This is a genomic window from Thiobacillus denitrificans (assembly GCF_001530125.1).
In the GTDB taxonomy this organism is placed as follows: Bacteria; Pseudomonadota; Gammaproteobacteria; order Burkholderiales; family Thiobacillaceae; genus Thiobacillus; species Thiobacillus denitrificans_C.
This window is the reverse complement of record NZ_LDUG01000006.1, coordinates 1-54,169: the sequence shown is the minus strand read 5'-3', so window position 1 is coordinate 54,169 and position 54,169 is coordinate 1. Positions and strand designations below refer to the sequence as shown.

Below are 54,169 nucleotides of genomic sequence, written 5' to 3'. Positions count from 1 at the left end.
TTCATTGCCGTGACGGTCGCCCGTTTTACGCTTGAAGAATAGCCACGCTTGAAGAATAACCACCCTGGAAGAATGATGTCCAAAATAGTCCGTCGTCCAACCCGCCAGGTGCGGATCGGTCATGTGCTGGTCGGCGGCGACGCGCCCGTGGTGGTGCAGTCGATGACCAATACCGATACCGTCGACATCACGGGTACGGTGCGCCAGGTGCAGGCGCTCGCCGAGGCCGGCTCCGAACTGGTGCGCCTCACCGTCAACACGCTGGAAGCCGCCGCCGCGGTGCCGCGCATACGCGAACGCCTTGACGTGCTGGGTTGCCGGGTGCCGCTGATCGGCGACTTCCATTTCAACGGCCACAAGCTGCTGACCCAGGTGCCGGAATGCGCCGAGGCGCTGTCCAAGTTGCGCATCAACCCGGGCAACATCGGCCGCGGAAACAAGCGCGACGAGCAGTTCGCGACCCTGATCGAGGTGGCGTGCCGCTACGACAAGCCGGTGCGCATCGGCGTCAACTGGGGCAGTCTCGACCAGGCGCTGGCGGTGCGCATGATGGACGACAACGCGCGCCTCGCGCAGCCGGAAGACGCCGAGGTGGTGATGCGCCGCGCGATGGTGGCCTCCGCGCTGGAATCGGCGAAAAAAGCCGAGGCGCTGGGCCTTGGTGGCGACAAGATCATCCTCTCGTGCAAGATGAGCCGGGTGCAGGACCTGATTGCGGTGTACCGCGACCTCGCCGCGCAGTGCGACTACCCGCTGCACCTGGGGCTGACCGAAGCCGGCATGGGCTCGAAGGGCATCGTCGCCTCGACCGCCGCACTAGCGGTGCTGTTGCAGGAAGGCATCGGCGACACCATCCGAATTTCCCTGACGCCGGAGCCGGGCGGCGATCGTACCCAGGAAGTCCGCGTCGGCCAGGAAATCCTGCAGGCGCTGGGCCTGCGCGCATTTACTCCGCAAGTTACCGCCTGCCCCGGCTGTGGCCGCACCACTTCGACCGTATTCCAGGAACTGGCGCAGGATATCGAAACCTATCTGCGCAACCAGATGCCGCTGTGGCGCAGCCAGTATTCCGGCGTCGAGTCGATGCAGGTGGCGGTGATGGGCTGCGTGGTCAATGGCCCCGGCGAATCCAAGCACGCCAACATCGGCATCTCGCTGCCCGGCACCGGCGAAGTGCCGGTCGCGCCGGTGTATGTCGATGGCGAAAAGACCGTGACGCTTAAGGGCGACCGGATTGCCGCGGATTTCCAGGCGATCGTCGAAGACTATGTGCGCACCCGCTATGGCGTGGCTGCGCGTTAAAACCCTTAACCACAGAGGCACAGAGATATGTTCCGCAGGAACGGTATCCCTTGGGACACAGAGAAAAACGGTTGGATATCACGCATGGTGTTTTCTCCGTGCCTCTGTGGTGAGATTTTTTAGATGAGCAACAACATTCAATCCGTGCGCGGCATGAACGACTGCCTGCCCGATGCCACCGACACCTGGCAGGCGTTCGAGGCGATCGTGCGCGACTGGCTGCGCCGCTACGGCTACCGCGAGATGCGTACGCCCATCCTCGAGCACACCGGGCTGTTCAAGCGCGCCATCGGCGAGGTGACCGACATCGTCGAAAAGGAGATGTACACCTTTGTCGACGAGCTGAACGGCGAATCGCTGGCGCTGCGCCCGGAAGGCACGGCCTCGTCGGTGCGCGCGGTGATCCAGCACAACCTGTTATACGACGGCGGCAAGCGCCTGTGGTACAGCGGCCCGATGTTCCGCCACGAGCGGCCGCAGAAGGGGCGCTACCGGCAGTTTCACCAGGTCGGCGTCGAGGCGCTGGGGTTTGCCGGCCCCGACGTCGATGCCGAACTGATCGTGATGTGCGCCGACCTCTGGCGCGAGTTGGGGATTGCGCCGACGCTGCAGCTCAACACCCTGGGCGACTATGAATCGCGGCATTGCCACCGCGCCAAGCTGATTGCCTATTTCGAGGCGAATCAGGATGCGCTTGACGAGGATTCGAAGCGGCGGCTGCACAGCAATCCGCTGCGCATTCTCGACAGCAAGAATCCCGCGATGCAGGCGCTGAACGATGCGGCGCCCAGGCTGATGGACGAGCTCGATGAGGCGGCGCTGGCGCACTTCGATACGCTGCAGGCGCTGCTGCGCGCCAACGGCATCGCCTTCGAGCTCAACCCGCGCCTGGTGCGCGGGCTCGACTACTACAACCGCACCGTGTTCGAATGGGTGACCGACCAGCTCGGCGCGCAGGGCACGGTGTGCGCCGGCGGGCGCTATGACGGCCTGATCGAGCAGCTGGGCGGCAAGCCGGCACCCGCTGCCGGTTTCGCCATGGGCATCGAGCGCCTGCTCTCGCTGATGGAGGTGGCCGGCACGCCGTTGGCGCCAGCGGTGTCGGATGCATATATCGTCCACGCTGGCGATGCGGCGCAGGCGTATGCCTGGCAGGTGGCGACTGCACTGCGCAGTGCCGGGCTCGCTGCCGTGCTGCATTGCGGCGGCGGCAGCTTCAAATCGCAAATGAAAAAGGCCGATGCCAGCCGCGCGCGTTATGCGGTAATCATCGGCGACGACGAGGTCGCGGCGCAGCAGGTGACATTGAAACCGCTGCGCGGAACGGCCGAGCAGACCTGCGTCGAGGTGACGCTGGCTATCGAATATCTGAAACAAGCATCAACTGAAAAGGCATAAACGCAATGGCAACCTACGATCTCGACGAACAGGAACGGCTGGACGAACTGAAAGCCTGGTGGAAACGCTGGGGCAATCTGTTGATGATCGGCCTCGCCGTGGTGATTGCTGTGGCGGCAGGCTGGCGCTACTGGCAGAACCACGTGGTGACGCAAAGCCTGGAAGCCGCAACCGTGTACGAACAACTCACCCAGTCGCTGGCGGCCAACGACGCCAAGGCGGCGCGCGAGGCCGGGGCGATGCTGATCGACCAGTACAAGGGCACCGCCTATGCGCCGCGTGCAGCGTTGCTGCTGGCCAGGCTGAACGTCGGCGCCAAGGACCTGAAAAGCGCGCAGGCCCAGTTGGAGTGGGCGGCGGCCAACAGCAAGGAGCCTGCGGTCAGGGATCTGGCGCGCCTGCGGCTGGCCGGAGTGCAGCTCGACCAGAAGCAATATGACGCCGCACTGAAAACGCTGTCCGCCACCCACAGCGATGCATTTGCCTTCCGCTTCCATGATCTGAAGGGCGATGTGCTGCTGGCACAAAATAAGTCTGCCGAAGCGCGCGCCGCTTATCAGGCGGCCTTCGGCAAAATGGCGGAAGACAACCCCTACCGCAACATCGTCGAACTGAAGCTCGACGCACTGGGAGGAGAAGCCAAATGAAGATGCGCTTGATGGTCGTCGGCCTGGTATTGGCTCTGTCGGGGTGCAGCACGGTCGGCGGCTGGTTCGGTTCCGGCCCGGCCAAGGCCAAGCCCGCCGAACTGGTTGAGTTCAAACCGTCCGCCAGCCTCACCGAGGCCTGGAAAGGCGAGACCGGCAACACCGCCGGTCATGTGTTCCACCCCGTCGCCGCCCGCGACGACGTCTTCGCCGCGGGCGGCAGCCAGGTGGTGCGCATTGCCGTGGCCACCGGCAACACCGTGTGGAAAACCGACGCCGGCGTGAAGCTGTCCGCCGGCGCCGGCGTGGGCCAGGGCCTGGTGCTGGCGGGCAGCGGCAAGGGCGATTTGCTGGCGCTGGATCAGGCCAGTGGCCAGGTGCGCTGGAAGGTGACGCTGTCGAGCGAGGTGACGGGGCAGTTGCTGGCTGTCGCCGACATCGTCATCGCGCGCACCGGCGATGGCAGCGTGCATGGCCTGGCTGTGGCGGACGGCAGCCGCAAGTGGCTGTACACCCGGAACCTGCCGGCCTTGAGCCTGCGCGGGTCGGGCGGCATGGTGGTGCGCGACGGCATGCTCTACGTCGGATTCCCCGGCGGCAAGCTGGTCGCGCTCGATGCCAGCAACGGCGCGCAGCTGTGGGAGGCCACGGTGGCACTGCCGCGTGGGGCGACCGAACTCGAACGGGTGGCTGATGTGATGGGCAATCCGGTGGTGGACGAGCGGCAGGTATGCGCCGTCGCCTACCAGGGCCGCGTGGCCTGCTTTGACCGTCGCAACGGCGCGCCATTGTGGACGCGCGACACCTCCAGCAACAGCGGGGTGGCGATGGACGAGCGCAATGTCTACGTCACCGACGACAAGGACGCCGTCACCGCCTACGACAAAACCAGTGGCCGCGCCGGCTGGCGCCAGGACAAACTGGCGCGCCGCCTGGTGACCGCGCCGCTGGCGTTGGGCGACTGGGTGGTGGTGGCCGACCGCGAAGGTGTCGTGCATGTCCTGTCGGCCGAGGACGGCAGCTTCGTTGCGCGCGCCAGGGTCGACAGCAGCGTGCGCACTGCGCCGATCGACATCGGGCCGGGTTTTGCAGTGCAGACCGACAAGGGCAGCATCGTCGCTTTCAGGCTCAAGTGAGTCTTGAGCGACTTGATGATTGATCGATAAGGAAGACGCCGAGGGCACAAAGGAAAACCAATCAACCCTTTCTGCCCTCGATGGCTGCCTTGTAAATGTTTATGGATTCGAATTTTCGCTAATGCTCCCTACCCTGGTTCTGGTCGGCCGACCCAACGTCGGCAAGTCCACTCTCTTTAACCGCCTCACTGGCACGCGCGACGCGCTGGTGCACGATCTACCCGGGATGACGCGAGATCGCCATTACGGGCGCGGGCGCCTCGGCGAGAAGCCCTATCTGGTGGTCGACACCGGCGGTCTGGAGCCGGTCGTCACCGACGGCATTCTCGCCGAAATGGCGCGCCAGACGCTGCAGGCCATCGACGAGGCCGACGCCATCATTTTCCTGGTCGATGCCCGGGCGGGCCTGACGCCGCAGGACAAGCTGATCGCCGACCGCCTGCGCCGTGCGTCGTGCCCGGTGCTGCTCGCGGTCAACAAGGCCGAAGGCATGAACGCTGCCGTGATCACCGCCGAGTTCCACGAACTGGCGCTGGGCCAGCCGCTGGCCATTTCCAGCGCGCATGGCGACGGCGTTTCCGATCTGGTGGCCGAGGCGCTGACGCCGTTTTCCGAAGAGGAAGAGAAAAGAGACGATTTCGGCATCCCCAAGATCGCCCTGGTGGGGCGCCCCAACGTCGGCAAGTCGACGCTGGTCAACACGCTGGTGGGCGAGGAACGCGTCATCGCGTTCGACCAGCCGGGCACCACGCGCGATTCGATCTATGTCGAGTTCGAGCGTGACGGCAAGCCCTACATCCTGATCGACACTGCCGGCCTGCGCCGCCGCGGCAAGGTGTTCGAGACGGTGGAAAAATTCTCCGTCATCAAGACCCTGCAGGCGATCGAGGACGCCAATGTGGTGGTGCTGGTGCTCGACGCGCACGAGAACATTTCCGAGCAGGACGCGCATCTGGCAGGTTTCGTGCTTGAAACCGGGCGCGCGCTGGTGGTTGCGGTCAACAAATGGGACGGGCTTTCCGCCGAGCAGCGCGAAGACGTCAAGCGCGACATCGGGCGCAAGCTGGCGTTTCTCGACTTTGCTCGTTTCAACTACATTTCGGCGCTGAAGGGCAAGGGCCTGGAAAACCTGCTGAAGGACGTCGAAGCCGCGCACGCCGCCGCCTTCATCAAGCTGTCGACGCCCAAGCTGACACGGGTGCTGGAGATGGCGGTGGAACAACACGCGCCACCCAAGAATGGCTTGTTTCGTCCCAAGCCGCGCTATGCCCACCAGGGCGGCAAGAATCCGCCGGTGATCGTGCTGCACGGCAACGCGCTGGAAGGCCTGCGCGATGACTACAAGCGCTATCTGGAAAGCAGTTTCCGCAAGGCGTTTAACTTGCAGGGCACGCCGTTGCGTATCCAGATCAAGGAAGGCGGTGCCAATAATCCGTTTGAAGGCAAGACGCGCGGCCCGATGACCGAAAGCGAGGCGACGCGGATGCGGCGCAAGAAGCGGGTGCGGCGCAAGGTCTACGGCAAAGACTGAATATCAGTTCAGCCAGCGCACCAGATAGAACAGCCTGAAGCCTTCGGACGAACGCGACGGGCCGCTGGCGATGGCCGCATGACGGCCCGTGTTCGGGTCGGCGTGCGCCAGCGCCTCGGTTTCGCTGCTGTAAACCTCGACCACCCCTTCGGGAAAGCGCTGGCGTTTCTTGCCTGCGGGCGCATAGATCACCACCGCCGAGGTGCCGACGACTTTCGATTCGACATCGGTGAACAGACTGGTGGCTTGCGGCATGGTCAGTGCGTTTTTTTCGGGATGCTGCTGAGCTTGACGACGTGGGCGCTGGGCTTTTCGTCAGAGTAATGCGGGCGCTCTTCCAGGGTGCGCCCGGTGAGCCTGGCGAGTTCGACTTCACGGTTGGAAATCACCACCAGGCAATCCTTGATGCCGAGCACGGTGGCTTCGGTCAAGGGGCTGGGGTTGCCATCGCGCGGCGCGGTGTCGCGCACGATGGAGGTGAGCGTCTTGCGCATCATGCGCATAATGCGCTGTTCGTCGTGCAGGGTTTTATCGATATCCATGGGTCAAGCTCCGAAGCTGCGGCAAAGGTTTCCATTGTCGGCGCGGAGCAGGGCTTCGTCAACGCAAGGCCTTTGCGGTGACAGGGATAAAAAGCACGACTGGGGACATAAGCATATTGAACCGACAGCTTGGCCCGGCTGATTTAAGCTGACAGTCAGAGGAGAAATTGCATGTCAGACCCAAATACCCCCGAGACGAGCGAAGTCCGCGAAATCCGCATTAATCCCATCGTGCCGAGTGAATCGGTGCTGGTGGCCACTGCGCGCAGCCTGCGCCCGAAAAAGGCCGAGGAACTGGCGCCGCGCGACACCCGCAAGCATGTGGAAACCTGTCCGTTCTGCCGCGGCAACGAACACAAGACGCCGCCGCTGATTCTAAGCTGGCCGCCTGAAGGCGATTGGCAGATCCGCATGGTGGAAAACCTCTACCCGGTGCTGGGCGACGATCGCGAACAGCCCGGCTTCAACTTCGGCCTGCAGCAGACCATTGACGGCTACGGGCGGCACGAAGTCATCATCGATCACCATGAACACGGTATCGCCGTGCACGACATGGCGGAAAGCCATCTGGCGGCGCTGTTCGGCGTGTATCAGACACGCATGCGGCAACTGTTTGAGTCGGACGACCGGCTGAAGTACGTGCTGGTATTCAAGAACTTCGGCCCGGCGGCCGGCGCATCGATTCCGCACACCCACAGCCAGGTGATCGCGATGCCGGTGGTGCCTGAAAACGTCGACGCCGAAGTGAAGAACAGCGCTGCGCATTTCGCCAAGCACCACCACTGCATCTTCTGCGCGCTGATCGACGAGGCGCTGACCTTCGAAGCGACGATTTACGACCGCAACTCGGGGGCGGTGCGGCGCAAGATCAATGTCGGCCAGTACGTGGTCGAGCGCGGCGAGAAGTTCATCGCCATCAAGCCGTTTGCCAGCCGCTACGAGTGGGAAGTGCACATCCTGCCGCTGGTGCACCAGGCGGATTTCCTCGACGTGCGCGGCGAGGACATGGCCGATCTGGCGCGGGTGATGAAGCGCACCATGGCGCGGCTGGACGCCGTCATCGGCGGCGCGCAGTACAACTTCTTCCTGCACTCCGTGCCGCATGGCGGCTCGGACTCGACGCATGGCGTGCCGCCCGACAGGGCTCGCGGCGAGTACGCCGCGAGCTACCACTGGCACCTGGAAATCTGCCCGCGCACCTCGATTCCCACCGGTTTCGAGCTGGGCTCGGGGCTGTTCGTCAATACCATCAATCCGGAACAGGCAGCCGAGCGCCTGCGTGCCGTGACGTTGTAATGGGGCTCGCGGCCAGCGATCGGGTTGTAATGGTTGTTAGAAAGTCTAGGCTAAATAATGTTTAAGGCCGTGATTTGGGAGGCTTTTCTTGAAAGCCGGGCGTTAAATGCCCTTGTGCCTGAGTTCAGGCGTGCTATCGAAAGCCTCGGCTTTTTGCATCATTAACGAGAGGGAGAAGTACCCATGAACGCTCATTATTCTGCCGAAACAGATCCATCCGGCGTGACGAAACAACAGCTGATCAACGATTTCAAGGTAGTGGTTGCTGATGCGGAAGCCCTGCTGAAGGCCACGGCCAACCAGGGCGGCGAGGCAGTGACCGCAGCGCGCGCCAAGGCGGAAGCGTCCCTCGCCGAGGTGAAAGCCAAAATGGCCGATGCCCAGGCAGCGCTGCTGGTGAGGACCAAGGCCGCCGCCCGGGCGACGGATGAGTATGTCCACACGCATCCGTGGCAGTCCATTGGCGCCGCCGCCGGCGCCGGCCTGGTGATCGGTCTGCTGATCGGGCGGCGCTAACCAGGTGATGGCTGAGCCATCTCATGCTTCGCCCGGGGGCTTGTTTGAGTCCCTCAAAACGCTGTCAGTGAGTTTGATCGGTATTGTTCAGCTCCTGTCTGGAGCTATTGTCCACGGATGTGGCGGAAGCGCGCGAGCACCTGATCACATTCCTGGTGATGGGCCTGGTCGCACTGTTCTGCCTCGGCGTTGGCCTGGTGCTGCTGGCGATCCTGATTGCGGTTGCCTTCTGGGGGTCACACCGGCGCATGGCGCTGGGCGGGTTGACCGGGGTTTTCCTGGTAGCCGGCGCCGGCGTGGCGTGGCTCGCCATGCACAAGGCCCGAGCCAGGCCGAGGCTGTTCGCAGCGAGCCTGGCGGAACTGTCCAAAGACCGGCAGCACCTCCGCTCCGGATCATGAATTGAGAATCCGGGAAACCCGATCAAGGCGCCCGAATGTCGGGCCCCGGGCAGCTTTATCAAGCAGCGTACCAGTACACGGCGAAGAAATGGCAGGCGGTACCCACCATCACGAACAGATGCCAGATGAAATGGCCGTAACGCAGGCGCGCGTCGAGCGCGAAGAAAATCACCCCCAGCGTGTAAGCCAGGCCGCCGGCGACCAGCCATAGCAGGCCGGATGCGGGTACGCGGGCAGACAAGGGCTGGGCCGCGATCACAATGAGCCAGCCCATGAGCAGATACAGGCCGGTGGAGAGGATGGGATGGGCCATCTGGTTTAATGCCTTCAGCGCCACCCCGGCCGCGGCAAGGCTCCAGACGAGCCCAAGCAGCGTCCAGCCCCATGCGCCACGCAGTACGCCCAGGGTGAACGGAGTGTACGTCCCCGCGATGAGAAGAAAGATTGCAGCGTGCTCGATGACCCGAAACACCCCCTTTGCGCGGCCGACAGGCAGAGCATGATAAAGGGTGGAGGCAAGGTACAGCAGCACCATGGTCGCGGCGAAGATGCTCGCGCCGACAATGAACCCCGCATCGCCATGCCGCACCGCATGCGTGATCAGGAAAGGGGTTGCCGCGAGTGCCGCGATCAGCCCGAATCCGTGGCTGAGGCTGTTCGCGATTTCTTCCACTCGCGCCTGCACACGTTTGCTCGCTGCAGGCGACCGATCCACGATATTTGACCCGACAGCCCAGGGTTCAAGTCTCCACACGCATCGTGGTTTCGCGATTATTTCTTGTCCAGCCTGGTGAACTTCGAGCCTTCCAGCGTGAGGTTGTACATCAGGCCCTTCTGGCCGAAGATGAAGCCGATCACCGGGTCCTTGATGTTGGTGGTGTCCACCGCCTTGCCGACGCCGATGTCCACCAGGGCGACCGAGCCATCCACCCCCACCTTCCAGCCTTCGCTTTCACGGAATTTCCTGAGGGCGGATTCCTCCGTGAAGATCACCACAATGCTCTTGGCCTGCGCGCCCAGTTGGAAGCCAAAGGAAGCGGCTGCGGTGCTGTAGTAGTCGACGGTTTTCCCGCCTACCCGCAGTGCACCTTCGCCGTATTCGCCGCCCACACCGATACCGGCTTTGTAGACCTTGGGAAACACCAGCACCCCCTTTGCAATCCCGAGAAAGGCACTGGCGCCGTCGATTTTCTGGAAGTCAGACAGAGCCCGATCGACCTCCCCGTCAATTTCGGCAGCGCTGGCTGCGTGCGCCGGGGGCGCAACCGGGAACATGGCGATCAGGGCCGTGAATAACAGAGCAGGAACAGAAATGCGCTGTGTTGAAACTATGAAAGTCATGGATTCTCTCCTTGAATGGAAACTAAGGCTTTTCAATATAGTTCAGGCCGGGCGGGTTGGCTTCACGTGACATTACGGCACAGCCCAAGTGCTCGCCCATCAGGCTGGAGGCCCGTGTAGTGGGAGGGTTTGCACTGGGCGTACGGACCCGATATAGTGAGTTAACCAACTATCTTTTCCAGGATCAACCCGTGAAAAACGCACCGGATAAAAGGGAGCGCTTGACCGATGCCGCAGCGGTGTTGATACACCGGCAAGGCTTCGCCCACACCACACTGGCCGATATTGCGCTTGCTTCCAATGTGGCGTTAGGCAGTGTCTATTACTATTTCAAAACAAAGGACGAAGTGGCGAAGTCGATCCTGAATCGTCGACAGGCCGAAATCAGCCATGCGATCGACGAGATCGATCTACTGGCCGACCCGCGCAAGCGCCTGGAGGCGCTGGTGGGGATCTGGGTCCATGACCGCGACATCGATGCCCGCTACGGTTGTCCGATCGGTAGCCTGTGCTATGAACTGGCCAAGGGCCGGGGGCCGCTGAGCAGCGAGGCTTCGGCGCCGTTCAGGACGATGATTGCCTGGAGTGAACAACAGTTCCGGCTGCTGGGAAAAACAAAGCAGAAGGCGTCCGTGCTGGCGCTGCACATGGTGGCTTCGCTGCAGGGAATCAGCTTGATTGCCAACGCCCTCGGTGACCCGGACACGATTTTGACTGAAGCGAAATATCTGACCGATTGGCTGCGCAATGTTTGAGACGGATTGCCAGCGAGCGGGGCCGGGCCATCATTCTCGACCACTTGAAGACAAATTCTGTTGCATCGGTTTACCGTAACGAAGCCCGGTTTTTGTGCGCGGCCGGGCGGGATCCTGTGCGCACCTGAATATTGAATATTAATGAGGAGACAGAAACATGAATATCAAATTGACGGGGATTGCGGTTGCGACCGTTTTTGCAATGATGCCGTTAAATCAGGCGCTGGCGAATGAGTTTTCACCCTATGGCACAGCCAAGGCCGACATGCACGCAATGCCGGTGACCGATACGGTTTTCGACGTCAACTATGAAGACCCGCAGCAGCTGAACACCCTTTACAACTTTATCAAAAACACCAGGCGGGTGACCGGCGGCAAGGTCGTGGTCGTCACCCACGGTCCCGAACTGCGTGCCTTCGCCAAAGAGAATTACCTCAAATACCAGAGCGCCATGGACAAGATGGCCGAACTGGCGAAGGAGGGCGTCGAATTCAAGATGTGCTTCAATGCCATGAAGGCAGCCGGATTCGCCACCGAGGACATGCATGGCTTCGTCACCGTGGTGCCGGCGGGTTTCCCGGAAGTGGCTTACTGGCAGGGCAAAGGCTATAAATACATCAATCCGCTGCCGCTGCCGGTGAAGGACATCCGCTACCTTGACCAGCCGCAGCTGAAAAAATAATCCGTGACTGGAACCGGGGCCTGCCCGCTGGGCGGGCTCTTGGCGGATCAAGTGAGCAATCCAGCGTGTATTCACCGGTAAAAACCCTGATTGGAGTGGGCAAATGAAGTGGGAATTTCTCCTGATACCCATGCTTGCGCTGACGGCCCATGTGGGGCATGTCGGTGCGAATGGCCTGGCCCCCTGGGGCAGCGCAACCGAGATTGAGCAAACCTACAGCGGGCAGAAAGTGGTGTTCGATACCACGTCAGACACAACGGCTGGCTTGTCGAGCGTGCTGGACCGGGCCAGTCTGATCAGCGTGCTCAACGGTGCCGATCCATTGGACAACAAAATCGTGATCGTGCTGCATGGAGGCGCCATTCCATTTTTTGCGATCAAGAACTATGCAAAGAACAAGGACCTGATGCATCGGGCGCAGAGCCTGTCCGTGGGGGCGGTGGTCGAATACCGGATGTGCAGGGCGGCCGCCCGCCTTCAGGGCCTCCAGCCCAAGGACATCCATGGCTTCGTCAAGATGGTCCCGATGGCCGATGCGGAAATCGTGCGGCTGCAGCAGGAAGAAGGCTTTGCCTACATGCAATAGCCCTTACAAAACGGTCGGTTGGGCAATAGCTTGCAGGCGCCCCGCCCTGGCCCGATAGGCAGGGGCTCAAGTTAAGACGGGATACACCGATTCATCAGGTATCCGTTTCGGGTGCGCATTCACGATCAATGCGTCACGCCGGACTGTCATGGAGAGATGATGTCGCAGCAACCTAAAAGCATGGCAGCCTGGCTCGCCTTTTTGGGGCAGGCTGATATTCCTGTTTTAAAGCACACGGCGCGCGAACTCGAACGTCTGCGCGCCGATGAGTCACTGCTCAATGCCCGCGGCATTGCCAATGTCGTGACCGACGATCCGCTGATGACGGTCAAGCTGCTGCGCTATATGCAGACGCACAAGCATCGCAACCAGAAATATGAGCTGGTGGACGTGAAGGAGGCGCTGCTCATGATGGGCCTCGATGCCTTCTTCCGCGAGGTACCGGCGACGCCGATTTCAGAGGACATGCTGGATGGCCACATCGAGGCGCTGGTGCAACTGCTGCATACGGTTCGGCGTGCGCAGCGTTCGGCGCATTACGCATACGACTGGGCGCTGCGCCTGCACGACCTGCACGCGGAAGAGGTGCACGTGTCCGCGCTGCTCTACCATGTCGCCGAAATGCTGATGTGGTGTTTCAACCCCGGGCAGATGCTCGAAATCCAGAAGCGGCAGGCGGCCGACACCACGCTGCGCAGCGCGGATGCGCAGAAACAGGTGATGGGGTTTACCGGCATGGAGTTTCAGCGCCAGCTGACGATCGAATGGAAATTGCCCGAATTGCTGCTGAACCTGATGGACCCGGCACAGGCGAATACGAGCCGGGTGCGCAATGTGAAGCTGGCGGCCAATCTGGCACGACATTCCGCCCGGGGTTGGGATAACGACGCCCTGCCGGATGATTACCGCGAGATCGCCGCCTTGCTGCGGATGGAGCCGGACAAGGTGATGGCGCTGGTCGAGTCGGTCCCTGCAGCCGTTCAACGCTAAGGCGACGGGTTGCCCGGCCCCCGGCTGCAAGGGACTACGCCGGCTTGGGGATGACGCTTTCTTCCAGCTTGCGGGCGAGTTGCGAAATGGCCACGCCGGCAGGGCAGCCGGGCATGGCCTGCATCAGCAAATGGCGCCGCATGATGGCCTGGCGCACTTCGGGGTCGACGGGAATGTCGCCCATGTGGACCAGGCGGATGGGCCGGTCTGGCTCAGTGACGACGAAGCGGTCGAGCACCTGTTGCAACTGATTCGTGATGGCCAGGCCAGAACCGGATCGGGAGGTCTGGTTGACGACTACGCGCACGGTCTGCCGTTGTTGCTGCCCCACCAGCACTTTGATGGTGGCGTAGGCATCGGTGAGCGAGGTCGGCTCGGGGGTGGCGACCATCAGCACTTCTGACGCCAGCGAAACGGCGAACAGGACGACGTCGGAAATCCCGGCGCCGGTATCCAGCAAGACCACATCGTAATGCGGCACCAGGCTGCTGATGATGCGCAGGAATTCGTCACGTACTTCGGGCGTCAGGCGCGAATACTCGACCATGCCGGAGCCGGCCAGCAGCACGGAAAAGCCGCCCGGCGCCTGAATAATGGCGTCTTCCAGCTTGGCCTTGCCAGTGAACACGTCGTGCAGCGTGATCTTGGGGTACAGGTTGAGCACCACGTCGAGATTGGCGAGGCCGAGGTCGGCGTCGAGCACCAGCACCTTGTGGCCGCGTTTGGCCAGCGCGGCGGCGAGGTTGGCGGAGACAAAGGTTTTGCCGACGCCGCCCTTGCCGCTGGTGACGGCGATGACCTTGCCCAGCGGTTTCAGGGGAAGCTTGGCCGTGCTCGGGTGTTCGGCGGTGGGGGTCAGTACATCGTTCATGCGTTTACTAGATTCGTGGCGTTGCCCTGGGTATCAGGGGGGGCGTCGCCCGAAAGATTCCTGATCATGGTCGCCTCATCCGTGGCGATGTGGGCAAACAACAGCCCTTTTTCTTCTGCGCTGACCGAAAGCTCTCGTGGCTGATCCAGGCATACCTGGTTGCGGCCGCTGGATTTGGCGCGGTAGAGCTGCTGGTCGGCGCGCTCGATCCACAAATCGGCGGTGGAACGCACCCATTCCGGCGCATAGGCACCACCAATGCTGATCGTGACCTGGACGTTGATCCGTGCTGCGACGGGTATCGAGAGCGACGCAACGGTTTGGCGAATCCGCTCGGCCACCGCACGTCCGAAAAGGGGCCGGCAGTGGGGCAGGATGACCGCAAATTCTTCGCCGCCGTAGCGGACGACGGTGTCCATGGGACGCACGCAGTCCGCCAGGCAGTTGGCTATCGCCTGCAGTACCTGGTCGCCGGCCAGATGGCCATGGGTGTCGTTGATGGCCTTGAAATGGTCGATGTCCAGCAGCAGCAACAGTACCGATTCGCCGGAACGTGCAACGGTTTCGATCGAGCGTTCGAGTGTCGAGCGGAGATGCCGGCGGTTGCCCAGCCCCGTCAATGGGTCCTTGAGCGAGATCTCGCACAGGCCGTCGATCACACGCTGCAAATAGTCGGTAAGCGATTCCCCAGCTTCCTGCTGGCTTTCTTTTGCGTCGTGTTTCAACAGGGCGCGCGCGTCGTCGAGCTGCAGGGCTTGCAGGTCGATCTGGGGGGATAGGGTCAGCGGGACCAAAGGGGGGTTGAATACCTGGCGTTGAAGTTGGGCAAAGAACCCGGAGAGGAGACGCAACCGTCTCCTTGCCGAGTATGTGGGCATTTTCGCCGTAGATCAAGCGCTGGCGGGCAGATGGCGGCCACGCTTTGGGTAATCATGGGCCGCATCGTCGTCGGTGTGGTTCCGCGACTGTGGTTTCAAGCGCGCCATGCGGATTGTTCAGCCACCGATGCAGCCTGGCAGCCTGTCGGACTTGAAGTAAATCGGCTGCAAATCCGCCTGGCCGGTTCATATTTCGCCGCTTTCTTGGGCAATAGAACGACTATTGCCCGGCGAAATCGTCAAAATTATGTCCCATCGGGACGGTATCCCTTGGGGCTGCCCTCGCCCAGCCGAATTTTCGCTTCGATTCTTCAAGTCCGACAGGCTGCTAGATTGGCATGATGCGAAGCGTGGGCAGTCTGCTGATGTGGGCGCTCCCAGCATGATGGGCGCGCCGTTGGACGAGCGACCGTTGTGGACGCTCAATGGTGCTGGCAGGCTTTTCGGCCTACCCGGTCAATGGGGGCGCGGGCGCTGCGCGCAGGCGCGCCAGACGTCCACCACTCACGGCATCTTGAAATTGCTACGCGCCGGTGCAACCTGCTAAGCCACACTGCCAAAGCTGAGGTCGGTGGCGATGAACGGCGCCTTCAGCCCGGCCAGGCGGCAGCTCTGGGCAATGGGCCCGCCTGGAAACAACGTGTACAAATACTTGATCCCGCCTTTCGGGTGGAAGTGCTCATCCAGGGCGTCGTGCAATTCGCGCAGGTTGTTGACGGTTTCGTCTTCATGCTGGGCATAATAGTTTTGCAGGGCGCGAATGGTTTCCCAGTGATCTTCTGCGAGTTCAAGCCCTTCCTCGCGCGCAATTTTTTCCGCGTCGCCCCGCGTCCAGCTTAGTGGAGCATGGGGAAAATCGGGGTCCGCCGCTGACTCCTGTAAGAGCGTGTTGATGTCGGCTGAAACGTGCTGCATGGTGATCTCCTCCAAAGCATTCAAGAATACATTCAGGGTAGGCCAGCTTCCCCCAGATACAAGAGTCGTTAGCCGGTCCGGCCGCGCTGGCGCTGATGTAATGGTTGGGCGACGTATGACAGGCACACCAGGAGCCGACTATGCTGGAAGCGTCCGTGATCCAGTCAGGAGGTGCCGGCATGGCGAAACGTGCGTATCCGCTGGCCAAAGTCTATGGCCTGCTGGAGCCGGGGCCAGTGGTGCTGGTCACCACCGCCCGCAAGGGCCAAGCCAACATCATGACGATGTCGTGGCATACCATGATGGAATTCGAGCCGCCGCTGGTCGGTTGCGTGATCAGCGGCCGCAATGCCTCGTTCGACACGCTGAGGGCGACCAGGGAATGCGTGATCAATATCCCGACACTGGAACTGTCAAAGCAAGTGGTGGGCATCGGCAACTGCTCTGGCCGCACGGTAGACAAGTTCGCCCAATACCGTCTCACGCCGGTTACCGCCGTAGCGGTGAAGCCGCCGCTGATTGCGGAATGCTATGCCAGCCTCGAATGCCGGGTGGCCGATACCCGGCTGGTCAATCGCTACAACTTTTTCATCCTCGAGGTGGTTAAGGCATGGGTCGACACCGCGATCCGGCAGCCGCAGACGTTGCACCATCGCGGCAACGGCGTCTTCGCCGTGGCAGGCGAAACGGTCAGGCGGCGCTCCGCGGCTAAATAGCCTGCTGAATATATCCACGCCTGCGGATTCAGCGCCAAGCTCAGGGATAATCCCGCCGCATGAATGCAGTTCCCTACTGGCGCCTGTCCGGTTTCTATTTCTTCTACTTCGCCTTCGTCGGCGCGATGTCGCCGTTCTGGGGGCTGTATCTGCAGTCGCTGGCGTTCAACGCATTCCAGATCGGCGTGCTGATGTCGCTGCTGCAGGTGATGCGGATTTTCGCGCCCAATATCTGGGGACATATCGCCGACCATACCGGCCGCCGTACGGCGATCGTGCAGATTGCGGCGATCGGCAGCGTGCTGGTGTTCGCCGGGGTGTTTGTCGGCGACGGTTTCTGGTGGCTGTTCGCGGTGATGGCGGCGCTGAGCTTTTTCTGGAGTGCGTCGCTGCCGCTGGTCGAGGCGATGACGCTATCCCATCTGGGCGAGCGCACTATCGACTACGGCCGCATCCGCCTGTGGGGCTCGGTCGGCTTCATCCTGATGGTGGTGGGGCTGGGTTATGCCTTCGACTATGTTTCGATCAGCTGGCTGCCGTGGGCGGTGCTGGCGGTGATGCTGGGCATTGTCGCCTTCGCGCGGGTGATTCCCGAGGCCGAGATCCTGCCGCATCACAGCGACCAGCATTCGGGCTGGGATATCGTGAAGCGGCCCGAGGTGGCGTCGCTGCTGGCTGCCTGCATGCTGATGGCAGTGACACACGGGCCGTATTACACCTTCTATTCGATCTATCTGGTCGACCACGGCTACGACAAGTCCACCGTGGGCTGGTTGTGGGCGCTCGGCGTGATCTGCGAAATCGGCATTTTCCTGATTATTCCGCGCATTTTCGCACGGGTGACGCCGCGCAAGCTGATTCTGGCGAGCTTCGCGCTGGCGGTGCTGCGCTTTCTGCTGATTGCGTGGGGGGTGGAGTCGGCCTGGCTGGTGTGGGGCGCGCAGACGCTGCATGCCTTTACCTTCGGCACCTATCACGCCGCCGCGGTGGCGCTGATCCATGCCCATTTTCGCGGGCGCCACCAGGCGCGCGGGCAGGCGCTCTACACCAGCCTGTCCTACGGCGTCGGCGGCACCATCGGCGGGTTGGCCAGCGGTTTGACGTGGGATACGCTGGGTTCGGCATGGACTTTTACCCTGGCTGCGGTGAGTGCGGCGCTGGCGTGGGCGGTTTATGCCCTGTGGGGGAATACAAAATCCGTGCCCGCACCCGGCAAGCTATGAAATAATCAGTTTTTTACGCGCTGTCTCGCCTTATTCAGAATGTCAGGACTCACCTTATTCCAGAAATTGTGGGACGCCCACGTGGTCTATGTCGAAGCCGACGGCACCACGCTGCTCTATATCGACCGCCATCTGGTGCACGAAGTCACCAGCCCGCAGGCGTTCGAAGGGCTGAAACTGGCGCATCGAACCCCGCGCCGCGCCGATGCGGCGATTGCCGTGCCCGACCACAACGTGCCGACGACCGACCGCAGCCAGGGTATCGCCGATCCAATCTCGCGCCTGCAGGTGGAAACGCTCGACGCCAACTGCGCCGAGTACGGCATCACCGAATTCAAGATGGACGACATCCGCCAGGGCATCGTCCACGTCATCGGCCCCGAAGAGGGCCTGACCCTGCCCGGGATGACCGTGGTGTGTGGCGATTCGCATACATCGACCCATGGCGCGTTCGGCGCGCTGGCGTTTGGCATCGGCACCTCCGAGGTCGAGCACGTGCTGGCCACGCAATGCCTGTGGCAGAAGCCGTCGAAGACCATGCTGGTCAAAGTCGAAGGCCGGCTTGGAAAAGGCGTCACCGCGAAGGACATCGCGCTTGCGATCATCGGCGAGATCGGCACCGCCGGCGGCACCGGCTATGCGCTGGAGTTCGGCGGTTCGGCGATTCGCACGCTGACCATGGAAGGCCGCATGACGCTGTGCAACATGGCGATCGAGGCGGGCGCGCGCGCCGGTATGGTGGCGGTCGACCAGACCACCATCGACTACGTCAAAGGCCGCCCCTATTCACCCAAGGGCGCAGCGTGGGATAAGGCAGTGGCGTGGTGGAACACGCTGCATTCGGACGCCGATGCGGTGTTCGACCGCGTGGTCGAACTCGACGCCACGAAAATCGATCCGCAGGTCACCTGGGGCACCTCGCCCGAGATGGTGACGACCATCAATGGCCGTGTGCCCAACCCGGCCGATGCGCCGAGCGAGGTCAAGCGGCACGACTGGACGCGTGCGCTGGAATACATGGGCTTGCAGGCCGGCACGCCACTGGCCGAAATTAAAATCGACAAGGTCTTCATCGGCTCGTGCACCAACTCGCGGATCGAGGATCTGCGCGAAGCCGCCAGCGTGGCGAAGGGCCGCAAGGTCGCGCCCAATGTCAAGCTGGCGATGGTGGTGCCGGGCTCCGGTCTGGTCAAGCAACAGGCCGAGGCTGAAGGCCTGGACAAGATTTTTGTCGAAGCCGGCTTCGAATGGCGCGAGCCTGGCTGCTCGATGTGCCTGGCGATGAACGCCGACCGGCTGGAGCCGGGCGAGCGCTGCGCCTCCACGTCCAACCGCAATTTCGAGGGGCGGCAAGGGCAGGGCGGCCGCACCCATTTGGTCAGTCCGGCGATGGCGGCTGCTGCCGCGTGCGCCGGGCATTTTGTCGATGTACGTCACTTTTAAGGAGAACACCATGAAATCGATGATCGCTGTTTTGATGGCCGCTGCTTTCACCCTGGCGGGCTGCAATACCATGGAAGGTTTTGGCCAGGATGTCCAGAAAGCGGGTGACTCGATCGAAAAAGCCGGCAGCAAGGCCGGTAACTAGTCAGCATGCGGGCATTCACCACACTCAATGGACGGGTGGTGCCGCTCGACCGCGCCAACGTCGACACTGACGCCATCATTCCCAAGCAGTTTTTGAAGTCGATCAAGCGCGCCGGCTTCGGTCCCAACCTGTTCGACGAATGGCGTTATCTCGATCACGGCGAGCCGGGCATGGACCCCGCCACGCGCCAGCCGAATCCGGAATTCGTGCTGAACTTCCCGCGCTACAAGGGTGCCAGCGTGCTGCTGGCGCACGACAACTTCGGTTGCGGCTCGAGCCGCGAGCACGCGCCGTGGGCGCTGGAAGACTACGGCATCCGCGCCATCATCGCGCCGTCCTACGCCGACATCTTCTACAACAACTGCTTCAAGAACGGCATCCTGCCGATCGTGCTCGATGCCGCGGTGGTCGATCGCCTGTTCCGCGAATGCGAAGCCTCCGAGGGCTACCGCCTCAATGTCGATCTCGACAAGCAAACCGTGACCACGCCCGGCGGCGAGGTGCTGGCGTTCGAGGTTGACGGCGGGCGCAAGCATCGCCTGCTCAACGGCCTTGACGACATCGGCCTCACCCTGCTGCAGGCCGACAAGATCAAGGCATATGAAGAACGGCGCAAGCAGGAAGCGCCCTGGCTGTTTGCCTGAGCCGGTGGGTAAATCTGGATTCCAATAGATGAAATCAAAGCTGATTCAATGCCTAGCTGTGGTCATCGGAATTGCCTTGCTGGGTGGGTGCGCCACTACATCGAGAGTGACCAGCGCTGAATCTGAATTGATAGAAAAAAATGTCAAACTGACAGATGTTCATGTGGCAGTACTTCCCGTCAGACTGAATGCGGATGCGCAGCCTCTGCTTGTCGATCCATCTTCTGCATGGATATCTGGAGAGGTTTCCAGGGCGGCTGCTGAAATGGTCGATCTTCTGAAGTTGAGGGGGGTCAGGGCCTCTGCCGTCACGGCGACAGGGAGCGGTGACTTGGGAAAAAGAGAGCCCCCGCATCATGTATTGGTGTTTTCAGTGCCGAGGGCGAGGAAGCAGACCTCGACCAACTTCTCCAGAAAGACTAGGACCGAGACACTCGTGGGTTATGAGGTTGTTCTTCAAGTGTTCGATCCTGTCCAGAAAAAAACCATTTGGAAAGGGCAGGCAAGCATGAGTGTTGGTGCTGAGGACACGGCCAATCCATTGGCAAGAGAATTTCTGGAATTGCTCCAGAGAGACCATTTGATCTAGATAGGGCATTCAATTTTATGAAAGTCGCAATATTGCCCGGTGACGGCATCGGCCCGGAAATCGTCGCGCAGGCGGTCAAGGTGCTGGAGGCGCTGCGTGCCGACGGCGCGAAAATCGAAATGGAGACCGCGCCGATCGGCGGCGCCGGCTATGACGCGGCGGGCGACCCGCTGCCGGAGGCGACGCTGAAACTGGCGCGCGAAGCCGACGCGGTGCTGCTCGGTGCCGTCGGCGGCCCGCAGTACGACACGCTCGACCGCCCGCTGCGCCCCGAGCGTGGCCTCTTGCGCATCCGCAAGGAACTGAACCTGTTCGCCAACCTGCGGCCGGCGCTACTGTATCCCGAGCTCGCGTCGGCGTCCTCGCTGAAGCCAGAAGTGGTGGCCGGGCTCGACCTCATGATCGTGCGCGAGCTCACCGGAGATGTGTATTTCGGGCAGCCGCGCGGGATCGAAATCCGGCCAAGCCCTAATGGTGGGAGTGAGCGCGTCGGCTTCAACACCATGCTGTATGCCGAATCCGAAGTGAGTCGCGTCGCGCACGTCGCGTTCGGCATCGCGATGAAACGCGGCAGGAAGCTGTGCTCGGTGGAGAAGGCCAACGTGCTGGAATGCTCGGAGCTGTGGAAGGAAGTGATGATCGAGGTGTCGAAGGACTACCCCGAGGTCGCGCTCTCCCACATGTACGTCGACAACGCGGCGATGCAGCTGATCCGTGCGCCCAAGCAGTTCGACACCATCGTCACCGGCAACCTCTTCGGCGACATCCTGTCGGATGCGGCGTCGATGCTGTCCGGCTCGATCGGCATGCTGCCGTCGGCCTCGCTGGACGAGCACAACAAGGGCATGTACGAGCCGATCCACGGCTCCGCGCCCGACATCGCCGGCAAAAACCTGGCGAATCCGTTGGCGACGATCCTGTCGCTGGCGATGATGTACCGCTACACCGTCGCCGATCTGGCGACCGCCGACCGCATCGAGGGTGCGGTGAAGAAAGTGATCGCACAGGGCCTGCGCACCGGTGACATCTGGACCGAAGGCACACAGAAGGTGTCGTGCAGCGAGATGGGCGACGCGGTGGTGAAGGCGATTTGAAAACAAGCGGAGAGTCGAGAGCGGAGAGCCGAGAGGGCACCACAAACACTCGACTCTCCACTCTTGGCTCTCGACTAAAGGAGTTGTAATGATGAAAGTAGGGCTGATTGGCTGGCGCGGCATGGTGGGCTCCGTGCTCATGGGCCGCATGAAGGAAGAGCGCGATTTCGACCACATCGATCCGGTGTTCTTTACCACCTCGAACGTCGGCGGCACCGGCCCCGACATCGGTCGCACGATTGATGGGGGGCAGCTGCCGCCGCTGAAGGATGCCGCCAGCATCGACGAGCTGAAACTGTGCGACACCATCATCACCTGCCAGGGCGGCGACTACACGAAGGAAATCTACCCGAAGCTGCGCGCGGCCGGCTGGAACGGCAACTGGATCGATGCCGCCTCGACGCTCAGGATGAAGGACGAGGCCATCATCATCCTCGACCCGGTCAACGGCAATGTGATTCGGGACGGCATCGCCAACGGGGTCAAGACCTACGTCGGCGGCAACTGCACGGTGTCGTTGATGCTGATGGCGATGGGCGGGCTGTTCGACGCCGGGTTGGTCGAATGGGTGTCGCCGATGACCTACCAGGCTGCCTCCGGCGCCGGCGCGCGCAACATGCGCGAACTGATCGCCCAGATGGGCGCGGTGCACGCCGAAGTCGCGGACCTGCTCGACGACCCGGCCTCCGCGATTCTCGAAATCGATCGCAAGGTGGCCGACTTCATCCGTTCCGACCGCTATCCTGTCGACGCCTGGCCGGTGCCGCTGGCGGGCAACCTGATCCCGTGGATCGACGTCGCGCTGGAATCCGGCCAATCGAAGGAAGAATGGAAGGCGCAGGCCGAGGCCAACAAGATCATGCGCCGCAGCGACAAGCCGATCCCCATCGACGGCCTGTGCGTGCGCGTGGGCGCGATGCGCTGCCACTCGCAGGCGCTCACCATCAAACTGACCCGCGATGTGCCGCTGGCCGACATCCACAGCCTGATCGCCGCCCATAACCAGTGGGTGAAGGTGGTGCCGAACGACCGCGACATCACCATGGGCGAACTCACCCCGGCGGCGGTGACCGGCACGCTGACCGTGCCGATCGGCCGCATGCGCAAGCTCACCATGGGGCCCGAGTACCTGACCGCGTTCACGGTCGGCGACCAGTTGCTGTGGGGTGCGGCGGAGCCGCTACGACGCATGCTGCGGATCCTGCTGGAAGCCTGAGCAGATAAAGGCTGAAGGCAGTAAGCTTCGGGCTGGTGCGATTTGTGCACTAAAGATTGTGGCTGGCGAGCCGTCAATAGTGGCGTCAAGGATTCAACAGCTCCGCCGCGCGGGGCGAACAAGGAGATACTGGATGAAATTGAAGCGCTTCACCACCCAACTGGTGGCTGCAGGCCTGATCGCCATGCCACTGATGGCGCATGCTGCAGGGCTGGGCAAACTGTCGGTCACCTCGGCGCTGGGTCAGCCGCTCGCGGCGGAGATCGAGTTGTTCGCGGCAGACAAGGCCGAACTCGACAGCCTGTCGGCCAGCCTCGCTTCCGACCAGGCTTTTCGCGACGCCCGCGTCGAATTTGCCCCGGTGTTGTCCTCCCTGCGCTTTACGGTCGAGAAGCGGCCCAACGGCCGCGCGGTGCTGAAGGTCAGCTCCAGCCGGCCGGTGAATGATCCCTTCATCGACATGCTGGTCGAGCTGAACTGGGCCTCGGGACGGCTGGTGCGCGAATACACCATGCTGCTCGATCCACCCGGCATGGGCGGCGTCCAGACGGTGTCGCCCGTGGCCGTAGCGCCAGCCAGAGCGCCCGCTACCGCACCTGCGGCGGCTCCGCAAGCCTCGACGGCTCCGGCCACGGCCCGCCCGTCGGTGCCCGCCCCGCAGGCCGCGGCGCCCGACCGTGTGACGGTCAAACGGGGTGACACGCTGACGGGGATTGCCAACCGGGTGCGTCCAGAAGGCGTCAGTCTGGAGCAGACCCTGCTGGGGCTCTACCGCGAGAACGACCAGGCTTTTGATGGCAACATGAACCGCCTCAAAGCAGGCAAAACGCTCAACGTGCCGTCGGCTGAAAAAGTGGCGGCCATTCCGCAGCAAGAGGCCGTGCGTGAACTCAGGCTGCAGGCGGATGACTGGCGCGCCTATCGCCAGAAACTGGCCGGCGCGGTCAGCGCTGCCCCGGCGGCCCCGGTCGCCGCGGACCAGGCCAGCAGCGGCAAGATCACCCCCAAGGTGGAAGACCGCGCCAAGCCGGCACCCGAGGCACAGCAGGATGTGCTGAAGTTGTCCAAGGCCACACCGCCGGCAACTGCCGCTGCGGGCAAAGCGGACGAAACCCGTGCCCTGCAGGAAAAGCTTCGCGCCCAGGAAGAAGACGCGACCGCACGTGAAAACGCGCTGCAGGAATCGGATCAGCGCGTGGCCACGCTGGAAAAACAGATTCAGGACATGCAGAAGCTGGTCGAGATGCAGGAGCGGGCGCAAGCTGAAGCACCGGCTTCCGTGCCTGCCGTAGCAGAAGCCCCAGTAGCGTCTGCACCCGCGCCGGTTGCGCTGGCCGTGTCGCCGCTGGTGCCCTCCGAACCCGCCGAGAACTGGTACGCCCCCCTGCTCGCGACCCCGATGTATTGGGGCGGCGGCCTGGCTGCGCTCGGTCTGGGTGGGGTGCTGTGGTGGATGATGGCAGGCGGCGGTCGCCGTCGCAAAACGGGCAGCACCACGCTTGACGATAGCATCATGACCGGCGGTGACGTTCGACCCAATACCGTGATCGGTGCCGCGTCGGGCGGCAGCGTCAATACCGGCGACACCTCCTTCCTCACCGACTTCAGCCAGGCGGGCCTGGGCACCATCGACACCCACGATGTCGACCCCATCGCCGAAGCCGAGGTGTACATGGCCTATGGCCGCGATGCGCAGGCCGAGGAAATCCTCAAGGAGGCCATCAGCAACAATCCGGACCGTCACGAAATCCGCGTCAAGCTGCTGGAAATCTACGCCGCGCAGCACAACACCGTGACGTTCGAGGCGGTCGCCGGCGAGCTCTATGCAGCGCTGGGCAGCAAATCAAGTCCGTTGTGGGACAAGGCCTGCGAAATGGGCCGTAGCATCGACCCGACCAACCCGCTGTACGGCGGCGTGCAGTCGAGTGCAGCCCCGGCAGCCACGGTGGCAGCCACTGCAGCAGTGGCCGGTGGCGCCGTGACGTTTGCCGACGAATCCGCGCCCAAACCCGTCGCCGACGCGCAGACGGCCGCCCCGGTTGAAACCGAGGCTGCGTCCGAGCCCGAACTTGAACCCGAGCCTGAAGTCGTGACTATCAGCGGGCCGCTGGAGTTCGAGTCGGCAGGGCACGTGCTCAATTTCGATTCTCCGTCCGATGAGGTCGTGGCACCCGAGGCGGGCTACGTGGAAATGGACACCCTGGGCCTCGACTTCGACCTGCCTGATCTGGATGTGCCCGCGACGGCGGATGACACACTGAAACTCGATCTGGGCCTGGATGAAGACAACGGTCCCGACAGCAAATTCGATTTCAGCGGCCTCGACCTCGACCTTGGCGAAGCCGGCGGCAACGAACTCGAACTGGACGAAGCCGGCACCAAGCTCGACCTTGCCCGCGCCTATGTTGAAATGGGCGACAAGGAAGGTGCGCGTGAAATCCTCAGCGAAGTGCTGGCCGAAGGCAGCGACAAGCAAAAGGCCGACGCGAAAGGCATGTTGAGTTCGCTTGGTTAAAACGCTCCATCCGGCTGCCCGCATCCTGTTGTGGTGCGGGTGGGCAGTGGCGGTGGAACGCGCCGCGCTGCCTGTGCTGATCATCCTGGCCGTCGCTACCGCGACGGCCTTTCTGTTTGCGCCGGTCCGCCATGAAGGTTGGCGCCTGCTGCGCCGCACCCGCTGGCTACTGGCGGTGCTGCTGCTTACCTATGCCTATGTCCTGCCGGGTACTGCACTGTGGCCGTCGCTGGGATGGGCCAGCCCCAGCGTGGAGGGTCTGCAGCAAGGCGTGCTGCGCGCCGGGCGGCTGGTGCTGATGCTGGCTGGGCTGGCAGTGCTGCTGGCGAATACGTCCCGCCCCCGCCTGATTTACGGCCTCTACACCTTGGCCCGTCCGCTGACCTGGTTCGGCTTCGACCGTCGCGCCTTTGCGGTGCGCCTGGGGCTGACCCTGGACTATGTCGAGCATGCGCCCAAACCGGCGCGCTGGCTGGATGCGCTGCGCGTGCCGCTGTCCGACGAGGCAACGCCCGCCACCTACACCCTCGAGGCCGAGCGCTGGCAAAGCCGCGACAGCGCCGTCATACTCGCGGGCTTGCTTCTGCTGTGGATCGTATTGGCATGAGAATCGTATTGGGTCTGGAGTATTGCGGCGTCGGCTTTTGCGGCTGGCAGTCGCAGCTGCAAGGCTGTGGCGTGCAGGATGCGCTGGCAGCCGCGGTGTCCATCATTGCCGGTGAAAAAATAAGCGTCATCGCCGCCGGACGCACCGACACCGGGGTGCACGCCGCGCTGCAGGTGGTGCATTTCGATACCACGGCGAATCGCCCGCTGACCGCCTGGGTGCGCGGCGTCAACAGCCACCTGCCGGCAGGGGTGGCCGTGCTGTGGGCGCGCGAAGTCGGCGAGGATTTCCATGCGCGGTTTGCCGCCACCCATCGCGGCTACCGCTACGTGTTGCTGAATCACCCCGTGCGACCTGCGATCAACCACGGGCTGATCGGCTGGTATCACCGTCCGCTCGATGCCGCCGCGATGAACCTGGCCGCGGCGCACCTGATCGGGCAGCACGATTTTTCCGCCTTCCGCGCCGCTGCATGCCAGGCCAAATCGCCCGTCAAGGAACTGCGGCTGGCGCACGTCGAGCGGCGTGGCGATTATCTTTTTTGCGACTTCCGCGCCGACGGCTTCCTGCACCACATGGTGCGCAACCTCATGGGTTGCCTCGTCCAGGTCGGCGCAGGCAGCCAGCCGCCCGAGTGGCTGCACGAGATCCTGGCCGGCCGCGACCGCACGCTTGCTGCGCCCACCTTCGACGGCGCTGGGCTGTATCTCACCCACATCCGGTATCCTGCGCACTTTGGCTTGCCGGAAACCTCAGACCGATGGCTGTACGCGTAAAAATCTGCGGCATCACCCGACTGCAGGACCTGCATGCCGCCTGTGATGCCGGGGCGGACGCACTGGGTTTCGTGTTCTACGAAAAAAGCCCGCGCCACGTGACCATCGAAACCGCCGCCGCACTGCTGCGCGAACTGCCGCCGTTCGTGCAATCGGTCGGGCTGTTCGTCAACGCCGAACCGGCCTTCATTGAATCGGTGTTGCAGGCCGTTCCGCTCGACCTGCTGCAGTTTCACGGCGATGAGACGCCGATCGACTGCGCGCGCTACGGCCGGCCCTATATCAAGGCGGTGCGCGTGAACCGGGACACGGATTTGCTAAAATACGCGGCTGACTTCGATGCCGCGCGCGGCCTGCTGCTCGACGCTTGGGTGCCCGGCGTGCCGGGCGGCACCGGCGAGCGGTTCGACTGGCGCCTGATTCCGCCGGATCTGCCCAAACTGGTCATCCTGTCGGGCGGACTGACGCCGGACAACGTCGCCGAAGCGGTGCAAGGAGTGCGCCCCTGGGCGGTGGATGTGTCCTCCGGCGTCGAGGCAATAAAAGGAATCAAGGACGCGCACAAGATTGCGCAATTCATTGCGAAAGCGAAAGCATCATGAAACTGACTGATCTCCCCGATTCCCGCGGCCACTTCGGCCCTTACGGCGGCATTTTCGTCGCCGAAACCCTGATGGCGGCGCTGGAAGAATTGCGCGTCGAGTATGACCGCGCGCGCAACGATCCCGCCTTCATCGCCGAATTCGAATACGAGCTGAAGCACTACGTCGGCCGCCCCAGCCCGGTGTATCACGCCAAACGGCTTTCCGAGCAATACGGCGGCGCGCAGATCTTTCTCAAGCGCGAAGACCTCAACCACACCGGCGCGCACAAGATCAACAACACCATCGGCCAGGCGATACTGGCGCGGCGCATGGGCAAGAAGCGCGTCATCGCCGAGACCGGCGCCGGTCAGCACGGTGTCGCCTCGGCCACCGTCGCCGCGCGCTACGGCATGGAATGCGTGGTCTACATGGGCGCCGAAGACGTCATCCGCCAGGCGCCCAACGTCTTTCGCATGAAGCTGCTCGGTGCCACCGTGGTGCCGGTATCTTCCGGATCCAAAACTTTGAAGGATGCGCTCAACGAAGCGATGCGCGACTGGGTCACCAACGTCGAGTCGACCTTCTACATCCTCGGCACCGCCGCCGGCCCGCATCCGTACCCCATGCTGGTGCGCGACTTCCAGTGCGTGATCGGCCGCGAATGCCTCACCCAGATGCCCGAGCTGACCGGCCGCCAGCCCGATGCGGTGATCGCCTGCGTCGGTGGCGGCTCCAATGCCATCGGCATTTTCCATCCCTACATCCCGTATGAAGGCGTGCGCCTGATCGGTGTCGAAGCCGGTGGCTCCGGGATTGCTTCCGGCAAACATGCCGCGCCCTTGTCGGCCGGCACCCCGGGCGTGCTGCACGGCTTCCGCAGCTATCTGATGCAGGACGAAAACGGCCAGATCATCGAAACCCACTCCATCTCCGCCGGCCTCGACTACCCCGGCGTCGGCCCCGAGCACAGCTATCTGAAGGACGCCGGCCGCGCCGAATACGTTGTCATCAACGACGACGAAGCCCTGGCCGCCTTCCACGACCTGTGCCGGCTTGAAGGCATCATTCCCGCGCTCGAATCCAGCCATGCCGTTGCGCAGGCGAAAAAACTCGCGCCGACCATGAAGAAAGACCAGATCATCCTGGTGAATCTCTCCGGGCGCGGCGACAAGGACATCGACACCGTGGCGAAGCTGTCGGGGATTACGCTGTAAGCATGGCCGTGCACCTGGCGGAAAATGTGCGATGCTGAAGTTTGCTTGGGATGCGGCCAAGGCTGCGGCGAACCTGGCGAAACACGGTGTTTCGTTTGAAGAGGCGGCGACGGTGTTTGGCGATCCGCTGGCGCTGACATTCGACGACCCGGACCACTCGGTGGATGAGCATCGCCTGCTCACTTTTGGCGTGTCGGATCGCAACCGGGTGTTGCTGGTGGTCAATGTTGAACGTGGCCGCATCTTGAGAATCATCAGCGCCCGCAAGGCGACTAAACACGAGCGAGGTATTTATGAGCAAGATTAAAGATGAAATGCGGGCCGAATACACGCGCAAGGACTTGGGCAAGGGTGTGCGCGGGAAGTACTTTGAACGTTACTCGAAAGGCACCAATCTTGTTTTGCTGAACGACAAGGTTGCAAAAGCCTTTCCGACTTCGGAAGCGGTGAATCAGGCCTTGCTAGGGTTGCTGAACCTTACGGAACAAACAACGCGTATTACCGTGCAAGCAAAGCGTACAGCGCGCAAGTGAGCGCTGTCTGGTTTGATCTGCCTGCCTTGAACACATGAACATGAATGAAATTCAATTGGGGCGTACCTCCAAGCGCGGCGACAAGGACATCAACACCGTGGCGAAGCTGTCGGGGATTACGCTGTAAGCATGGCTATCCCCGATTTCCAAAGCGTTTTCCTGCCGCTTCTGAAAGCCTGTGCGGATGGTCAGGAACATACCAAGCAGGAATTGCTGCCGTTGCTGACAAAGCAGTTTGCACTGACTGAGACGGAGCTTTCAATCAAGCTCGCCAGCGGCAAGCAGGGTATGTTTGATAACCGTGTGGGCTGGGCAAAGAGCTATCTCAAACAGGCGGGGTTACTTGAGAACTTGCGGCGTGGCGTTTTCAGGATTACCGCACGTGGATTGCAGGTTCTGAATGAGAACCCACAGCCCTTGAATGTCAGGTATCTGAAGCGCTTTCCTGAGTTTGTGATTTTTAATGCGGGCAAGCCAAAGGACGAGAGCAAGTTTGTTGAGTCAGCTTTAGTAAATCCTGAAACACCCGACGAACTCATTGCTGGGGGCTACAAACAAATACGCGAGGCACTGGCTATCGAGTTGCTGGATCGAATCAAAAGCGTCAGGCCATCACGTTTTGAGGAACTGGTCGTCGAGTTGCTGCTGAAGATGGGTTATGGCGGCACGCAGGAAGACGCGGGGCGGGTGGTTGGGAAAAGTGGTGATGGCGGCATCGATGGCATCATCAATGAAGACCGGCTCGGGCTGGATGTGATCTACATCCAGGCCAAGCGGTGGGAGGCGGATGTTGGCCGCCCCGAGATTCAGAAATTTGTAGGTGCGCTGGCGGGGAACAAGGCAAGCAAAGGCGTTTTCATTACCAGCGCGGGCTTTTCCAAAGGCGCGACTGACTACGCGGCGCAAGTGAATCACCGGGTCGTTCTGATCGACGGCCCGATGCTGGCAGAACTGATGATGGACCACGATCTGGGCGTTTCCACCAAAGATGTTTATACGGTGAAGCGCCTGGACACTGATTATTTTGAAGAAGACTGAACCATGAGCCGCATCGGCCAGACCTTTATCGCGCTCAAAGCGCACAACAAGAAAGCCCTGATTCCCTTCATCACCGCCGGCGATCCCGGAAAGGGGCTGACGGTGCCGCTGATGCACGTGCTGGTGGAAGCCGGTGCCGACATCATCGAACTCGGGGTGCCGTTTTCCGACCCGATGGCCGACGGTCCGGTGATTCAGCGCGCGTCCGAGCGGGCGCTGGCAAACAAGGTCGGGCTCAAAGATGTGCTGGCGATGACGGCGGAATTCCGCAAGACCAATACGACGACGCCGGTGGTGCTGATGGGCTATGCCAATCCGGTCGAGCACATGGGCTACGAGACCTTTGCCAAGGCGGCGAAGGCGGCCGGGGTGGACGGCGTGCTGACGGTGGACATTCCGCCCGAGGAATCTGCGGGTGTGTCGGACGTCTTCAAGGCATATGGTCTCGACCCGATTTTCCTGTTGTCGCCGACCACGCCCGAATCGCGGGTGGAACAGGTGGCGGCGGTCGCCGGCGGTTTCATTTACTACGTCTCGCTCAAGGGGGTGACGGGGTCGGCCAATCTCGATATGGATGAAGTGGCGCAAAAGCTTGCCATCATCCGCAAGCATTGCAACCTGCCGGTCGGCGTGGGCTTCGGCATTCGTGACGCGGCGACCGCCGAGGCGGTGGCGCGGATTGCCGACGCCGTGGTGGTGGGCAGCCGCATCGTGAGCGAGATCGAGACCGCGCCGGAAGGCGAGTGCGCCACCCGCGTCAAGCAGCTGGTGGCCGAGTTGCGCCGCGGCGTCGACGCCGCATCGAAATAAACCTGAAAACCCCACCACAGAGACACAGAGGCACGGAGAACGGCAGAAAATCAATGGGTTGTTTATCAACCCGCCTTCACCCATCGGGTGGGCGCACTGACACATGCAAGGTGTTGTTTTTCCTCTGTGCGCTCTGTGCCTCTGTGGTTCAACTGCGGTTTCAAGGATAAACGGAGAAAAACATGAGCTGGTTCCAAAAAATACTGCCGCCTAAAATCAAGCGCCGGGTCGAGGCACGCAAATCGATGCCGGAAGGGCTGTGGTCGAAGTGCCCGGCGTGCAACGAGGTGCTCTACCGTGCCGACCTTGAAAGCAACCTGGAGGTGTGCCCCAAGTGCGGCCACCATCACCGAATCGGTGCTCGCGCGCGGCTGGCCATGCTGCTGGATGCCGAGGGTCAGCACGAGATCGGCGCGCAGGTGACGCCGCTCGACCCGCTGAAATTCAAGGACGGCAAGAAATATCCAGACCGCCTGAAGGAAGCGCAGGCCGGCACCTCGGAAACCGACGCGCTGGTCGTGCTGGGCGGCAGCGTCAAGGCGGTGCCGGTGGTGGCGGCGGCGTTCGAGTTCAAGTTCATGGGCGGATCGATGGGCTCGGTGGTGGGCGAACGTTTTGTCCTCGGCGTGGAAGCGGCGATCGAATCGAACTCGGCCTTCATCTGCTTTGCCGCCAGCGGCGGCGCGCGCATGCAGGAAGGCCTGTTTTCGCTGATGCAGATGGCAAAAACCTCGGCCGCGCTGACGCAGTTGTCGCGCAACCGCCTGCCCTTCATTTCGGTGCTGACCGACCCCACCATGGGCGGCGTGTCGGCCAGTTTCGCCATGCTGGGCGACCTGATCGTCGCCGAGCCCAATGCGCTGATCGGCTTTGCCGGCCCGCGCGTGATCGAGCAGACGGTGCGCGAGACGCTGCCGGAAGGCTTTCAGCGTGCGGAGTTCCTGGTCGACAAGGGCGCCGTCGACCGCATCATCGACCGCCGCCAGATGCGCGACGAACTCGCCGCCGCGCTGGCGATGATGATGGGCCGGCCCGCGCTGGCTGCGTAGGGCTGTGGTGACACGCTCGGGTCTTTCGCTGGCCGATTGGCTGGCGCGGCTGGAGCGGCTGCATCCCAGCACCATCGAACTGGGTCTCGACCGGGTGTGCCGGGTCAGGGATGCGATGGGCCTGGCGCCGGCTTTCCCGCTCATCCTCGTCGGCGGCACCAACGGCAAAGGCTCCACCTGCGCCTATCTGGAAGCCATCCTCGGTGCCGCCGGTTACAAAACCGGCCTTTACACCTCGCCGCATCTGCTGCGCTACAACGAGCGGGTGCGGATCGCCGGGCAGGAATCCCCCGACGCCGAACTGGTGCAGGCGTTTGAGCGGATCGACGCCGCGCGCGGCGACACCTCGCTGACCTATTTCGAATTCGGCACGCTGGGCGCGATGGCGCAGTTCATCGACGCCAGCGTCGACGTGGCCATACTTGAGGTCGGTTTGGGCGGGCGGCTCGACGCGGTGAACGTGTTCGACGCAGAGGCCGCGATCGTCACCAGCGTCGATCTCGACCACATGGAATATCTGGGCGACACCCGCGAGCAAATCGGCTTCGAGAAAGCGGGGATCTACCGTGCGGGCCGCCCCGCCATTTGCGCTGACCCTGCGCCGCCCGCTAGTCTGCTCGAGCATGCCCGGCAAATCGGCGCCGACCTGCGTTGCGTGGAGCGGGACTTTTCCGCGCAGCGCGAGGGCGACCAGTGGACCTATCGCGGTCAGGCTGTCAGCTGGCCGGCACTGCCGCTGCCCGCCATGGCGGGCACCTTCCAGTTGCGCAATGCAGCCGCTGCGCTGGCGGCGCTGGAGGCCGTGCGCGCCCGCCTGCCGGTGAGCGAGGCGGCGATCCGCCAGGGGCTGGCGCAGGCACGTGTGGCGGGGCGGTTCCAGCGCATTGCCCGTGCGCCTGACGTCATTCTCGACGTGGCGCACAACCCGGAAGCGGCGCGGGCGCTGGCCGCCACCCTGCGCGAGCAGCCGGTGGCCGGGCGCACGCTGGCGGTGGTGGGCATGCTGGCCGACAAGGATACGGCGGGCGTGTTCGCCGCATTGCAGGGCGAGATCGATGCGTGGTGGACGTGCAGGCCCGACTCGCCGCGGGCGCAGGATGCCGCGGCGCTGGCCGCCACCCTGCGCGTGCATGCGGGCAGCGCACCGATCAGCGTGCAGCCGGATGTGAACACGGCGCTCGCGGAGGCGCAAAGCGCGGCGCGCGAAGGTGATAGAATTCTCGTCTTCGGTTCGTTCCATACCGTAGCTGCCGTCCTCGACCATGCCGCCATCCAGCAGTGAAAATGACCTCAAACGCCTTGCCCGGCGCCGCCTGATTGGCGCGGTTGCGCTGACCTTGTTGGCGGTGATTGTGCTGCCGCTGCTGCTGGAAGACGAGCCGCCGCCGGCGAGTTCGCTGGCCGTGCACATGGAGGCCGCACCGCAACCGGTGCTCGATACCGCGGCGCAGCCGGATCCGGCAGACGAACCCGACGTGGCAGCCGCGCCGCCATCCCCGCCCGCGTCGCAACCCGCGCCTCAGGTCGAACCCGCCAAGCCGGTGCCTCAGGCCGAGCCCGCCCCCAAACCTGAACCAGTCAAAGCGGCACCGGTCGAACCCGTGTCCGTTCCGCCCCCGCTGCCCAAGCCCGCTGCGGCGCCTGCGCCGCAAGCAGCCAGCGAGGCATTCGTGGTGCAACTGGCCGCCCTGTCCGATTCCGCCAAGGCCCAGGCACTCAAGGCGCGCGCCGCCGAGGCCGGCTTGCCGGCCTATACGGACAAGGTGGGTGCCTTGACGCGCGTGCGGGTGGGTCCCTATCCCTCGCGCGAAGCCGCTGTGGCGGCCGCGGTGAAACTGGCCGAAAACGGCATGACCGGGCAGATCCTTACAAAGTGAGCATGCTCGACCTCATTGTGGTGCTGGTGCTGATCCTCACCGTGGTGCGCGGCCTGATGCTCGGCATGGTCGACACGCTGTTCTCGCTGGCGGCCTGGGTGCTGGCGTTTATGCTGGGCAAGTGGGGTGCGTTGATGGTGGCGCCGCTGCTGCCGATCGGGACCGAAAACCCGGCGATCCGCTATTTTGCCGGCTTTGCGGTGATCTTTCTGCTGGTGCTGATCGGCGTGCTGCTGCTGGGGCATGTGCTGGCCTCGCTGGTCAAGGCGGTTGGACTGGGCGGTGCCGACAAGGTGCTGGGCGGGGTGGTGGGGCTGGCCAAGGGGCTGGTGATTCTGATCGGCCTGACACTTGCCGCCGGGCTGACCTCGCTGCCGCGCACCGACTTCTGGAAACAGGCCATGCTGTCGGACAGCCTGCAGGCGATGGCGCAGCGCGCCTTGCCGCTGCTGCCGACAAACGTGGCGAAATACGTTCGTTTTGAGTGATCCCGGAAAAAGCAGTTAACCACAGAGTCACAGAGGCACAGAGTTGAAAAACAAGGAACGAAGTCCTGTACGTATCATTCTCCGGTTTGGCGACGGTAAGTCTTTCTGCAACCTGTTGTTTTCTCTGTGTCCCAAGGGATACCGTCCCTGCGGGACATATCTCTGTGGTAAATGAACTGAGGTTTTTAAGACCCAATTTTATGAATAGGTGCGCAGCATGTGCGGGGTAATCGGAGTTGTTGCCAATTCGGCAGCCAATCAGTTCCTGTACGACGGCCTGATGGTGTTGCAGCATCGCGGGCAGGATGCGGCGGGGATCGTGACCGCGGAGGAAAGCCGCTTTCACCTGCACAAGGGGCCGGGGCTGGCGCGCGACGTGTTCCGCACCCGCGACATGCGCAGCCTGCTGGGCGACATGGGGGTGGCCCATGTGCGCTATCCCACCGCGGGCAGCGCGTCGTCGTCGGCCGAATCGCAGCCGTTCTACGTGAACTCGCCGTATGGCATCGTCCTCGGGCACAACGGCAACCTCACCAACACCCACGAACTGAAGGAATCGCTGTTCCGCACCGACCTGCGCCACGTCAACACCAATTCGGATTCCGAGGTGTTGCTGAACGTCCTGGCGCATGAACTTCAGGTGCGTGCCTCCGGGCGACAACTCAGTCTGGACACGATTTTCGGCGCCGTCGCTGGCGTGCATGCGCGCTGCAAGGGTGCCTATGCGGTGACCGCCTTCATCGCCGGCTATGGCCTGCTGGCGTTCCGCGACCCGTACGGCATTCGCCCCCTGGTGATCGGCATCAACGATCAGGTCCTGCCGCACGAATACATCGTGGCGTCGGAAAGCGTGGCGATCGACGCCTTGGGCTTTCGCTTGCTGCGTGACGTGGCGCCGGGCGAGGCGGTGTTCATCGATTACCAGCGCCAGTTGCACAGCCGCATGTGCAGTGACAAGTCAGTGCTCAATCCCTGCATTTTCGAATACGTCTACCTGGCGCGCCCGGATTCGGTGATAGACGGCGTCTCGGTCTACAGCGCGCGTCTGGCGATGGGCGTTTCGCTGGCCGAAAAAATCAAACGCGAATTCGCCCACCTGAAGATCGACGTGGTGATTCCGATTCCCGATACCAGCCGGCCCTCCGCGCTGCAGCTGGCCAATCACCTCAACGTGCCGTACCGCGAAGGCTTCATCAAGAACCGCTACATCGGGCGCACCTTCATCATGCCGGGGCAGGCGCTGCGCAAGAAATCGGTGCGGCAGAAACTCAATGCCATCGGCGAAGAATTCAAGGGCAAGAACGTGCTGTTGGTCGACGACTCCATCGTGCGCGGCACCACCAGCCGCGAGATCGTGCAGATGGCGCGCGATGCCGGTGCCGAGAAGGTGTACTTCGCTTCGGCCTCGCCGCCGGTGCGCTTTTCAAACGTGTACGGCATCGACATGCCGACACGCAACGAGCTGATCGCAAACGGCCGCACCGACGCGGAGATCGCGCGCGAAATCGGCTGCGATGCGATGATCTACCAGGATCTCGACGCCATGGTCAACGTGGTGCGTGCGGGCAACCCCGAGATTCCCGACTTCGATACCTCGTGCTTCGACGGCCGTTACATCACCGGCGACGTCACCCTGGAGTACCTCAATTACGTCGAAGCCGTGCGCAACGGTGAAACCCCGTCGCTGGCGGCGCTGTCGACCCAGCAACTCGACCTCAACCTGGCGACGAATAACGGTTGACCCCGCGGGGCGCCGGGCGTAAATTTGGTCGCGTAATGCAGTAGGCGCCGATTTGAACCTCAGCTTGCGGGCGCTCAATAAATACGGCTAAAGCGTCGCCAGGGAAACCCCGAATCGCGCGCGCTGTTCGGGGTTTTTTTATTTTGGAGTCGAACATGAACCACGACGAATACGACATCGAAACGCTGGGCGTCCGCGCCGGCACGGTGCGCAGCCAGTTCAACGAGCATTCGGAGGCACTGTTCCTCACCTCCAGCTTCGTGTTCGCTAGCGCGGCCGAGGCGGCGGCGCGCTTCAAGGGCGAGCAGCCCGGCCCGATCTACGCGCGCTTCACCAACCCCACCGTCAGCATGATGGAAGACCGGCTGGCGGCGCTCGAAGGTGCCGAGCGCTGCGTGGCGTTCGCGTCCGGCATGGCGGCGATCCTGGCGACCGTGATGGGGCTGATGAAGGCCGGCGAGCATGTCGTCGCGTCGCGCTCGATTTTCGGCTCGACGGTCCAGTTGTTTTCCAACATCCTCGGCCGCTTCGGCATCGAGACGACCTATGTGTCGCCGACCGACCCGGCCGAGTGGCGCGCGGCGGTGAAGCCGAATACCAGGCTGTTCTTCGTCGAGTCGCCGTCCAATCCGCTCACCGAAGTGAGCGACATCCGCGCGCTCGCCGATATCGCGCACGAGGCAGGCGCGTGGCTCGCGGTCGACAACTGCTTCTGTTCGCCGGCGCTGCAACAGCCGTTGAAACTCGGCGCCGACATCGTGATCCATTCCGCTACCAAGTATCTCGACGGCCAGGGCAGGGTGCTCGGCGGCGCGGTGCTCGGCAGCCAGGCGCTGATGGAAGGCGTCTATACCTTCCTGCGCACCGCCGGGCCGACGCTGTCGGCGTTCAACGCCTGGGTGATCCTGAAGGGCATGGAGACGCTTGCGCTGCGCATGGAGGCGCATTCGAAAAACGCGCTGGCGCTGGCGCAATGGCTGGAAGCACAGCCGCAGGTTGCGCGTGTGTGGTATCCCGGCCTGCCGTCGCACCCGCAGCACCAACTGGCGATGGCACAGCAGAAAACCGGCGGCGGCATCGTCGCGTTCGAGCTCAAGGGCGGCCAGGCGGCCGCGTGGAAGCTGATCGACGCGACCAAAATGCTGTCGATCACAGCCAACCTGGGCGACACCAAGACCACCATCACCCATCCGGCCACCACCACGCACAGCCGCGTGACGGCGGAACAGCGCGCGGCGGCCGGCATCGGCGACGGCCTGGTGCGCATCGCGGTGGGGCTGGAATCGCTGGCCGATATCCAGAATGATCTGATACGAGGGTTTGCAGAATGAGAACGTGGCTGATGTTGTTCCTGTTGGGGGTTGGTACTGTCCACGCGGCCGACATGATCGCATTGCGTTATGTCGACCAGGATCCCGGCGATCCGTCCTACCTGACGCGCATCCTGGTCACCGCGGACTATATGCGCATGGATGACGGCAATGACGACGGCGACTTCCTGCTGCTTGACCGCCGCCAGCGCCAGGTCACCAACGTCACGCGCGACAACAAGCTGGCGATGGTGTTCACTGCCGGCGCCTTGCCGCCCAAACCCGCTGGCTGGAAACCCCGTCTCGACACGCAGCCGGCCGCGCCGGGCACGCAGCGTTTCAGTCTGGTGCTGAAGGAGGTGGTGTGCAGCGAGGGCGTGGCCGCCCGTGCTGCCGCGCCGGATGCGGCACGCGCGATGGCCGAGCTGAAATTCGTGCTGGCCGCCATGCAGTACCGCGTATGGGAGGCGTCGCCGCGTGAACTGCAGCACGACTGTGATCTGGCGAACCTGGTGTGGGAATCCGGCGCCACGCTCAAACTCGGCCTGCCGCTGGAGGAACGCGAGTACACCGGACGCACGCGGCAGCTTGAAAGCGAATCGAAACACCCCCTGCAGCCCGAACTGTTCCGCGTGCCGGAAGGCATGACGGCGATCAACGCGCCGTCATGAACCTGGAAAAGCGGTTGAACCACAGAGGCACAGAGACACAGAGACACAGAGACACAGAGAAACCCGTTAAACCAGGTGTCATTCGACTGGCTTACCCGATGGGGGATCGCGAGCGTGCCGCAATATCCTGTTTTTTTCCTCTGTGCCTCTGTGGTGAAAAATTCAGATTAAATTTTCAACCCGGAGCGCACAGCCAGCGGCGTCGCACGCCACATAGCCCCAGCGGGCTTACCAGTCCGGCACCACCCAGCGCTCGCAGTCCTGTCCATCGATCGCATGCAGATGCCGCGCCGGCCGATGGGTATGGCCGTGGATCAGGCGGCAGACCTGTCGCTCGCGTAGCACGTGCACCACTTCCTCGGCATTCACATCCTTGATCGCGGCCGGCTTGCCGGCCTTGGCCGCTTCGCTGCCCGTCCGCGCCTGACGTGCCACATGCTCGGGGCTCTGTTAATGGCTGACTTGAATGCGTCTCAAAAGAGATACATAATGCAAATTTTATAGGAGGGTCATACCGTGGCGCATACCTCGATGCTGCACGTCCGCGTGGACGACGAAGTGAAGGCTCAGGCCAGCGAGGCCCTGGCAGCCATGGGCTTGTCCGTTTCGGATGCCGTGCGTATTTTGCTCAAGCGCGTGGTCAATGACCAGGCCTTTCCGCTGGAACTGAAGGTGCCGAACGCCCCGACACAAGCCGCCATTGAAGAGTCGCGCGCGATGATGAAGGCCCGCCAGGCGCGTTTCGAGACTGCTGAAGCCTTGTTCGATGACCTCGAAAAAACCCGTCAGCGCTAAACGGGCGCCGCTGCCGCGGGCAACGGACTACACCAAGGCGTTTCAAAAAGACTGGGAACGGCTCTCGCGCTCCGGCCGCTACGACATGAAGCGGCTCAAGGAGGTGATGCTGTTGCTCATTGCCAACGATGCCCCGCTCGGGCCGGAGTGGCTCGATCACCCGCTCAAGGGCGAATGGGCCGACCATCGGGAGTGTCACGTCGGCGGCGACTTCCTGCTGATCTACCAGGTCGAGGGCAAGCTGATCAACTTCGTTCGTGCCGGCACCCACTCGGAGTTGTTTGAGGCATAGTGGCCCTGCGACTGCAGCGGACCCGCCACAAAGCGGCCAATAGACAATCCGGGTTAATTCGTGGCGAGGGCGTCCCTCCTGCAGGTGAGCGCTTGTGTGGGAGGCCCGCCCCCGGGCCGAATGCTGGCGGTTGCGCGGCGCCGGTGCGTGGCTGTTGCCGACTTGTCGGCTTTACAGCGACGGCCTGCCCCTTGCGGGTGCGCCTACTTCAAACCTCACTTGGCCGGATCAAATAAGCTGCGCAAGCGGGCAAGTCGTTGGTTATCTCCCGCAAGCGGGCGAGGGGACGAACGAGTCGCTGCGCGAGTTTTACGCTAAATATTCAATCCTGAGCGCACAGCCGGCGGCGTCGCACGCCACATAGCCCCAGCGGGCATACCAGTCCGGCACCACCCAGCGCTCGCAGTCCTGTCCATCGATCGCATGCAGATGCCGCGCCGGCCGATGGGTATGGCCGTGGATCAGGCGGCAGACCTGTCGCTCGCGCAGCACGTGCACCACTTCCTCGGCATTCACATCCATGATTTCGGCCGGCTTGCCGGCCTTGGCCGCTTCGCTGCCCGCCCGCGCCTGACGTGCCAGGCGGTGGCGCAGCGCCAGCGGCAGGCGGCGCAGCAACGCTAGCGTCAGCGGGTGCCGCACCCGGCGGCGAAACGCCTGGTAGGCGGTGTCGTCGGTACACAGCGTATCGCCGTGCATCAGCAGCGTCGGCACGCCATACAGATCAATCCGGGCGGGGTCGGCCAGCAGCGTCATGCCGGACTGTGCGGCGTAGCGCGCGGCCAGCATGAAGTCGCGGTTGCCGTGCATGAAATACACCGGCGTGCCTGCATCAACGAGGGACTTGAGCTGGCGCGCGGTGTCGTGCGCCACCTGCGCGTCGTGGTCGTCGCCGACCCAGGCATCGAACAGGTCGCCGAGGATGTAGAGCGCATCCGCACCGGCAGCGTCTTCCTGCAGAAAGCGAAAAAAACGCCCGGTGGCGACCGGGCGTTCGTCAGTCAGGTGCAGGTCGGCAACAAAGAAGCTGCGACCTGTTGTTCCCGGCGAGGGCGGGCTCGTCTTCAGACGATTTCCGCCTGGGTGATGACCACGTCTTCCAGCGGCACGTCCTGGTGCCCGGCGCGGTTGCCGGTTTTCAGCTTCTTGATCTTGTCGATCACGTCCGTGCCTTCGACGACCTTGCCGAACACGGCGTAGCCGTAGCCCTGCGGCGTGGGCGCAGTGAAGTTGAGGAAGCTGTTGTTGGCGATGTTGATGAAGAACTGCGCGGTGGCCGAACCGGGATCGGAAGTGCGCGCCATGGCGACGGTGTAGGCCTCGTTTTTCAGGCCGTTGGCGGCTTCGTTCTCGATCGGGCCACGGGTGGGCTTTTGCGTCATGCCGGGCTCGAAGCCGCCGCCCTGGATCATGAAGCCGTCGATCACGCGGTGGAAAACCGTGCCGTCGAAAAACCCGTCGCGCACGTATTGCAGGAAGCTTTCCACCGTTTTCGGCGCTTTCTCGGCGTCGAGTTCGAGGGTGATGATGCCGTGATTGGTGTGCAGCTTGACCATGTGTGTCCTAAAGAAAAGTAAGGTAAAAGAGCTTCCGGTGGCCGTTTTTGCGGCATCGGGGCGGGTGCATGGCCTTATCTGGCCGGTGCGGGCTGGCTGGGGTCCGGCAGGGGCTTGGCCGTTGCCGGCTTGTCTGGCTGTTCCCCGAGCATGTTCCGGATCAGCGTGAGCTTGGTTTGCGCAGTCGTATTCGTGCTGTCCAGCGCCTGTGCCTTTTCATACGAAATCGACGCCATTTTGACATAAATGTCGCCGAGGTTTTCATGTGCGGTGGCGTAGCCGGGATGGGCGCGGATCGCCATTTCAAGCGCGTACCTGGCCGCTTCATACTTGCTTTGCGAGGCGTAGATCACCGCCAGGTTGTTGTAGGGCTCGGGCAGCTCGGGGTAGTCCTCGGTCAGCCCGGTAAACACGGCGATGGCATCGTTGGTCTTGCCCTGGTCGGCGAGGATCAGGCCTTTCAAAAAGCGTGCCTGCGCATCCTGCGGATTTTGGGCCAGAAAGCGGTTGGCGCGGTCGAGCGCACCGGTCAGGTCGCCCTGGCGGTACTGCTGGTTGATTTCCTGGATTTCATCGGCCAGAACAGGCGTGCCGGCGAGGAGGGCACAGGCGACAACGGCGGCGAAAAAGCGCGACAAAGCCATGTGATATGCTCGGATCATCTCGGATAAGCCGGCATTTTAGCCCGGATATTTCACCAATCGACACGCCGCCTCATTGCGCCCCCCTGTCATTTCGCCTTTGGCCTGAATCCGCACCATGCTGCACATCACCAACTCCCTCACCCGCACCAAGGAAGAATTCGTTCCGCTCACCCCTGGCCAGGTCCGCATGTACGTCTGCGGCATGACCGTGTACGACCTGTGTCATCTGGGGCACGCGCGGGTATTCGTGGTGTTCGACATGGTGACGCGCTGGCTGCGTGCGAGTGGCTATCAGGTCGAGTACGTGAGAAACATCACCGACATCGACGACAAGATCATCAAGCGCGCTGCGGACAACGGCGAAACTCCGGCCGCGCTGACCGGGCGCTTCATCGCCGCGATGCACGAGGACGAACGCGCGCTCGGCGTGCTGCCGCCTGACCACGAGCCGCGCGCCACCGAATATGTGGCGCAGATGCTGGTGCTGATCGAGCAACTGATCAAGAACGGCTTGGCCTACCCGGCGCCGAATGGCGACGTCTATTACAGCGTGCGAGCCTTCCCCGCCTACGGCCGCCTGTCCGGCAAAAGCCTCGACGAGCTGCGCGCGGGCGAGCGGGTGGGGGTCGATCCCAGCAAGCGCGACCCGATGGATTTCGTGCTGTGGAAAGCCGCCAAACCGGGCGAACCCGTGTGGAACTCGCCGTGGGGGCCGGGGCGCCCCGGCTGGCACATCGAATGCTCGGCGATGAGCGCCGACCTGCTCGGCAAGCATTTCGACATCCACGGCGGCGGCCAGGATCTGCAGTTTCCGCATCACGAAAACGAGATCGCCCAGTCCGAAGGCGCGAACGGCTGCACATTCGTCAACTACTGGATGCACAACGGCTTCGTGCGGGTGGACAACGAAAAAATGTCCAAGTCGCTGGGCAACTTCTTCACCATTCGCGAGGTGCTGGCGCAATACGACGCCGAAGTGGTGCGCTTCTTCATCCTGCGCGCGCACTACCGCAGCCCGCTGAACTATTCGGATGCGCATCTGGACGACGCCAAAGGCGCGCTGACGCGCCTGTATACCGCGCTGAAGCACGCGCCGCTGACGGCGGCCGCGCCCGACTGGAGCCAGCCTGCGGCGCAGCGTTTCCGCGCGGCAATGGACGACGACTTCAATACCCCGGAAGCCCTCGCGGTGCTGTTCGATCTGGCCGGCGAGGCCAACCGGGGCGACGACGACGCCGCGCAGATCCTGCGTAGCCTCGGCGGGGTGCTCGGCCTGCTGCAGCGCGATGCGGCGGACTTCCTGCAGGCGGGGGCCGCGCCCGGCGGCCTCTCCGAAGCCGAAATCGAGGCCCTCATCGCCGCGCGCCAGGCAGCGCGCAAGGCGCGAGACTTCGCCGGCTCCGACCGCATCCGCGACGAGCTGACCGCGGCCGGCATCGTGCTGGAAGACGGAGCAGGCGGCACCACCTGGCGCCGCGCCTGACGCCTTTGCCATGACATCCAATCCCCTTGTTCTGGTCGGCGCCCGCGGCTGGCAGCATGCCGCGTGGCGGGGCGGGTTTTATCCCGATGACCTGCCGGATGACTGGCTGTTGTCTTATTACAACACGCAATTCCAGGCGGTCTATCTGCCGGCAGCGGTCTGGCAGGCCGCATCCAAAGCGACCTGGGCGCAATGGCTGTACGACACCCGGGACAGCTTCTATTTCGTGCTGGAGCCGGGTGATGCAGCGTCTGCAAAACCCGATTCGGCGCGGGTGCTGCTGGCAACGCCGGCGTGGGAAGCCCAGCATGTCTGGTGGCTGGACGAGGCCCCCGACCTGCGTGCGCTGGCACAACGCATCACGCAGCAGGCGACGACGGGTGAGCCCCTGTTTGTATTCAGTCGCAGCGGCAATGCCGATTTGCTGGAACAGATCAACACCCTGAAGCAGGTGATGGGCTACTGAATAGTGAATAGCGGTTTAAAAACGCCTGCATGATTGCGGTGGCGGGGGCGTGCTTCGGTAAAATAGCTGCCCTTAACAAAAATACAGGCTGGATTTCTTGCAAAACGACAATCTGGTCGAAATCGAGGATGTCGAATTTGGCTATGGTGACCGCCCGGTTTTGAAGGGCATCACCCTGAGCGCCCGGCGCGGGCAGGTCATTGCCATCATGGGCAGCAGCGGTTGCGGCAAAACCACGCTTTTGCGTCTGATTGGCGGGCAGATCAAGCCCGGCCAGGGAACAGTGCGCGTGGCGGGCGAGTCGCTGGGCGAACTCGACGAGGCCGGCCTCTACCGCCTGCGCCGCAAGATGGGCATGCTGTTCCAGTTCGGCGCGCTGTTCACCGACATCTCGGTGTTCGACAACGTGGCGTTCCAGTTGCGCGAGCACACCGATCTGCCGGAAGACGCCATCCGTGACCTGGTGCTGATGAAGCTGCATGCGGTGGGCCTGCGCGGCGCTTCGCACCTGATGCCGGCTGAGCTCTCCGGCGGCATGGCGCGGCGGGTGGCGCTGGCGCGCGCGATTGCGCTCGACCCCATGCTAGTGATGTACGACGAGCCGTTTGCCGGGCTCGACCCCATTTCGCTGGGCATCACCGGCAATCTGATCCGTCGCCTGACCGACACCCTGGGGCTGACCTCGCTGGTGGTGACCCACGACGTGCAGGAGTCGCTTAAGATCGTCGATTACATTTATTTCGTCTCGGAAGGTGTGATCGTCGCCGAAGGCACCGCAGCAGAGATCCGGGCGTCCGACTTGCCGTACGTGCACCAGTTCGTGCATGGCGAGGCCGACGGCCCGGTGCCGTTCCATTATCCGGCGCCGCCTTATGCCGACGACTTGCGACGGGGGAAACAGCGTGCTTAAGCGATCGATTGAAAACCTGGGAAACCGCGCCATACAGGCCGTCTGGCGCATCGGCTTTGCGGCCCGTTTCTTCGTCGCGGTCCTGCTGCACTCGGGCACCGCATTCCGCCGCTTCGGGCTGACCATCCGCGAGATGTACTTCACCGGCGTGCTCTCGCTCATCATCATTCTGGTGTCGGGGCTGTTTGTCGGCATGGTGCTCGGCTTGCAGGGCTACGAGACATTGCAGACCTACGGCGCGGAAGAGGCGCTGGGCATTCTGGTGGCGCTGTCCCTGGTGCGCGAACTGGGGCCGGTGGTGGCGGCGCTTTTGTTCGCCAGCCGTGCCGGATCGGCCATCACCGCCGAGATCGGCCTGATGAAGGCGACCGAGCAACTGTCGGCGATGGAAATGATGGCGGTGGACCCGATCGCCCGTGTGGTGGCGCCGCGCTTCTGGGCGGGGGTGATTTCGATGCCGCTCCTGGCCGCGCTGTTCTCGGCGATGGGGATTTTCGGCGGCTATCTGGTCGGCGTGCAGTTGATCGGGGTGGACGAAGGGGCGTTCTGGTCGCAGATGAAGAGCGCGGTCGATCTCGAGCAGGATATTTTGAACGGCGTCATCAAGAGCGTGGTGTTCGGCGTCGCCATCACCACCATCGCGCTGTTCGAAGGCTATGACGCACCGCCGACCGCCGAAGGCGTATCGGGCGCCACCACGCGCACCGTGGTGACCTCCAGCCTGGTCGTGCTGGCGCTGGATTTTGTTTTGACCGCATTCATGTTTCGGGGACTCAATTAAATGAACAAGACCGTACTCGATCTCTGGGTGGGATTATTCGTCGTCGCAGGCATTGCCGCGTTGCTGTTCCTGGCGCTCAAGGTCGGCAGCACGAGCGTCGTCAGCGCGTCGAACAGCTACGAAGTTGTCGCCCGTTTCGACAATATCGGCGGGCTCAAGCCGCGTGCGCCGATTAAAAGCGCCGGCGTGGTGGTTGGCCGGGTGGCGGATATCCGTTTCGACAATGAAACATTCGAAGCCGCCGTTACCCTGCGGCTGGATAACCGCTATGCTTTTCCCAAGGACACCGCTGCCGCCATCATGACCTCGGGTTTGCTGGGCGAACAATATGTCGGGCTGGAAGCGGGTGGCGACAGCAAAATGTTGAAGGACCAGGACCAGATCTTCATCACCCAGTCAGCCGTGGTGCTGGAGAATCTGATCGGACGGTTTATGTACGGCCAAGCTCAAGAAGGAGCGCCTCAATGAAACGCAACGCACTCACCCATACCCTCCTGGCAGCCGGCGTGCTGCTGACCACCCTGCCTGGGCAGGCAGAGACCATCAACCTGCAGCAGGCGGTGGAAATGAGCCTCGCCGCCGATCCCCGCATCAAGGAGCGCGAACAGGTGGTCGAAGCCGCGCGCGGCATGTTGCAGGAAGTACAGGGCAAAGCGGGCTGGCGGCTCAACGCCAACGCCTTTGTGGGGCTGGCGCCGAAAGTGGAGGGCGGGTTCTATCAGGACGGCAACACCTACAGCGGAACGACGCCACGCTCCGACGGCAACAGCTTTAACGGCGTTTCCGACTGGACCCACCTCGACTTCGCGCTGATCAAGCCGCTCTATACCTTCGGCAAGATCGAGCGCTACGGCGAGGCGGCGCAGGGCAATGTCGACCTCAAGCGCGGCGAACTCAAGCAGACGCGCGGCGACACGGTGTATGACACCAAGCGTGCCTACTTCGGCTATCTGACCGCGCGTGATACCCGGGTTTTCCTGGAAGACATGCAGGGGCGGCTGAATCAGGCCATCACCTCGGTCGAGCGCAACCTCAAGGAAGAAACCGGCGAATCCAGGCAATCCGACCTGTATGCGCTGCAAACCGCAAAAGGGATGCTGGCCAAGTATGTGCACCAGTCACGCGCGGTCGAAAAAATCAGCCTCGATGGCTTGAAAGTGCTGACCGGCGCGGGGCTGAAATCTGATCTCACGGTGGCCGATGCACGGATCGAGCCGGTGACTTTCCCGCAGATCGATCTGGCCGAATTCCAGTCGCGCGCCTTGCTGGAGCGTCCCGAAATGCAGCAGCTCGAAGCGGGACTGCGCACCCGCCGTGCCCTGGTGGCCGCCAAAAAAGCGGATCGCATGCCGGACGTCTACGCTGGCGTGATCGGGCAGTTCAACTATGCCTCGCAGCGCGAGCGGCTGGACAACCCCTACCTCAACGACCCCTTCAATGGCGGCGGTCTCACCCCGGTGGTGGGCGTGAAATGGGACAGCGTGTTCGGTGCGACGAATGCCCGCGTCAATCAGGCGCAGGCCGAACTGGAAGCGCTCAACCACAAGAAGGCTTTTGCGGTGGCCGGCATTCCGTTTGAAGTGGGCGAGGCCTATGCAAACGCCCGGGCCAACCATGATTCACAGCGCGATCTGGCCGCAGGCGCCGCAGCGGCGCGGCGCTGGATGGTGGCGTCGCTGGCCGATTTTTCGGCCGGGCTCGAAAGCGCCGACAAGGTGGCCGACGCGATCAGGAACTATACCCTGGCACAGACCGAATATTTGCGTACGGTCAACGACTACAACATGAATGTGGCGCAGTTGGCGCGCCTGTCGGGTGAACTCCGGTAAGCAGCGGGCGTCTACGCTTAGCCTTGCCGATCTGCGCCGCGCCGATTTGTCCCCCGATTTTCTCGAACAGGAATACTTGATATGTTGCGCTCATTTTTAATGCCGTTGCTGGCACTGCTGCTGGGGTTCAATGCGCCTGCGGCGCTCGCCGCCAACATGCCGTCCGACACCCCGCCCGACGTGCTGGCACGTACCACCACGCAGGAAGTTATCACCATCCTGAAACAGGACAAGGAGCTTCAGCGCGGCAACCTGGCCAAGGTGTATCAGCTGGTCGAAGCCAAAATTCTGCCTAACTTTGACTTCAATCGCATGACCCAGCTGGCCCTCGGCAGGCACTGGCCACGTGCCACCGCCAAGCAGAAACAGAAACTGGTGACCGAATTCCGCAACCTGCTGGTGCGCACCTATTCCAGTTCGCTCACCGCGTTCACCGACCAGGTCGTCGAATTCAAACCGCTGACGATGAAGCCGGACGACACCGATGTGACCGTGCGCTCCGAAATCCTCCAGCCGGGCGGGCAACCGATTCCCATCAACTACAGCATGTACAAAACGGCTTTCGGCTGGAAGGTCTATGACGTGACGATCGACGGCGTCAGCCTGGTGACCAATTACCGGTCATCCTTTGCCAGCACCATTCGCCAGAACGGGATTGACGGGCTGATCAAAACGCTGGCTGCCCAGTCTGCACGCGGTGAGGCCAAGCCGGCGCCGCGACCCGGCTCATGATTGCATGTGAGGGCAACGGCTGTCGCATCACCGGTGCGGTGACCGTCGACAGCGTCGGCGGCCTGCTGCGCGAATTGCAGCCGCAGCTTGCCAAGGGTGTTGACACGCTGGATTTCAGCGGCGTCGAAACCGCCGATTCGGCTGCGCTCCCCCTCATCTTCAGCGCCATGCGACAGGCCCGGCAAGCCGGCCGCAGCCTTGCCTGCACCGGCCTGCCGACCAGCTTCGCCACCCTGGCCGAGCTGTACGGGGTGTCCGAGCTGTTGCCTGCATGAGCCAGGCAAGCCCCGCGATCCGCGTCAGCGATCTGCGCAAGCACTTTGGCACCACCCAGGCGCTCGATGGCGTCTCGCTCGACATCCAGCCGGGCGAGTTTTTCGGCCTGCTCGGCCCCAACGGCGCCGGCAAGACCACGCTGATTTCGATTCTGGCCGGGCTCACCCGCGCCGACGCCGGCCACGCGGCCATCATGGGCCACGACGTGGTGCGCGACTATCGCCAGGCGCGACGCGCGCTTGGCGTGGTGCCGCAGGAACTGGTCTACGATCCCTTTTTCAACGTGCGCGAAACCCTGCGCATCCAGTCCGGCTATTTCGGACTCAGGCACAACGACGGCTGGATCGACGAGATCATGCACCACCTCGATCTCGCCCCGCACGCCGACAAAAACACGCAAAGCCTGTCGGGTGGGATGAAGCGCCGCCTGCTGGTGGCGCAGGCGCTGGTGCACAAGCCGCCGGTCATCGTGCTCGACGAGCCGACCGCCGGGGTCGACGTCGACCTGCGCCGCTCGCTGTGGGAATTCATCAGCCGCCTCAACCGCGAGGGGCACACCATCCTCCTGACCACGCATTACCTGGAAGAGGCCGAGGCCCTGTGCGGCCGCATCGCCATGCTGAAAAGCGGTCGCGTCGTCGCCTGTGACACCACCCGCAACCTGCTGCAGTTGACCAACGAGCATTGCGCGCAGCTGCGGCTGCAGGGCGAAACCCTTCCCGCCGCCTGGCAGACCCGCCTGCAGCATGACGCCGACGGCAGCTGGCGCATCAATTTCAGCGAGTATGCCGATCTGGAAACCCTCCTCGCCGACCTGCGCGGCGCCGGCATCCGCGTGCTCGAAATGCAGCTGCAGGAACCCGATCTGGAGGATGTCTTCACCGACATCATGAAACGCACATGAGCACGAAAATCGGGGCGAGGGCGCCCCTCCCACAGGTCCGCGCTGTTGTAGGAGGCCCGCCCCCGGGCCGAAGCCGTGGTGATTGCGATGGCACGAAATTCGGGGCGAGGGCGCCCCTCCTACAGGTCCGCGCTGTTGTAGGAGGCCCGCCCCCGGGCCGAAGCCGTGGTGGTTGCGACGGCGCGAAATTCGGGGCGCCCTCGCCCCGAATGCGGCGCGTCATCCCGGAATTGCCTCTTTCGGGGATGGACGCCGGCGTGACGGATTCGAGGGTGTTCACATGAGCGGATTGCCGGCACTCTTCTACAAGGAAATGCTGCGCTTCTGGAAAGTGGCGGTGCAGACGGTGGTCGCCCCGGTGGTGACGGCCCTGCTGTATCTGCTGATCTTCTCGCATGTGCTGGAAGCGCACGTCGAAGTCTATCCCGGCGTCTCCTACACCAGCTTCCTGGTGCCGGGGCTGGTGATGATGAGCATGCTGCAGAACGCGTTCTCCAACAGCTCGTCCAGCCTGATCCAGTCGAAGATGCAGGGCAACATCGTGTTCGTGCTGCTGCCGCCGCTGTCCTACCTGGAATTTTTCCTGGCCTATCTGGGCGCGGCGGTGATCCGCGGCCTGGTGGTCGGGCTTGGCGTCTGGGTGGTGACCCTGTGGTTCGCCCCGTGGCAGATGCCGCACTGGGGCTGGCTGCTGGCGTATGCGCTGCTGGCCTGCGCCATCATGGGCGCGATCGGCATCGTCGCCGGCATCTGGGCGGAAAAATACGACCAGTTGGCGGCATTCCAGAACTTCCTCATCCTGCCGCTCACCTTCCTGTCCGGCGTGTTCTACTCGATCCATTCACTGCCCCCCTTCTGGCAGGGGATCTCGCATGCCAACCCGGTGTTCTACCTGATCGACGGCTTTCGCTATGCGTTTGTCGGCCAGTCCGACACCGATCCCTGGCTCGGTTTGCTGGTCGCCAGTGCCTGCTTTGTGGCAATATCCGCGCTCACTCTGGCGCTGCTGAAAAGCGGCTACAAACTCAGACACTGAAGAGGCACAACACGCATGGTTACCCCCGACGACATCAAAGGCTGGATCACCGAGAAACTGCCGTGTGACCACATCGAACTGGACGGCGACGGCCAGCATTTTCAGGCGGTGATCGTCAGCCCGGCCTTCACCGGCAAGAACATGATCCAGCAGCACCGGCTGGTGTACGACGCACTCGGTTCGCGCATGCACGCGGAGATCCATGCGCTGTCGATGAAGACCTATACCCCCGAAGACTGGGCTGCGCGCTGAATGGACGCCCTGCTGATTCATGGCGGCAATCCGCTGGACGGCGAAGTGCGCATTTCCGGCGCCAAGAACGCCGCGCTGCCGATCCTGACCGCCAGCCTGCTTGCCGCCGAGCCGCTGCGGCTGGCCAATGTGCCGCACCTCAAGGACATCAGCACCATGCTGGCGCTACTCGGCCACATGGGCGTGCGCGTCACCCTCGACGACCAGAACCACGTCACCCTGTGCGGCGAATCCATCCCGCACAAGGAAGCGCCCTACGAAATGGTGAAAACCATGCGTGCCGCCATCCTGGTGCTGGGGCCGACGCTGGCGCGCTTCGGCGAGGCACGCGTTTCGCTGCCCGGCGGCTGCGCTATCGGCTCGCGCCCGGTCGATCTGCACATCAAGGGTCTGCAGGCGATGGGGGCCGACATCAGCATCGAGCACGGCTACATCCACGCCCGCTGCAAGCGCCTGCAGGGCGCGCGCATCGTGATGGACATGGTGACCGTCACCGGCACCGAAAACCTGATGATGGCCGCCGCGCTGGCCGACGGCACCACCGTGCTGGAAAATGCCGCGCGCGAACCCGAAGTGGTCGACCTGGCGCGCTGCCTGGTCGCGATGGGCGCCAACATCGAAGGCGCGGGCGGCGACATCATCACCATTCACGGTGTCGACACGCTGCACGGTGCGGACTATTCCGTGATGGCCGACCGCATCGAGACCGGCACCTTTCTGGTCGCCGCCGCCATGACCGGCGGCCGCGTGCGCACCACCCATACCCAGCCCGACACGCTCGACGCGGTGATGAGCAAGCTGCGCGAAGCCGGGGCCAAGGTCAGCGTTGGCGACGACTGGATCGAAGTCGTATCCGACGGCAAGCTGAAATCGGTGGACGTGCGCACTGCGCCGCACCCGGCGTTTCCCACCGATATGCAGGCGCAGTTCATGGCGATGAACTGCATTGCCGAGGGTGCGGCCAGCGTCACCGAAACCATTTTCGAAAACCGCTTCATGCACGTCCAGGAACTGCGCCGTCTGGGTGCCAACATCGAAGTGTCCGGCCACACTGCTTTAGTGCGCGGCGTGCCGCGGCTGGACGGCGCCATCGTCATGGCGACCGATCTGCGCGCCTCCGCCTGCCTGGTGCTGGCCGGCCTGGTCGCAGCAGGGGAGACCACCATCGAGCGCATCTACCACCTCGACCGCGGCTACGAACGCCTCGAGGAAAAGCTCACCCAGCTGGGCGCACGCATCAGGCGCGCGCACTGAAATATGCTGCCGCCGTCATTGCGAGCAACGCGAAGCAATCCAGAACGCCCGCTGAGTCGAAGCATCCTGGATCGCCGCGTAACTGCCCCAATATAATTATGGCTATAATGGCCAAATGAAAACCGCCTCAATATCCACCACCAAAAATCAGTTGAGTGCGCTGATTGAGCAAGTTCGCCACGGCGAGACCATCCTCATCACCGACCACGACCGGCCGGTCGCCCGGCTCATCCCGGTCGTGAGTGAAAACGGCCAATCGGACGAGCTTGCGCTTCTGGAACGCAAAGGCATCCTGCGGCGAGGCCATGGAACGGCCTGTCGTTTGGCACCGCCCCCCGTAGCACTGCAGCATGCCAGCGCACTCCAGGCTTTGCTGGAAGAACGCGAGTCGGCGCGGTGAAATTCTGGGATAGCTCTGCAATCCTGCCGTTGCTGGTTGAAGAAGCGAGCACGCCCTCAGCACTCGGCTATTACGAAAACAATCCTGAAATCGTTGCATGGTGGGGAACCCCGGTCGAGTGCGCTTCCGCCTTGGCCAGGCTCGAACGTGAAGCCAAGCTTGATTCGACAGAAATCACGCTGGCGCTGGGTCAATTGGCAGCGCTGCAGGCAGCCTGGCATGAAGTGCAACCCCTGGACGGCGTGCGCCAGATCGCTCAACGCCTGCTGCGGCTTCACCCTCTGCGCGCCGCCGATTCACTGCAATTGGCAGCAGCGCTGCTTGTCTGCGAGCATAGACCGAAAGGTTGGCAATTCGTATGCCTGGATACCCGCTTGAGTCTGGCGGCCGAGCGCGAAGGCTTTATGGTCATCCGAAATTTTGCGGATTGAACGAGGGGAAAGTGGCATGAGATTCCCCGTATGTTCAATCCCGCCTCGTGGTCGCCAGTCGTCCCCTGCTACTGCCGTTCGGCCACTCGTCCGAGTTGCCCCTGCTCATCATGGCCATCCTCGGCGGCGCGCGCATCCGGCGCGTGCACTGGAGCCATGCAGATGCCGTCATTGCGAGCAGTGCGAAGCAATTCAGAATGCCAGCGGAATCGAAGAGCGCTGGATCGCCACGCCCTGCGGGCTCGCGATGACAGCACGGCCCACAGGGTATCCCCCCTGTGGGAGGGGCGCCCCCGCCCCGAATTTCGTACCGCCGCAACCGACAAGGCTTCGGCCCGAGGGTGGGCGTGCGTGGTTGTTGCCGACTCGTCGGCTTTTACAACCACGGCCTCCTCCTTGCGGGGGCTCCTACAACAGCGCGGACCTGTAGGAGGGGCGCCCCGCCCCGAATTTCGCACCGCCGCAACCGCCAAGGCTTCGGCCCGAGGGCGGGCCTCCTACAACAGCGCAGACCTGTAGGAGCGGCGCCCTCGCCGCGATTGCCCGCACCGGACAACCGCCCGCATTCGGCCCGAGGGCGGGCCTCCTACAACAGCGCGAATCTGTTGCGCGGCGATTCGTCCCCGCATTTCAATGGATAATCCGGGTTGAATAAATGCAACCCCTGATACAAGCCATCATGACCTACACCGGAATCACCCTCGCCCTGTCCAAGGGCCGCATCTTTGAAGAAACGCTGCCGCTGCTGGCGGCGGCAGGCATCACGCCGACCGAGAACCCCGAGTCCTCGCGCAAGCTCATCATCGGCACCAACCGCGCCGACGTGCGGCTCATCATCGTGCGCGCCAGCGACGTCCCGACCTACGTGCAATACGGCGCCGCCGACCTTGGCATTGCCGGCAAGGATGTGCTCAACGAACACGGCGGCAACGGCCTCTATCAGCCGCTCGACCTGCAGATCGCGTGCTGCCGCATGATGGTCGCCGTGCGCGAAGGCTACGACTACGCCGGCACGGTAAAGCAGGGCGCGCGCATCCGCGTCGCCACCAAGTACGTCAACGCCGCGCGCGAACACTTTGCCGGCAAGGGCGTGCACATCGACCTCATCAAGCTGTATGGCTCGATGGAGCTCGCCCCGCTGGTCGGCCTGTCCGACGTCATCGTCGACCTGGTTTCCACCGGCGGCACCCTCAAGGCCAACGGCCTGGTCGCGGTGGAACACATCAGCGACATCAGTTCGCGCCTGATCGTCAATCAGGCCGCGCTCAAGCTCAAGCGCAGCCTGATCCAGCCGGTGATCGATGGCTTCTCGTCGGCGGTCGGTACACGCGGCGCTGCGTAACTGAATGGCTATAATGGCCAAATGAAAACCGCCTCAATATCCGCCACCAAAAATCAGTTGAGTGCGCTGATTGAACAAGTGCGCCACGGCGAGACCATCCTCATCACCGACCACGACCGGCCGGCCGCCCGGCTCATCCCGGTCGTGAGTGAAAACGGCCAATCGGACGAGCTTGCGCTTCTGGAACGCAAAGGCATCCTGCGGCGAGGCCATGGAACGGCCTGTCGTTTGGCACCGCTCCCCGTAGCACTGCAGCATGCCAGCGTACTCCAGGCTTTGCTGGAAGAGCGCGAGTCGGCGCGGTGAAATTCTGGGATAGCTCTGCAATCCTGCCGTTGCTGGTTGAAGAAGCGAGCACGCCCTCGGCACTCGGCTACTACGAAAAGGCTCTTTCATCGTTATTTGTTGGTATTGGCCAGCCCTGTGGGCGGGGGCGCCCTCGCCCCGATTTGCGCGCCGTCGCAACCTCCACGGCATCGGCCCGAGGGCGGGCCTCCTACAACGGCACCCCCAGGGTTGCCCTTGGCGTTCGCCCAGCTCAAGAGCTGTGCGCTATTTGTTGCCTTGTTCGCCGGTGATTGTTTGCAAGCGCTGGGAATAGATCAGGCCCAGGAAGCACGAGGCCATCGCAATGAACTTGTAACTGGCGAATTTCAGGTCGAATTGACCAATGACGAGAAATGCCGCCAGCCCGCCGATGCCGGCATACAACACGG

At 63.0% G+C, this 54,169-nt stretch carries 66 protein-coding genes (1 of these 66 cut by a window edge); 55 read left to right on the top strand and 11 right to left on the bottom strand.

Annotation, left to right across the window (positions count from 1 at the left end; translation table 11 throughout):
- From ABW22_RS01885 to der, 6 genes are all read left to right on the top strand, one after another.
- On the top strand, positions 1 to 42 hold the end of the coding sequence (locus ABW22_RS01885) for a helix-turn-helix domain-containing protein (RefSeq protein WP_059751438.1). 753 nt of this gene lie to the left of the window's left edge; 42 of the gene's 795 nt are visible here — the last part of the coding sequence; the start codon falls outside the window, past its left edge; the stop codon is at positions 40 to 42.
- 30 nt (positions 43 to 72) lie between these two features.
- Positions 73 to 1,302, top strand: coding sequence for a flavodoxin-dependent (E)-4-hydroxy-3-methylbut-2-enyl-diphosphate synthase (gene ispG, locus ABW22_RS01880; RefSeq protein ID WP_059751436.1), 1,230 nt, complete (start codon positions 73 to 75; stop codon positions 1,300 to 1,302).
- Positions 1,303 to 1,425: 123 nt separating this feature from the next.
- Positions 1,426 to 2,700, top strand: a complete 1,275-nt coding sequence (gene hisS / locus ABW22_RS01875; protein ID WP_082708374.1) for a histidine--tRNA ligase — start codon at positions 1,426 to 1,428, stop codon at positions 2,698 to 2,700.
- 5 nt (positions 2,701 to 2,705) lie between these two features.
- Complete coding sequence (locus tag ABW22_RS01870) at positions 2,706 to 3,347, top strand: YfgM family protein (RefSeq protein ID WP_059751434.1); 642 nt, start codon at positions 2,706 to 2,708, stop codon at positions 3,345 to 3,347.
- Complete coding sequence (gene bamB / locus ABW22_RS01865) at positions 3,344 to 4,483, top strand: outer membrane protein assembly factor BamB (protein WP_059751432.1); 1,140 nt, start codon at positions 3,344 to 3,346, stop codon at positions 4,481 to 4,483. Before ABW22_RS01870 ends, bamB begins: the two co-directional genes overlap by 4 nt.
- A gap of 121 nt (positions 4,484 to 4,604) precedes the next feature.
- On the top strand, positions 4,605 to 6,014 hold the full coding sequence (gene der / locus ABW22_RS01860; protein WP_059751430.1) for a ribosome biogenesis GTPase Der: 1,410 nt from the start codon (positions 4,605 to 4,607) through the stop codon (positions 6,012 to 6,014).
- A 3-nt stretch (positions 6,015 to 6,017) separates the two neighbouring features.
- Here the strand turns inward: der and ABW22_RS01855 are convergent, their stop codons facing one another.
- Both ABW22_RS01855 and ABW22_RS01850 read right to left on the bottom strand, forming a co-directional pair.
- Entirely contained in the window at positions 6,018 to 6,269 is a 252-nt protein-coding gene (locus tag ABW22_RS01855; protein ID WP_059751428.1) for a hypothetical protein, read from the bottom strand.
- A gap of 2 nt (positions 6,270 to 6,271) precedes the next feature.
- Complete coding sequence (locus ABW22_RS01850) at positions 6,272 to 6,556, bottom strand: hypothetical protein (RefSeq protein WP_059751426.1); 285 nt, start codon at positions 6,554 to 6,556, stop codon at positions 6,272 to 6,274.
- A 171-nt stretch (positions 6,557 to 6,727) separates the two neighbouring features.
- Between ABW22_RS01850 and ABW22_RS01845 the strand changes: the two genes are divergently transcribed.
- The 3 genes from ABW22_RS01845 to ABW22_RS01835 all read left to right on the top strand — a co-directional run bounded on the left by ABW22_RS01845 (position 6,728) and on the right by ABW22_RS01835 (position 8,769).
- Positions 6,728 to 7,852 (top strand): galactose-1-phosphate uridylyltransferase, encoded by a 1,125-nt coding sequence (locus tag ABW22_RS01845; RefSeq protein ID WP_059751423.1) that lies wholly within the window; start codon positions 6,728 to 6,730, stop codon positions 7,850 to 7,852.
- Between the two features lie 183 nt (positions 7,853 to 8,035).
- A complete protein-coding gene (locus ABW22_RS01840) occupies positions 8,036 to 8,368 on the top strand; it encodes a DUF883 family protein (protein WP_059751421.1) in 333 nt (110 codons plus the stop codon).
- Positions 8,369 to 8,475: 107 nt separating this feature from the next.
- Positions 8,476 to 8,769, top strand: coding sequence for a phage holin family protein (locus tag ABW22_RS01835; protein WP_237763195.1), 294 nt, complete (start codon positions 8,476 to 8,478; stop codon positions 8,767 to 8,769).
- A 58-nt stretch (positions 8,770 to 8,827) separates the two neighbouring features.
- Here ABW22_RS01835 and trhA read toward each other — a convergent pair whose 3' ends face one another.
- Both trhA and ABW22_RS01825 read right to left on the bottom strand, forming a co-directional pair.
- Entirely contained in the window at positions 8,828 to 9,442 is a 615-nt protein-coding gene (trhA, locus tag ABW22_RS01830) for a PAQR family membrane homeostasis protein TrhA (protein WP_237763194.1), read from the bottom strand.
- Positions 9,443 to 9,540: 98 nt separating this feature from the next.
- Positions 9,541 to 10,146, bottom strand: a complete 606-nt coding sequence (locus tag ABW22_RS01825; protein ID WP_237763193.1) for a YSC84-related protein — start codon at positions 10,144 to 10,146, stop codon at positions 9,541 to 9,543.
- Between the two features lie 155 nt (positions 10,147 to 10,301).
- Here ABW22_RS01825 and ABW22_RS01820 point away from each other — a divergent pair, with 155 nt between their 5' ends.
- From ABW22_RS01820 to ABW22_RS01805, 4 genes are all read left to right on the top strand, one after another.
- The gene (locus ABW22_RS01820) at positions 10,302 to 10,865 is read left to right on the top strand and encodes a TetR/AcrR family transcriptional regulator (RefSeq protein WP_157648508.1); all 564 of its coding nucleotides are present in this window, start codon (positions 10,302 to 10,304) and stop codon (positions 10,863 to 10,865) included.
- A gap of 157 nt (positions 10,866 to 11,022) precedes the next feature.
- Positions 11,023 to 11,547, top strand: coding sequence for a DsrE family protein (locus ABW22_RS01815; RefSeq protein ID WP_059751415.1), 525 nt, complete (start codon positions 11,023 to 11,025; stop codon positions 11,545 to 11,547).
- Between the two features lie 103 nt (positions 11,548 to 11,650).
- Positions 11,651 to 12,133, top strand: a complete 483-nt coding sequence (locus ABW22_RS01810; RefSeq protein ID WP_059751414.1) for a DsrE family protein — start codon at positions 11,651 to 11,653, stop codon at positions 12,131 to 12,133.
- 159 nt (positions 12,134 to 12,292) lie between these two features.
- A complete protein-coding gene (locus ABW22_RS01805; protein ID WP_059751487.1) occupies positions 12,293 to 13,123 on the top strand; it encodes an HDOD domain-containing protein in 831 nt (276 codons plus the stop codon).
- Between the two features lie 34 nt (positions 13,124 to 13,157).
- Here the strand turns inward: ABW22_RS01805 and ABW22_RS01800 are convergent, their stop codons facing one another.
- The 3 genes from ABW22_RS01800 to ABW22_RS01790 form a co-directional block, all read right to left on the bottom strand.
- Positions 13,158 to 13,994 (bottom strand): MinD/ParA family protein, encoded by an 837-nt coding sequence (locus tag ABW22_RS01800; protein ID WP_059751412.1) that lies wholly within the window; start codon positions 13,992 to 13,994, stop codon positions 13,158 to 13,160.
- Complete coding sequence (locus ABW22_RS01795; RefSeq protein WP_059751408.1) at positions 13,991 to 14,788, bottom strand: GGDEF domain-containing protein; 798 nt, start codon at positions 14,786 to 14,788, stop codon at positions 13,991 to 13,993. The genes ABW22_RS01800 and ABW22_RS01795 overlap by 4 nt, the downstream gene beginning before the upstream one ends.
- Positions 14,789 to 15,415: 627 nt before the next feature.
- Entirely contained in the window at positions 15,416 to 15,802 is a 387-nt protein-coding gene (locus ABW22_RS01790) for a TusE/DsrC/DsvC family sulfur relay protein (RefSeq protein WP_237763192.1), read from the bottom strand.
- Positions 15,803 to 15,927: 125 nt separating this feature from the next.
- Here ABW22_RS01790 and ABW22_RS01785 point away from each other — a divergent pair, with 125 nt between their 5' ends.
- The 24 genes from ABW22_RS01785 to ABW22_RS01670 all read left to right on the top strand — a co-directional run bounded on the left by ABW22_RS01785 (position 15,928) and on the right by ABW22_RS01670 (position 38,070).
- Positions 15,928 to 16,503 (top strand): flavin reductase family protein, encoded by a 576-nt coding sequence (locus ABW22_RS01785; protein WP_330218737.1) that lies wholly within the window; start codon positions 15,928 to 15,930, stop codon positions 16,501 to 16,503.
- Positions 16,504 to 16,562: 59 nt separating this feature from the next.
- Positions 16,563 to 17,726: an MFS transporter gene (locus tag ABW22_RS01780; RefSeq protein ID WP_059751404.1), complete on the top strand. Its 1,164-nt coding sequence runs from the start codon at positions 16,563 to 16,565 to the stop codon at positions 17,724 to 17,726.
- Positions 17,727 to 17,765: 39 nt separating this feature from the next.
- On the top strand, positions 17,766 to 19,169 hold the full coding sequence (leuC, locus tag ABW22_RS01775; RefSeq protein WP_059751400.1) for a 3-isopropylmalate dehydratase large subunit: 1,404 nt from the start codon (positions 17,766 to 17,768) through the stop codon (positions 19,167 to 19,169).
- A gap of 10 nt (positions 19,170 to 19,179) precedes the next feature.
- Positions 19,180 to 19,314 (top strand): entericidin A/B family lipoprotein, encoded by a 135-nt coding sequence (locus ABW22_RS01770; RefSeq protein ID WP_059751398.1) that lies wholly within the window; start codon positions 19,180 to 19,182, stop codon positions 19,312 to 19,314.
- Between the two features lie 5 nt (positions 19,315 to 19,319).
- Entirely contained in the window at positions 19,320 to 19,958 is a 639-nt protein-coding gene (gene leuD / locus ABW22_RS01765) for a 3-isopropylmalate dehydratase small subunit (protein ID WP_059751395.1), read from the top strand.
- Positions 19,959 to 19,986: 28 nt separating this feature from the next.
- Positions 19,987 to 20,547, top strand: coding sequence for a hypothetical protein (locus ABW22_RS17130; RefSeq protein WP_157648506.1), 561 nt, complete (start codon positions 19,987 to 19,989; stop codon positions 20,545 to 20,547).
- Between the two features lie 17 nt (positions 20,548 to 20,564).
- Complete coding sequence (gene leuB, locus ABW22_RS01755; protein WP_059751390.1) at positions 20,565 to 21,641, top strand: 3-isopropylmalate dehydrogenase; 1,077 nt, start codon at positions 20,565 to 20,567, stop codon at positions 21,639 to 21,641.
- Positions 21,642 to 21,729: 88 nt separating this feature from the next.
- Positions 21,730 to 22,857, top strand: a complete 1,128-nt coding sequence (gene asd, locus ABW22_RS01750) for an aspartate-semialdehyde dehydrogenase (protein ID WP_059751388.1) — start codon at positions 21,730 to 21,732, stop codon at positions 22,855 to 22,857.
- A gap of 133 nt (positions 22,858 to 22,990) precedes the next feature.
- Entirely contained in the window at positions 22,991 to 25,372 is a 2,382-nt protein-coding gene (locus tag ABW22_RS01745; protein ID WP_059751386.1) for a FimV/HubP family polar landmark protein, read from the top strand.
- Positions 25,365 to 25,979 (top strand): energy-coupling factor transporter transmembrane protein EcfT, encoded by a 615-nt coding sequence (locus tag ABW22_RS01740; protein WP_237763191.1) that lies wholly within the window; start codon positions 25,365 to 25,367, stop codon positions 25,977 to 25,979. Before ABW22_RS01745 ends, ABW22_RS01740 begins: the two co-directional genes overlap by 8 nt.
- On the top strand, positions 25,976 to 26,755 hold the full coding sequence (gene truA / locus ABW22_RS01735; RefSeq protein ID WP_059751384.1) for a tRNA pseudouridine(38-40) synthase TruA: 780 nt from the start codon (positions 25,976 to 25,978) through the stop codon (positions 26,753 to 26,755). Before ABW22_RS01740 ends, truA begins: the two co-directional genes overlap by 4 nt.
- Positions 26,740 to 27,357, top strand: a complete 618-nt coding sequence (locus ABW22_RS01730) for a phosphoribosylanthranilate isomerase (protein ID WP_059751381.1) — start codon at positions 26,740 to 26,742, stop codon at positions 27,355 to 27,357. The genes truA and ABW22_RS01730 overlap by 16 nt, the downstream gene beginning before the upstream one ends.
- Positions 27,354 to 28,553 carry a tryptophan synthase subunit beta gene (gene trpB, locus ABW22_RS01725; protein ID WP_059751379.1) on the top strand — a complete coding sequence of 400 codons (1,200 nt, stop codon included), beginning with the start codon at positions 27,354 to 27,356 and terminating at the stop codon, positions 28,551 to 28,553. The genes ABW22_RS01730 and trpB overlap by 4 nt, the downstream gene beginning before the upstream one ends.
- A 31-nt stretch (positions 28,554 to 28,584) precedes the next feature.
- On the top strand, positions 28,585 to 28,860 hold the full coding sequence (locus ABW22_RS01720; RefSeq protein ID WP_059751376.1) for a BrnT family toxin: 276 nt from the start codon (positions 28,585 to 28,587) through the stop codon (positions 28,858 to 28,860).
- On the top strand, positions 28,847 to 29,086 hold the full coding sequence (locus ABW22_RS01715; RefSeq protein ID WP_059751374.1) for a hypothetical protein: 240 nt from the start codon (positions 28,847 to 28,849) through the stop codon (positions 29,084 to 29,086). Before ABW22_RS01720 ends, ABW22_RS01715 begins: the two co-directional genes overlap by 14 nt.
- 129 nt (positions 29,087 to 29,215) lie before the next feature.
- A complete protein-coding gene (locus tag ABW22_RS01710) occupies positions 29,216 to 30,124 on the top strand; it encodes a restriction endonuclease (RefSeq protein ID WP_059751336.1) in 909 nt (302 codons plus the stop codon).
- A gap of 3 nt (positions 30,125 to 30,127) precedes the next feature.
- On the top strand, positions 30,128 to 30,934 hold the full coding sequence (trpA, locus tag ABW22_RS01705; RefSeq protein WP_059751333.1) for a tryptophan synthase subunit alpha: 807 nt from the start codon (positions 30,128 to 30,130) through the stop codon (positions 30,932 to 30,934).
- A 182-nt stretch (positions 30,935 to 31,116) separates the two neighbouring features.
- On the top strand, positions 31,117 to 31,983 hold the full coding sequence (gene accD, locus ABW22_RS01700; protein WP_059751331.1) for an acetyl-CoA carboxylase, carboxyltransferase subunit beta: 867 nt from the start codon (positions 31,117 to 31,119) through the stop codon (positions 31,981 to 31,983).
- A 4-nt stretch (positions 31,984 to 31,987) separates the two neighbouring features.
- Complete coding sequence (gene folC, locus ABW22_RS01695; RefSeq protein WP_059751329.1) at positions 31,988 to 33,265, top strand: bifunctional tetrahydrofolate synthase/dihydrofolate synthase; 1,278 nt, start codon at positions 31,988 to 31,990, stop codon at positions 33,263 to 33,265.
- Positions 33,246 to 33,860, top strand: coding sequence for an SPOR domain-containing protein (locus ABW22_RS01690; RefSeq protein ID WP_059751328.1), 615 nt, complete (start codon positions 33,246 to 33,248; stop codon positions 33,858 to 33,860). The genes folC and ABW22_RS01690 overlap by 20 nt, the downstream gene beginning before the upstream one ends.
- Positions 33,861 to 33,862: 2 nt before the next feature.
- Positions 33,863 to 34,348: a CvpA family protein gene (locus tag ABW22_RS01685; protein WP_082708346.1), complete on the top strand. Its 486-nt coding sequence runs from the start codon at positions 33,863 to 33,865 to the stop codon at positions 34,346 to 34,348.
- Between the two features lie 217 nt (positions 34,349 to 34,565).
- A complete protein-coding gene (purF, locus tag ABW22_RS01680; protein WP_059751324.1) occupies positions 34,566 to 36,089 on the top strand; it encodes an amidophosphoribosyltransferase in 1,524 nt (507 codons plus the stop codon).
- A 155-nt stretch (positions 36,090 to 36,244) separates the two neighbouring features.
- Positions 36,245 to 37,420: an O-succinylhomoserine sulfhydrylase gene (locus ABW22_RS01675; protein WP_059751322.1), complete on the top strand. Its 1,176-nt coding sequence runs from the start codon at positions 36,245 to 36,247 to the stop codon at positions 37,418 to 37,420.
- A gap of 11 nt (positions 37,421 to 37,431) precedes the next feature.
- Positions 37,432 to 38,070 carry a hypothetical protein gene (locus tag ABW22_RS01670; RefSeq protein ID WP_237763190.1) on the top strand — a complete coding sequence of 213 codons (639 nt, stop codon included), beginning with the start codon at positions 37,432 to 37,434 and terminating at the stop codon, positions 38,068 to 38,070.
- 228 nt (positions 38,071 to 38,298) lie between these two features.
- On the opposite strand, the gene ABW22_RS17695 is transcribed toward ABW22_RS01670, so the two are convergent.
- The gene (locus ABW22_RS17695) at positions 38,299 to 38,505 is read right to left on the bottom strand and encodes a hypothetical protein (protein ID WP_059751318.1); all 207 of its coding nucleotides are present in this window, start codon (positions 38,503 to 38,505) and stop codon (positions 38,299 to 38,301) included.
- An 81-nt stretch (positions 38,506 to 38,586) separates the two neighbouring features.
- Here ABW22_RS17695 and ABW22_RS01660 point away from each other — a divergent pair, with 81 nt between their 5' ends.
- Positions 38,587 to 38,865 carry a type II toxin-antitoxin system RelB/DinJ family antitoxin gene (locus ABW22_RS01660; RefSeq protein WP_237763189.1) on the top strand — a complete coding sequence of 93 codons (279 nt, stop codon included), beginning with the start codon at positions 38,587 to 38,589 and terminating at the stop codon, positions 38,863 to 38,865.
- A complete protein-coding gene (locus tag ABW22_RS01655; RefSeq protein WP_059751316.1) occupies positions 38,837 to 39,157 on the top strand; it encodes a type II toxin-antitoxin system YafQ family toxin in 321 nt (106 codons plus the stop codon). Before ABW22_RS01660 ends, ABW22_RS01655 begins: the two co-directional genes overlap by 29 nt.
- 309 nt (positions 39,158 to 39,466) lie before the next feature.
- On the opposite strand, the gene ABW22_RS01650 is transcribed toward ABW22_RS01655, so the two are convergent.
- From ABW22_RS01650 to ABW22_RS01640, 3 genes are all read right to left on the bottom strand, one after another.
- Positions 39,467 to 40,225, bottom strand: a complete 759-nt coding sequence (locus tag ABW22_RS01650; protein ID WP_059751314.1) for a UDP-2,3-diacylglucosamine diphosphatase — start codon at positions 40,223 to 40,225, stop codon at positions 39,467 to 39,469.
- On the bottom strand, positions 40,222 to 40,713 hold the full coding sequence (locus ABW22_RS01645; RefSeq protein WP_059751313.1) for a peptidylprolyl isomerase: 492 nt from the start codon (positions 40,711 to 40,713) through the stop codon (positions 40,222 to 40,224). The genes ABW22_RS01650 and ABW22_RS01645 overlap by 4 nt, the downstream gene beginning before the upstream one ends.
- Positions 40,714 to 40,787: 74 nt before the next feature.
- Positions 40,788 to 41,357, bottom strand: a complete 570-nt coding sequence (locus tag ABW22_RS01640; RefSeq protein WP_059751310.1) for a tetratricopeptide repeat protein — start codon at positions 41,355 to 41,357, stop codon at positions 40,788 to 40,790.
- Positions 41,358 to 41,472: 115 nt separating this feature from the next.
- Here ABW22_RS01640 and cysS point away from each other — a divergent pair, with 115 nt between their 5' ends.
- The 16 genes from cysS to ABW22_RS01560 all read left to right on the top strand — a co-directional run bounded on the left by cysS (position 41,473) and on the right by ABW22_RS01560 (position 53,759).
- Entirely contained in the window at positions 41,473 to 42,840 is a 1,368-nt protein-coding gene (cysS, locus tag ABW22_RS01635) for a cysteine--tRNA ligase (protein ID WP_059751309.1), read from the top strand.
- A 10-nt stretch (positions 42,841 to 42,850) separates the two neighbouring features.
- Complete coding sequence (locus tag ABW22_RS01630; RefSeq protein ID WP_059751307.1) at positions 42,851 to 43,306, top strand: hypothetical protein; 456 nt, start codon at positions 42,851 to 42,853, stop codon at positions 43,304 to 43,306.
- Between the two features lie 97 nt (positions 43,307 to 43,403).
- A complete protein-coding gene (locus ABW22_RS01625) occupies positions 43,404 to 44,216 on the top strand; it encodes an ABC transporter ATP-binding protein (protein ID WP_059751305.1) in 813 nt (270 codons plus the stop codon).
- Positions 44,209 to 44,997 carry a lipid asymmetry maintenance ABC transporter permease subunit MlaE gene (gene mlaE / locus ABW22_RS01620; protein WP_082708345.1) on the top strand — a complete coding sequence of 263 codons (789 nt, stop codon included), beginning with the start codon at positions 44,209 to 44,211 and terminating at the stop codon, positions 44,995 to 44,997. Before ABW22_RS01625 ends, mlaE begins: the two co-directional genes overlap by 8 nt.
- Positions 44,998 to 45,465, top strand: a complete 468-nt coding sequence (gene mlaD / locus ABW22_RS01615; protein WP_059751301.1) for an outer membrane lipid asymmetry maintenance protein MlaD — start codon at positions 44,998 to 45,000, stop codon at positions 45,463 to 45,465.
- Positions 45,462 to 46,826, top strand: a complete 1,365-nt coding sequence (locus tag ABW22_RS01610; protein WP_059751300.1) for a TolC family protein — start codon at positions 45,462 to 45,464, stop codon at positions 46,824 to 46,826. The genes mlaD and ABW22_RS01610 overlap by 4 nt, the downstream gene beginning before the upstream one ends.
- Before the next feature lie 81 nt (positions 46,827 to 46,907).
- Entirely contained in the window at positions 46,908 to 47,558 is a 651-nt protein-coding gene (locus ABW22_RS01605) for an MlaC/ttg2D family ABC transporter substrate-binding protein (protein WP_059751298.1), read from the top strand.
- Complete coding sequence (locus ABW22_RS01600; protein WP_059751296.1) at positions 47,555 to 47,833, top strand: STAS domain-containing protein; 279 nt, start codon at positions 47,555 to 47,557, stop codon at positions 47,831 to 47,833. Before ABW22_RS01605 ends, ABW22_RS01600 begins: the two co-directional genes overlap by 4 nt.
- Positions 47,830 to 48,738 carry an ABC transporter ATP-binding protein gene (locus ABW22_RS01595; RefSeq protein ID WP_059751294.1) on the top strand — a complete coding sequence of 303 codons (909 nt, stop codon included), beginning with the start codon at positions 47,830 to 47,832 and terminating at the stop codon, positions 48,736 to 48,738. The genes ABW22_RS01600 and ABW22_RS01595 overlap by 4 nt, the downstream gene beginning before the upstream one ends.
- Before the next feature lie 280 nt (positions 48,739 to 49,018).
- Positions 49,019 to 49,774, top strand: coding sequence for an ABC transporter permease (locus tag ABW22_RS01590; protein WP_059751292.1), 756 nt, complete (start codon positions 49,019 to 49,021; stop codon positions 49,772 to 49,774).
- Between the two features lie 15 nt (positions 49,775 to 49,789).
- Complete coding sequence (locus ABW22_RS01585; RefSeq protein WP_059751290.1) at positions 49,790 to 50,026, top strand: BolA family protein; 237 nt, start codon at positions 49,790 to 49,792, stop codon at positions 50,024 to 50,026.
- Positions 50,027 to 51,280 carry a UDP-N-acetylglucosamine 1-carboxyvinyltransferase gene (gene murA, locus ABW22_RS01580; protein ID WP_059751288.1) on the top strand — a complete coding sequence of 418 codons (1,254 nt, stop codon included), beginning with the start codon at positions 50,027 to 50,029 and terminating at the stop codon, positions 51,278 to 51,280.
- A gap of 115 nt (positions 51,281 to 51,395) precedes the next feature.
- Positions 51,396 to 51,680, top strand: coding sequence for a type II toxin-antitoxin system Phd/YefM family antitoxin (locus tag ABW22_RS01575; RefSeq protein WP_059751286.1), 285 nt, complete (start codon positions 51,396 to 51,398; stop codon positions 51,678 to 51,680).
- Positions 51,677 to 52,111 carry a type II toxin-antitoxin system VapC family toxin gene (locus ABW22_RS01570; RefSeq protein WP_157648504.1) on the top strand — a complete coding sequence of 145 codons (435 nt, stop codon included), beginning with the start codon at positions 51,677 to 51,679 and terminating at the stop codon, positions 52,109 to 52,111. Before ABW22_RS01575 ends, ABW22_RS01570 begins: the two co-directional genes overlap by 4 nt.
- 679 nt (positions 52,112 to 52,790) lie before the next feature.
- The gene (gene hisG / locus ABW22_RS01565; protein ID WP_059751479.1) at positions 52,791 to 53,453 is read left to right on the top strand and encodes an ATP phosphoribosyltransferase; all 663 of its coding nucleotides are present in this window, start codon (positions 52,791 to 52,793) and stop codon (positions 53,451 to 53,453) included.
- 21 nt (positions 53,454 to 53,474) lie between these two features.
- Positions 53,475 to 53,759 (top strand): type II toxin-antitoxin system Phd/YefM family antitoxin, encoded by a 285-nt coding sequence (locus ABW22_RS01560; protein WP_059751283.1) that lies wholly within the window; start codon positions 53,475 to 53,477, stop codon positions 53,757 to 53,759.
- The last annotated feature ends 410 nt before the right edge of the window (positions 53,760 to 54,169 follow it).

Excerpts from the sequence above, each read along its gene's own strand:
- ABW22_RS01600 (WP_059751296.1), top strand. The coding sequence starts at position 47,555 with ATGATTGCATGTGAGGGCAACGGCTGTCGCATCACCGGTGCGGTGACC.
- ABW22_RS01855 (WP_059751428.1), bottom strand. The coding sequence starts at position 6,269 with ATGCCGCAAGCCACCAGTCTGTTCACCGATGTCGAATCGAAAGTCGTC.
- ABW22_RS01590 (WP_059751292.1), top strand. The coding sequence starts at position 49,019 with ATGAGCGGATTGCCGGCACTCTTCTACAAGGAAATGCTGCGCTTCTGG.
- accD (WP_059751331.1), top strand. The coding sequence starts at position 31,117 with ATGAGCTGGTTCCAAAAAATACTGCCGCCTAAAATCAAGCGCCGGGTC.
- mlaD (WP_059751301.1), top strand. The coding sequence starts at position 44,998 with ATGAACAAGACCGTACTCGATCTCTGGGTGGGATTATTCGTCGTCGCA.
- truA (WP_059751384.1), top strand. The coding sequence starts at position 25,976 with ATGAGAATCGTATTGGGTCTGGAGTATTGCGGCGTCGGCTTTTGCGGC.
- ABW22_RS01585 (WP_059751290.1), top strand. The coding sequence starts at position 49,790 with ATGGTTACCCCCGACGACATCAAAGGCTGGATCACCGAGAAACTGCCG.
- ABW22_RS01815 (WP_059751415.1), top strand. The coding sequence starts at position 11,023 with ATGAATATCAAATTGACGGGGATTGCGGTTGCGACCGTTTTTGCAATG.
- ABW22_RS01850 (WP_059751426.1), bottom strand. The coding sequence starts at position 6,556 with ATGGATATCGATAAAACCCTGCACGACGAACAGCGCATTATGCGCATG.
- ABW22_RS01720 (WP_059751376.1), top strand. The coding sequence starts at position 28,585 with ATGCTGAAGTTTGCTTGGGATGCGGCCAAGGCTGCGGCGAACCTGGCG.
- ABW22_RS01715 (WP_059751374.1), top strand. The coding sequence starts at position 28,847 with ATGAGCAAGATTAAAGATGAAATGCGGGCCGAATACACGCGCAAGGAC.
- ABW22_RS01780 (WP_059751404.1), top strand. The coding sequence starts at position 16,563 with ATGAATGCAGTTCCCTACTGGCGCCTGTCCGGTTTCTATTTCTTCTAC.
- hisS (WP_082708374.1), top strand. The coding sequence starts at position 1,426 with ATGAGCAACAACATTCAATCCGTGCGCGGCATGAACGACTGCCTGCCC.
- ABW22_RS01645 (WP_059751313.1), bottom strand. The coding sequence starts at position 40,713 with ATGGTCAAGCTGCACACCAATCACGGCATCATCACCCTCGAACTCGAC.
- ispG (WP_059751436.1), top strand. The coding sequence starts at position 73 with ATGATGTCCAAAATAGTCCGTCGTCCAACCCGCCAGGTGCGGATCGGT.
- ABW22_RS01675 (WP_059751322.1), top strand. The coding sequence starts at position 36,245 with ATGAACCACGACGAATACGACATCGAAACGCTGGGCGTCCGCGCCGGC.
- ABW22_RS01560 (WP_059751283.1), top strand. The coding sequence starts at position 53,475 with ATGAAAACCGCCTCAATATCCGCCACCAAAAATCAGTTGAGTGCGCTG.
- ABW22_RS17130 (WP_157648506.1), top strand. The coding sequence starts at position 19,987 with ATGAAATCAAAGCTGATTCAATGCCTAGCTGTGGTCATCGGAATTGCC.
- purF (WP_059751324.1), top strand. The coding sequence starts at position 34,566 with ATGTGCGGGGTAATCGGAGTTGTTGCCAATTCGGCAGCCAATCAGTTC.
- ABW22_RS01605 (WP_059751298.1), top strand. The coding sequence starts at position 46,908 with ATGTTGCGCTCATTTTTAATGCCGTTGCTGGCACTGCTGCTGGGGTTC.
- ABW22_RS01685 (WP_082708346.1), top strand. The coding sequence starts at position 33,863 with ATGCTCGACCTCATTGTGGTGCTGGTGCTGATCCTCACCGTGGTGCGC.
- ABW22_RS01785 (WP_330218737.1), top strand. The coding sequence starts at position 15,928 with ATGCTGGAAGCGTCCGTGATCCAGTCAGGAGGTGCCGGCATGGCGAAA.
- ABW22_RS01710 (WP_059751336.1), top strand. The coding sequence starts at position 29,216 with ATGGCTATCCCCGATTTCCAAAGCGTTTTCCTGCCGCTTCTGAAAGCC.
- asd (WP_059751388.1), top strand. The coding sequence starts at position 21,730 with ATGATGAAAGTAGGGCTGATTGGCTGGCGCGGCATGGTGGGCTCCGTG.
- hisG (WP_059751479.1), top strand. The coding sequence starts at position 52,791 with ATGACCTACACCGGAATCACCCTCGCCCTGTCCAAGGGCCGCATCTTT.
- ABW22_RS01810 (WP_059751414.1), top strand. The coding sequence starts at position 11,651 with ATGAAGTGGGAATTTCTCCTGATACCCATGCTTGCGCTGACGGCCCAT.
- leuD (WP_059751395.1), top strand. The coding sequence starts at position 19,320 with ATGCGGGCATTCACCACACTCAATGGACGGGTGGTGCCGCTCGACCGC.
- ABW22_RS01630 (WP_059751307.1), top strand. The coding sequence starts at position 42,851 with ATGACATCCAATCCCCTTGTTCTGGTCGGCGCCCGCGGCTGGCAGCAT.
- bamB (WP_059751432.1), top strand. The coding sequence starts at position 3,344 with ATGAAGATGCGCTTGATGGTCGTCGGCCTGGTATTGGCTCTGTCGGGG.
- cysS (WP_059751309.1), top strand. The coding sequence starts at position 41,473 with ATGCTGCACATCACCAACTCCCTCACCCGCACCAAGGAAGAATTCGTT.
- ABW22_RS01655 (WP_059751316.1), top strand. The coding sequence starts at position 38,837 with ATGACCTCGAAAAAACCCGTCAGCGCTAAACGGGCGCCGCTGCCGCGG.
- ABW22_RS01730 (WP_059751381.1), top strand. The coding sequence starts at position 26,740 with ATGGCTGTACGCGTAAAAATCTGCGGCATCACCCGACTGCAGGACCTG.
- ABW22_RS01840 (WP_059751421.1), top strand. The coding sequence starts at position 8,036 with ATGAACGCTCATTATTCTGCCGAAACAGATCCATCCGGCGTGACGAAA.
- ABW22_RS01640 (WP_059751310.1), bottom strand. The coding sequence starts at position 41,357 with ATGGCTTTGTCGCGCTTTTTCGCCGCCGTTGTCGCCTGTGCCCTCCTC.
- ABW22_RS01745 (WP_059751386.1), top strand. The coding sequence starts at position 22,991 with ATGAAATTGAAGCGCTTCACCACCCAACTGGTGGCTGCAGGCCTGATC.
- leuC (WP_059751400.1), top strand. The coding sequence starts at position 17,766 with ATGTCAGGACTCACCTTATTCCAGAAATTGTGGGACGCCCACGTGGTC.
- leuB (WP_059751390.1), top strand. The coding sequence starts at position 20,565 with ATGAAAGTCGCAATATTGCCCGGTGACGGCATCGGCCCGGAAATCGTC.
- ABW22_RS01770 (WP_059751398.1), top strand. The coding sequence starts at position 19,180 with ATGAAATCGATGATCGCTGTTTTGATGGCCGCTGCTTTCACCCTGGCG.
- ABW22_RS01610 (WP_059751300.1), top strand. The coding sequence starts at position 45,462 with ATGAAACGCAACGCACTCACCCATACCCTCCTGGCAGCCGGCGTGCTG.
- ABW22_RS01595 (WP_059751294.1), top strand. The coding sequence starts at position 47,830 with ATGAGCCAGGCAAGCCCCGCGATCCGCGTCAGCGATCTGCGCAAGCAC.
- der (WP_059751430.1), top strand. The coding sequence starts at position 4,605 with ATGCTCCCTACCCTGGTTCTGGTCGGCCGACCCAACGTCGGCAAGTCC.
- ABW22_RS01870 (WP_059751434.1), top strand. The coding sequence starts at position 2,706 with ATGGCAACCTACGATCTCGACGAACAGGAACGGCTGGACGAACTGAAA.
- ABW22_RS01690 (WP_059751328.1), top strand. The coding sequence starts at position 33,246 with ATGCCGCCATCCAGCAGTGAAAATGACCTCAAACGCCTTGCCCGGCGC.
- trpA (WP_059751333.1), top strand. The coding sequence starts at position 30,128 with ATGAGCCGCATCGGCCAGACCTTTATCGCGCTCAAAGCGCACAACAAG.
- ABW22_RS01800 (WP_059751412.1), bottom strand. The coding sequence starts at position 13,994 with ATGAACGATGTACTGACCCCCACCGCCGAACACCCGAGCACGGCCAAG.
- trpB (WP_059751379.1), top strand. The coding sequence starts at position 27,354 with ATGAAACTGACTGATCTCCCCGATTCCCGCGGCCACTTCGGCCCTTAC.
- ABW22_RS01845 (WP_059751423.1), top strand. The coding sequence starts at position 6,728 with ATGTCAGACCCAAATACCCCCGAGACGAGCGAAGTCCGCGAAATCCGC.
- ABW22_RS01575 (WP_059751286.1), top strand. The coding sequence starts at position 51,396 with ATGAAAACCGCCTCAATATCCACCACCAAAAATCAGTTGAGTGCGCTG.
- ABW22_RS01805 (WP_059751487.1), top strand. The coding sequence starts at position 12,293 with ATGTCGCAGCAACCTAAAAGCATGGCAGCCTGGCTCGCCTTTTTGGGG.
- murA (WP_059751288.1), top strand. The coding sequence starts at position 50,027 with ATGGACGCCCTGCTGATTCATGGCGGCAATCCGCTGGACGGCGAAGTG.
- ABW22_RS01670 (WP_237763190.1), top strand. The coding sequence starts at position 37,432 with ATGTTGTTCCTGTTGGGGGTTGGTACTGTCCACGCGGCCGACATGATC.